The sequence below is a fragment of the Streptomyces hokutonensis genome, from assembly GCF_042751305.1.
GTDB classification, from domain to species: domain Bacteria; phylum Actinomycetota; class Actinomycetes; order Streptomycetales; family Streptomycetaceae; genus Streptomyces; species Streptomyces hokutonensis_A.
This window is the reverse complement of the sequence record NZ_JBHYWD010000010.1, coordinates 73,948-128,974: the sequence shown is the minus strand read 5'-3', so window position 1 is coordinate 128,974 and position 55,027 is coordinate 73,948. Positions and strand designations below refer to the sequence as shown.

Annotated in this window: 59 protein-coding genes and 2 pseudogenes (1 of these 61 cut by a window edge); 33 read left to right on the top strand and 28 right to left on the bottom strand. The window is 69.5% G+C overall.

The window, feature by feature from the left end; all coding sequences use genetic code 11:
• From ACFXC1_RS26225 to ACFXC1_RS26210, 4 genes are all read right to left on the bottom strand, one after another.
• On the bottom strand, positions 1-1,529 hold the 5' portion of the coding sequence (locus ACFXC1_RS26225) for an RNase A-like domain-containing protein (protein WP_381246375.1). 151 nt of this gene lie to the left of the window's left edge; the window shows 1,529 of its 1,680 coding nt (coding positions 1-1,529); it begins with the start codon at positions 1,527-1,529; the stop codon falls past the left edge of the window.
• Positions 1,529-1,846 carry a WXG100 family type VII secretion target gene (locus tag ACFXC1_RS26220; RefSeq protein WP_381246372.1) on the bottom strand — a complete coding sequence of 106 codons (318 nt, stop codon included), beginning with the start codon at positions 1,844-1,846 and terminating at the stop codon, positions 1,529-1,531. The genes ACFXC1_RS26225 and ACFXC1_RS26220 overlap by 1 nt, the downstream gene beginning before the upstream one ends.
• Before the next feature lie 59 nt (positions 1,847-1,905).
• A complete protein-coding gene (locus ACFXC1_RS26215; protein WP_381246369.1) occupies positions 1,906-2,337 on the bottom strand; it encodes a WXG100 family type VII secretion target in 432 nt (143 codons plus the stop codon).
• Positions 2,338-2,427: 90 nt separating this feature from the next.
• On the bottom strand, positions 2,428-2,865 hold the full coding sequence (locus tag ACFXC1_RS26210) for an ATP-binding protein (RefSeq protein ID WP_381246366.1): 438 nt from the start codon (positions 2,863-2,865) through the stop codon (positions 2,428-2,430).
• Positions 2,866-3,112: 247 nt separating this feature from the next.
• Between ACFXC1_RS26210 and ACFXC1_RS26205 the strand changes: the two genes are divergently transcribed.
• The 3 genes from ACFXC1_RS26205 to ACFXC1_RS26195 are packed head-to-tail and all read left to right on the top strand — an operon-like array spanning position 3,113 to position 4,529.
• Positions 3,113-3,994: a helix-turn-helix domain-containing protein gene (locus ACFXC1_RS26205; RefSeq protein WP_381246363.1), complete on the top strand. Its 882-nt coding sequence runs from the start codon at positions 3,113-3,115 to the stop codon at positions 3,992-3,994.
• 5 nt (positions 3,995-3,999) lie between these two features.
• Positions 4,000-4,188 (top strand): DUF397 domain-containing protein, encoded by a 189-nt coding sequence (locus tag ACFXC1_RS26200; RefSeq protein ID WP_381246360.1) that lies wholly within the window; start codon positions 4,000-4,002, stop codon positions 4,186-4,188.
• Positions 4,185-4,529 (top strand): hypothetical protein, encoded by a 345-nt coding sequence (locus ACFXC1_RS26195; protein ID WP_381246358.1) that lies wholly within the window; start codon positions 4,185-4,187, stop codon positions 4,527-4,529. The genes ACFXC1_RS26200 and ACFXC1_RS26195 overlap by 4 nt, the downstream gene beginning before the upstream one ends.
• A gap of 63 nt (positions 4,530-4,592) precedes the next feature.
• Here the strand turns inward: ACFXC1_RS26195 and ACFXC1_RS26190 are convergent.
• Together ACFXC1_RS26190 and ACFXC1_RS26185 are read right to left on the bottom strand one after the other, a co-directional pair.
• A pseudogene (locus ACFXC1_RS26190) lies at positions 4,593-4,706 on the bottom strand (oxidoreductase); the annotation flags it as partial.
• 148 nt (positions 4,707-4,854) lie between these two features.
• Entirely contained in the window at positions 4,855-5,763 is a 909-nt protein-coding gene (locus tag ACFXC1_RS26185; protein WP_381246355.1) for a D-alanyl-D-alanine carboxypeptidase family protein, read from the bottom strand.
• 268 nt (positions 5,764-6,031) lie between these two features.
• Between ACFXC1_RS26185 and ACFXC1_RS26180 the strand changes: the two genes are divergently transcribed.
• A complete protein-coding gene (locus ACFXC1_RS26180; RefSeq protein ID WP_381246352.1) occupies positions 6,032-6,739 on the top strand; it encodes a GntR family transcriptional regulator in 708 nt (235 codons plus the stop codon).
• Positions 6,736-8,046, top strand: coding sequence for an MFS transporter (locus ACFXC1_RS26175; protein WP_381246349.1), 1,311 nt, complete (start codon positions 6,736-6,738; stop codon positions 8,044-8,046). The genes ACFXC1_RS26180 and ACFXC1_RS26175 overlap by 4 nt, the downstream gene beginning before the upstream one ends.
• A 62-nt stretch (positions 8,047-8,108) precedes the next feature.
• On the opposite strand, the gene ACFXC1_RS26170 is transcribed toward ACFXC1_RS26175, so the two are convergent.
• Positions 8,109-8,933 carry a maleylpyruvate isomerase family mycothiol-dependent enzyme gene (locus ACFXC1_RS26170; RefSeq protein ID WP_381246346.1) on the bottom strand — a complete coding sequence of 275 codons (825 nt, stop codon included), beginning with the start codon at positions 8,931-8,933 and terminating at the stop codon, positions 8,109-8,111.
• 179 nt (positions 8,934-9,112) lie between these two features.
• Between ACFXC1_RS26170 and ACFXC1_RS26165 the strand changes: the two genes are divergently transcribed.
• Both ACFXC1_RS26165 and ACFXC1_RS26160 read left to right on the top strand, forming a co-directional pair.
• Positions 9,113-9,913, top strand: a complete 801-nt coding sequence (locus ACFXC1_RS26165) for a carbon-nitrogen family hydrolase (RefSeq protein WP_381246344.1) — start codon at positions 9,113-9,115, stop codon at positions 9,911-9,913.
• 29 nt (positions 9,914-9,942) lie between these two features.
• Entirely contained in the window at positions 9,943-10,182 is a 240-nt protein-coding gene (locus ACFXC1_RS26160; protein ID WP_381246341.1) for a hypothetical protein, read from the top strand.
• Here ACFXC1_RS26160 and ACFXC1_RS26155 read toward each other — a convergent pair.
• Both ACFXC1_RS26155 and ACFXC1_RS26150 read right to left on the bottom strand, forming a co-directional pair.
• Positions 10,179-10,670, bottom strand: a complete 492-nt coding sequence (locus ACFXC1_RS26155) for an LURP-one-related/scramblase family protein (protein ID WP_200712920.1) — start codon at positions 10,668-10,670, stop codon at positions 10,179-10,181. The genes ACFXC1_RS26160 and ACFXC1_RS26155 overlap by 4 nt on opposite strands.
• The gene (locus ACFXC1_RS26150; RefSeq protein WP_381246339.1) at positions 10,667-11,677 is read right to left on the bottom strand and encodes a helix-turn-helix domain-containing protein; all 1,011 of its coding nucleotides are present in this window, start codon (positions 11,675-11,677) and stop codon (positions 10,667-10,669) included. Before ACFXC1_RS26150 ends, ACFXC1_RS26155 begins: the two co-directional genes overlap by 4 nt.
• Before the next feature lie 52 nt (positions 11,678-11,729).
• On the opposite strand from ACFXC1_RS26150, the gene ACFXC1_RS26145 reads away from it, so the two are divergent.
• Both ACFXC1_RS26145 and ACFXC1_RS26140 read left to right on the top strand, forming a co-directional pair.
• On the top strand, positions 11,730-12,140 hold the full coding sequence (locus ACFXC1_RS26145) for a cupin domain-containing protein (protein ID WP_381246336.1): 411 nt from the start codon (positions 11,730-11,732) through the stop codon (positions 12,138-12,140).
• Between the two features lie 88 nt (positions 12,141-12,228).
• On the top strand, positions 12,229-13,017 hold the full coding sequence (locus tag ACFXC1_RS26140) for a class I SAM-dependent methyltransferase (protein ID WP_381246333.1): 789 nt from the start codon (positions 12,229-12,231) through the stop codon (positions 13,015-13,017).
• Here the strand turns inward: ACFXC1_RS26140 and ACFXC1_RS26135 are convergent.
• Entirely contained in the window at positions 13,007-13,198 is a 192-nt protein-coding gene (locus ACFXC1_RS26135) for a DUF397 domain-containing protein (protein ID WP_381246330.1), read from the bottom strand. The two genes, ACFXC1_RS26140 and ACFXC1_RS26135, sit on opposite strands and share 11 nt — an antisense overlap.
• Before the next feature lie 10 nt (positions 13,199-13,208).
• Positions 13,209-14,054 (bottom strand): Scr1 family TA system antitoxin-like transcriptional regulator, encoded by an 846-nt coding sequence (locus ACFXC1_RS26130; RefSeq protein ID WP_381246327.1) that lies wholly within the window; start codon positions 14,052-14,054, stop codon positions 13,209-13,211.
• Positions 14,055-14,287: 233 nt separating this feature from the next.
• On the opposite strand from ACFXC1_RS26130, the gene ACFXC1_RS26125 reads away from it, so the two are divergent.
• From ACFXC1_RS26125 to ACFXC1_RS26105, 5 genes are all read left to right on the top strand, one after another.
• Positions 14,288-14,755, top strand: a complete 468-nt coding sequence (locus tag ACFXC1_RS26125) for an ATP-binding protein (protein WP_381246324.1) — start codon at positions 14,288-14,290, stop codon at positions 14,753-14,755.
• Positions 14,756-14,829: 74 nt separating this feature from the next.
• Positions 14,830-15,999, top strand: a complete 1,170-nt coding sequence (locus ACFXC1_RS26120; protein ID WP_381246322.1) for a DUF262 domain-containing protein — start codon at positions 14,830-14,832, stop codon at positions 15,997-15,999.
• Complete coding sequence (locus tag ACFXC1_RS26115; protein ID WP_381246320.1) at positions 15,996-17,129, top strand: AAA family ATPase; 1,134 nt, start codon at positions 15,996-15,998, stop codon at positions 17,127-17,129. The genes ACFXC1_RS26120 and ACFXC1_RS26115 overlap by 4 nt, the downstream gene beginning before the upstream one ends.
• A complete protein-coding gene (locus ACFXC1_RS26110; RefSeq protein ID WP_381246317.1) occupies positions 17,110-18,105 on the top strand; it encodes a hypothetical protein in 996 nt (331 codons plus the stop codon). Before ACFXC1_RS26115 ends, ACFXC1_RS26110 begins: the two co-directional genes overlap by 20 nt.
• Positions 18,106-18,150: 45 nt before the next feature.
• The gene (locus ACFXC1_RS26105) at positions 18,151-20,007 is read left to right on the top strand and encodes an NHL domain-containing thioredoxin family protein (protein ID WP_381246314.1); all 1,857 of its coding nucleotides are present in this window, start codon (positions 18,151-18,153) and stop codon (positions 20,005-20,007) included.
• A 23-nt stretch (positions 20,008-20,030) separates the two neighbouring features.
• Here ACFXC1_RS26105 and ACFXC1_RS26100 read toward each other — a convergent pair whose 3' ends face one another.
• The 5 genes from ACFXC1_RS26100 to ACFXC1_RS26080 form a co-directional block, all read right to left on the bottom strand.
• Positions 20,031-20,195: a hypothetical protein gene (locus ACFXC1_RS26100; RefSeq protein WP_019055237.1), complete on the bottom strand. Its 165-nt coding sequence runs from the start codon at positions 20,193-20,195 to the stop codon at positions 20,031-20,033.
• Between the two features lie 43 nt (positions 20,196-20,238).
• Positions 20,239-21,297, bottom strand: coding sequence for a glycosyltransferase family 2 protein (locus ACFXC1_RS26095; protein WP_381246311.1), 1,059 nt, complete (start codon positions 21,295-21,297; stop codon positions 20,239-20,241).
• Positions 21,298-21,514: 217 nt separating this feature from the next.
• Positions 21,515-21,742 carry a DUF6458 family protein gene (locus ACFXC1_RS26090; protein WP_381246308.1) on the bottom strand — a complete coding sequence of 76 codons (228 nt, stop codon included), beginning with the start codon at positions 21,740-21,742 and terminating at the stop codon, positions 21,515-21,517.
• Between the two features lie 86 nt (positions 21,743-21,828).
• A complete protein-coding gene (locus tag ACFXC1_RS26085; RefSeq protein ID WP_381246305.1) occupies positions 21,829-23,124 on the bottom strand; it encodes a M18 family aminopeptidase in 1,296 nt (431 codons plus the stop codon).
• 119 nt (positions 23,125-23,243) lie between these two features.
• Positions 23,244-25,070: an acyl-CoA dehydrogenase gene (locus tag ACFXC1_RS26080; RefSeq protein WP_381246302.1), complete on the bottom strand. Its 1,827-nt coding sequence runs from the start codon at positions 25,068-25,070 to the stop codon at positions 23,244-23,246.
• A gap of 136 nt (positions 25,071-25,206) precedes the next feature.
• Between ACFXC1_RS26080 and ACFXC1_RS26075 the strand changes: the two genes are divergently transcribed.
• From ACFXC1_RS26075 to ACFXC1_RS26040, 8 genes are all read left to right on the top strand, one after another.
• Positions 25,207-25,680 (top strand): SseB family protein, encoded by a 474-nt coding sequence (locus ACFXC1_RS26075; RefSeq protein ID WP_019073480.1) that lies wholly within the window; start codon positions 25,207-25,209, stop codon positions 25,678-25,680.
• A gap of 142 nt (positions 25,681-25,822) precedes the next feature.
• Positions 25,823-26,635: an SDR family NAD(P)-dependent oxidoreductase gene (locus tag ACFXC1_RS26070; RefSeq protein WP_381246299.1), complete on the top strand. Its 813-nt coding sequence runs from the start codon at positions 25,823-25,825 to the stop codon at positions 26,633-26,635.
• Entirely contained in the window at positions 26,632-27,951 is a 1,320-nt protein-coding gene (locus ACFXC1_RS26065; RefSeq protein ID WP_381246297.1) for an aminotransferase class I/II-fold pyridoxal phosphate-dependent enzyme, read from the top strand. Before ACFXC1_RS26070 ends, ACFXC1_RS26065 begins: the two co-directional genes overlap by 4 nt.
• On the top strand, positions 27,905-28,867 hold the full coding sequence (locus tag ACFXC1_RS26060) for a diiron oxygenase (protein WP_381246294.1): 963 nt from the start codon (positions 27,905-27,907) through the stop codon (positions 28,865-28,867). The genes ACFXC1_RS26065 and ACFXC1_RS26060 overlap by 47 nt, the downstream gene beginning before the upstream one ends.
• Positions 28,864-29,595: a tryptophan 2,3-dioxygenase family protein gene (locus tag ACFXC1_RS26055; RefSeq protein ID WP_381246292.1), complete on the top strand. Its 732-nt coding sequence runs from the start codon at positions 28,864-28,866 to the stop codon at positions 29,593-29,595. Before ACFXC1_RS26060 ends, ACFXC1_RS26055 begins: the two co-directional genes overlap by 4 nt.
• A gap of 130 nt (positions 29,596-29,725) precedes the next feature.
• A complete protein-coding gene (locus tag ACFXC1_RS26050; protein WP_381246289.1) occupies positions 29,726-30,697 on the top strand; it encodes a pirin family protein in 972 nt (323 codons plus the stop codon).
• A 200-nt stretch (positions 30,698-30,897) separates the two neighbouring features.
• Positions 30,898-31,290: a peptidase inhibitor family I36 protein gene (locus ACFXC1_RS26045; protein WP_381246286.1), complete on the top strand. Its 393-nt coding sequence runs from the start codon at positions 30,898-30,900 to the stop codon at positions 31,288-31,290.
• 63 nt (positions 31,291-31,353) lie between these two features.
• Entirely contained in the window at positions 31,354-32,421 is a 1,068-nt protein-coding gene (locus ACFXC1_RS26040) for an AI-2E family transporter (RefSeq protein WP_381246283.1), read from the top strand.
• On the opposite strand, the gene ACFXC1_RS26035 is transcribed toward ACFXC1_RS26040, so the two are convergent.
• Entirely contained in the window at positions 32,373-34,535 is a 2,163-nt protein-coding gene (locus tag ACFXC1_RS26035) for an ATP-binding SpoIIE family protein phosphatase (RefSeq protein ID WP_381246280.1), read from the bottom strand. The two genes, ACFXC1_RS26040 and ACFXC1_RS26035, sit on opposite strands and share 49 nt — an antisense overlap.
• Before the next feature lie 165 nt (positions 34,536-34,700).
• Between ACFXC1_RS26035 and aspS the strand changes: the two genes are divergently transcribed.
• The 3 genes from aspS (at position 34,701) to ACFXC1_RS26020 (ending at position 38,065) form a co-directional block, all read left to right on the top strand.
• Complete coding sequence (gene aspS / locus ACFXC1_RS26030; RefSeq protein ID WP_381246277.1) at positions 34,701-36,464, top strand: aspartate--tRNA ligase; 1,764 nt, start codon at positions 34,701-34,703, stop codon at positions 36,462-36,464.
• 122 nt (positions 36,465-36,586) lie between these two features.
• Positions 36,587-37,531 carry an intradiol ring-cleavage dioxygenase gene (locus ACFXC1_RS26025; RefSeq protein ID WP_381246274.1) on the top strand — a complete coding sequence of 315 codons (945 nt, stop codon included), beginning with the start codon at positions 36,587-36,589 and terminating at the stop codon, positions 37,529-37,531.
• A gap of 90 nt (positions 37,532-37,621) precedes the next feature.
• Positions 37,622-38,065 carry a hypothetical protein gene (locus ACFXC1_RS26020; protein WP_381246272.1) on the top strand — a complete coding sequence of 148 codons (444 nt, stop codon included), beginning with the start codon at positions 37,622-37,624 and terminating at the stop codon, positions 38,063-38,065.
• Between the two features lie 10 nt (positions 38,066-38,075).
• Here ACFXC1_RS26020 and ACFXC1_RS26015 read toward each other — a convergent pair whose 3' ends face one another.
• The 4 genes from ACFXC1_RS26015 to ACFXC1_RS26000 form a co-directional block, all read right to left on the bottom strand.
• Positions 38,076-38,876, bottom strand: coding sequence for a hypothetical protein (locus tag ACFXC1_RS26015; RefSeq protein WP_381246269.1), 801 nt, complete (start codon positions 38,874-38,876; stop codon positions 38,076-38,078).
• A 32-nt stretch (positions 38,877-38,908) separates the two neighbouring features.
• Complete coding sequence (locus ACFXC1_RS26010; RefSeq protein WP_381246266.1) at positions 38,909-39,187, bottom strand: RpnC/YadD family protein; 279 nt, start codon at positions 39,185-39,187, stop codon at positions 38,909-38,911.
• 9 nt (positions 39,188-39,196) lie between these two features.
• Complete coding sequence (locus ACFXC1_RS26005) at positions 39,197-39,826, bottom strand: hypothetical protein (RefSeq protein WP_381246263.1); 630 nt, start codon at positions 39,824-39,826, stop codon at positions 39,197-39,199.
• 80 nt (positions 39,827-39,906) lie between these two features.
• The gene (locus ACFXC1_RS26000) at positions 39,907-40,329 is read right to left on the bottom strand and encodes an ATP-binding protein (protein ID WP_381246260.1); all 423 of its coding nucleotides are present in this window, start codon (positions 40,327-40,329) and stop codon (positions 39,907-39,909) included.
• 237 nt (positions 40,330-40,566) lie between these two features.
• Here ACFXC1_RS26000 and ACFXC1_RS25995 point away from each other — a divergent pair.
• The 6 genes and pseudogenes from ACFXC1_RS25995 to ACFXC1_RS25970 form a co-directional block, all read left to right on the top strand.
• Positions 40,567-40,770 (top strand): annotated as a pseudogene (locus ACFXC1_RS25995) (helix-turn-helix domain-containing protein); the annotation flags it as partial.
• Between the two features lie 99 nt (positions 40,771-40,869).
• A complete protein-coding gene (locus tag ACFXC1_RS25990; protein WP_381246926.1) occupies positions 40,870-41,418 on the top strand; it encodes a DUF5753 domain-containing protein in 549 nt (182 codons plus the stop codon).
• 3 nt (positions 41,419-41,421) lie between these two features.
• A complete protein-coding gene (locus ACFXC1_RS25985; protein WP_381246257.1) occupies positions 41,422-41,601 on the top strand; it encodes a DUF397 domain-containing protein in 180 nt (59 codons plus the stop codon).
• A gap of 16 nt (positions 41,602-41,617) precedes the next feature.
• Positions 41,618-41,797: a DUF397 domain-containing protein gene (locus tag ACFXC1_RS25980; RefSeq protein ID WP_381246255.1), complete on the top strand. Its 180-nt coding sequence runs from the start codon at positions 41,618-41,620 to the stop codon at positions 41,795-41,797.
• Positions 41,798-41,815: 18 nt separating this feature from the next.
• Complete coding sequence (locus ACFXC1_RS25975) at positions 41,816-42,013, top strand: DUF397 domain-containing protein (RefSeq protein WP_381246252.1); 198 nt, start codon at positions 41,816-41,818, stop codon at positions 42,011-42,013.
• 147 nt (positions 42,014-42,160) lie between these two features.
• On the top strand, positions 42,161-43,516 hold the full coding sequence (locus ACFXC1_RS25970) for a pectate lyase family protein (RefSeq protein WP_381246249.1): 1,356 nt from the start codon (positions 42,161-42,163) through the stop codon (positions 43,514-43,516).
• 51 nt (positions 43,517-43,567) lie between these two features.
• Here ACFXC1_RS25970 and ACFXC1_RS25965 read toward each other — a convergent pair whose 3' ends face one another.
• From ACFXC1_RS25965 to ACFXC1_RS25950, 4 genes are all read right to left on the bottom strand, one after another.
• Entirely contained in the window at positions 43,568-44,044 is a 477-nt protein-coding gene (locus ACFXC1_RS25965; RefSeq protein ID WP_019073464.1) for a hypothetical protein, read from the bottom strand.
• A 131-nt stretch (positions 44,045-44,175) separates the two neighbouring features.
• Positions 44,176-45,771, bottom strand: coding sequence for a methionine--tRNA ligase (metG, locus tag ACFXC1_RS25960; RefSeq protein ID WP_381246246.1), 1,596 nt, complete (start codon positions 45,769-45,771; stop codon positions 44,176-44,178).
• Positions 45,772-45,775: 4 nt separating this feature from the next.
• Positions 45,776-47,500, bottom strand: coding sequence for a methionine--tRNA ligase (metG, locus tag ACFXC1_RS25955; protein ID WP_381246244.1), 1,725 nt, complete (start codon positions 47,498-47,500; stop codon positions 45,776-45,778).
• Positions 47,501-47,631: 131 nt separating this feature from the next.
• A complete protein-coding gene (locus ACFXC1_RS25950; protein WP_381246242.1) occupies positions 47,632-49,320 on the bottom strand; it encodes a VWA domain-containing protein in 1,689 nt (562 codons plus the stop codon).
• 214 nt (positions 49,321-49,534) lie between these two features.
• On the opposite strand from ACFXC1_RS25950, the gene ACFXC1_RS25945 reads away from it, so the two are divergent.
• Positions 49,535-50,068 (top strand): hypothetical protein, encoded by a 534-nt coding sequence (locus ACFXC1_RS25945; protein ID WP_381246241.1) that lies wholly within the window; start codon positions 49,535-49,537, stop codon positions 50,066-50,068.
• Positions 50,069-50,124: 56 nt separating this feature from the next.
• On the opposite strand, the gene ACFXC1_RS25940 is transcribed toward ACFXC1_RS25945, so the two are convergent.
• The 3 genes from ACFXC1_RS25940 to ACFXC1_RS25930 all read right to left on the bottom strand — a co-directional run bounded on the left by ACFXC1_RS25940 (position 50,125) and on the right by ACFXC1_RS25930 (position 54,137).
• The gene (locus ACFXC1_RS25940; RefSeq protein ID WP_381246239.1) at positions 50,125-52,092 is read right to left on the bottom strand and encodes an FUSC family protein; all 1,968 of its coding nucleotides are present in this window, start codon (positions 52,090-52,092) and stop codon (positions 50,125-50,127) included.
• A gap of 26 nt (positions 52,093-52,118) precedes the next feature.
• On the bottom strand, positions 52,119-53,117 hold the full coding sequence (locus ACFXC1_RS25935; RefSeq protein ID WP_381246238.1) for an endonuclease/exonuclease/phosphatase family protein: 999 nt from the start codon (positions 53,115-53,117) through the stop codon (positions 52,119-52,121).
• 90 nt (positions 53,118-53,207) lie between these two features.
• A complete protein-coding gene (locus ACFXC1_RS25930) occupies positions 53,208-54,137 on the bottom strand; it encodes a hypothetical protein (protein WP_381246237.1) in 930 nt (309 codons plus the stop codon).
• A gap of 188 nt (positions 54,138-54,325) precedes the next feature.
• Between ACFXC1_RS25930 and ACFXC1_RS25925 the strand changes: the two genes are divergently transcribed.
• Complete coding sequence (locus tag ACFXC1_RS25925; RefSeq protein WP_381246236.1) at positions 54,326-54,898, top strand: SH3 domain-containing protein; 573 nt, start codon at positions 54,326-54,328, stop codon at positions 54,896-54,898.
• Positions 54,899-55,027: the final 129 nt, after the last annotated feature.

Genomic DNA, 55,027 nt, shown 5'->3' with positions numbered 1-55,027 from the left:
GTGAGTCCCACGGTTCGCTTGGAACGGTCCGGATTGGGGTTGCTCGCAAGCCAGTTCGCGATCTTCTGCTGGTTGCCCGGGTCGTCGAGGACGCCCTGTGTGTAGCGCTGGGCCGATGTCAGGTCGGTGAAAGTCGATGCGGCGATCGGCGCGACCGTGCCGTCCGGACGTATCTTTGCCTGGTCGCGAAGCCTTTGCTCCAGTTGTGCGTCCGTCTTTCCCACATGTTTGTCGATAACGTGCGAACCTGCCAGTCCTTCCTGATTGGCGAGATCGACGGGAAAGCGGTGCTTGGACTCGTCATCTCCCGGAACCGTGTAGAGAGGATCCCCTTTGAAGTCCGTCAATGCCCGCGCGCCGAACGCCTCGGCTCTGGCCGTTTCGGCATTGAAGGTCGGTGCGCTCGTGAATGCCTCGTCCAGGGCCGGCAGTAGCGTATTGATTTCACCGACCTGTCGGTCAATGCGGTTGTTGTAGGCCGACACCGCGTCGTTCAGGGCACCTTCGTCGATGTTCAGTACGATCCCGACCGAGACATCCGCGACCAGGCCCTTGCCTGCTTCCCACAGCCCTTTCACCAGACTTTTGGCGTCCGTGATGTCCAGCTCTCTCGGATCGAGTTGCTTGACACTGTCGACAACGGCTTGGCGGTAGATTCGGTGCAGATCGTCCCGGACGTCCTCGGCGGCCTTCGCGACGTTGTAGATCGCATCGACCATGGCATCGCACGTGTCGAAGAGAACGGCGAAGACGGGATGGCTGCTTCCCCTCTTCTTCGCGTCGTCGTTGGACCAGTCGTAACCCTCACGGTTCTTGCCCCAGGCCGAAGTCCCCCACAGCGTGCTGCAGAACGTCCGCATCGCGTTGTACCAGTCCTGATCGGTCTGGTCGGTGATGCTGCCGACGAGGCCTGTGAGCGTTCCGTCCACCATGCCGAGCGTGGTCTGCGGCATTCGCCATGCCTGGGAGATCGAGTACAGGCGCAGGTGATTGGGCAGCGGGAGGATCGTTGCCGCTTTGCCCCAACGGCACTCGTGCTCCAGCAGGGGACGCATGACAGCCAGGACTACGGCTTCCAGACCTTCGAGGGCCTCCTGCATCAAGTCCTGGCCCGCGTCGATGTCCCCCCACTTGAAATCGGTGACCGGACCGTACGTGGGGGCTTTGTCGATGACATGTGGGGCGGGCCGGTGCGTCACCTGTCCCGCCGGAGAAGGGTTGGTGGCCGCGTCGGCCGCCGCGTAGTTGTTGGCGGTGGACGTGAAGCCGACAGCGGCTCCCCCCACGCTCACCACGGACTTCGCCCAGACCTCGAGGAAGCGCTCGGCGACTTTCAGGTAGGCGGTCGTGAAGTCCTTCATCGCCGTGCCCCTCCCGCCGCCGTCCGGGTACCGGGCCAGTTCGTCGAGGAACGACTTGATGCCACGGTCAAGAGGGTCCTGCTGGCCCGCTATACCCGTTGAGACGCCGTACAGGACGGTCGGAGTGACGTCGATCTTCCCGTTCGCCGGAGACGTCGGGGTGCTCATCAGGCCGCCCCCCAACCCCGCAGCACCGCCCGGTGCGCCGCCGCGTAGTTCGCGTGCCCGGTGGTGACATACGCGTGCAGCCACTTCTGCGCGGCCTGGAGGTCCTGCGCGGAGCGGTCCCACTCGTCGAGCTTCTCGACGAAGACCTCGCGGGCCTCGCCCTTCCAGGACAGTACGACCGGTTCGGCGCGGTCGTAGAGGTCGTCGAGTCTGCCGTTGAGCTGCTTGAGGATGTCCTCCAGCTCGGTGGCGAGGTCGTGGAGCGTGGCGAAGGAGACGGATATGTGGTCGTCGTCGGCGGAAGGCCCGGTCGACATGATCCCCCTGGACATCGGTCGGCAACTACGGCTGGGTGGTGGGCACTTGACGGCCCGGTTCAGAAGGAGTCGAGGCTGCTGCGGGGTGTAGCCGGCGTATCGTCGCCCGTCGCCTCCACGTCGGGCGTGGACAGCTTGTCGACCTCGCTGCCGACGTCGACCTGGATCTTCCGCATGCGTTCCAGCACCTCGATGTCATGTGCGGAGAAGCCGTCCCGGCTCATCCGCACCGCCTCCTCCAGCAGCTTCATCACTTCGCGGATGCGTACGGCGTCCTCGGTCGCCGCGCGGTGGAACTCGCGGTACGCCGTCGCCGCGGGGCCGCACCAGCCGGCCTCGATGCGGTCGACGATCGCGTCCATGCGTCTGACCTGCTTGTCGAGGTGGTCCTGCATGTCGTCGAGGTCGCCGGCGAGTTTGGTGAGGTCGGCGGACGTCACGCGGAGGTCGGGGCCGCCGCCCTGGTTCGTACCGGTTCCGGGCACTGCCATGCCGTATCCCCGCCCCCGTCGCGTCGGCATCACACGTCACTTGCTGTTGCAATAATCCTACGGTTCGCAGTGGCCCCGGAGCCAGGCCGTTCAAGGTCCCACGATGTCCAACTCTGCCCAGACGGTCTTCCCGACGGTGAGCCTCTCCACGGCCCAACGGGCGGCCACCGTACGGACGATGAGCAGGCCGCGGCCGAACTGGTCGTCGGGGGTGGAGGTTTGGGGCCACGGGAGGCGCTCGCCCCTCGGGTCGGTGACCGCCACGCGCAGGGCGTTGCCGGTGAGGGACGTCTCGACGCGGAAGAGGCGGTCGCGGAGGCACCCGTGCAGTAACGCGTTCGTGCACAACTCGCTTGCCAGCAGGGCCGCGTCGGCGGCGGAGTGAGGGTGGCCCCAGGCGGCCGTGAGGTGGGCGACGTGTCTGCGGGCGCGGGGGATGTTGCTCGGGTACGGGGTGTAGGTGACGGCGTCGTAGTGGTCGTAGGGGCCGTTGGGCTTGGGGAGTCCGGGAGGACAGGAGTCGGTCACCGGGGCGCACCTCCTTGTGCGATGGGGGGACAGAGGTCAGGTGGGGTGGCTCTGCCGTGCTGTGCCGGGTGTGGGCAGCGCGGTGCACTTCCCCAACTGGTGCCGCTGGGTGGCTTGTTGTGCACTGACGGTAGCCTCTGTGAAGGTGAGCCAGCAACCCAATCGGACAGAAAGCTTGCTGTCCCCGGGTTGTGGTTGCTCGGTTCCGGGTCTCAGACTGGGGCGACTCAGTGGGAGGGAACGCGATATGGCAGGCAGGGACCCCAACCGGGGGAAGACGATCACGACCGTGTTGGGGCGTCGACTCGGTGGGGAGCTGCTACGGATGCGGGAGGCGTGTGATCTGCGCCAGCCGCACGCCGCCGAGGCGCTGACGGCGTCCGTCACGAAGGTGGCCAAGATCGAGCGCGGGCAGGTGCCGTTGCGTGATCCCGATGTCAGAGCGCTGTGTCATCTGTACGGCGAGACCGACGAGACGGTGATCCGCAAGCTTCTGGCCCTCGCGAAGGCGGACCGGGACCGTCGCAAGGTCCAGGGCTGGTGGAATCAGTACCCCCAGCTGAAGGAGCAGATGGAGTACGTGGCTCTGGAGGACATCGCCACAGGACTCCGGATGTGGCAATTGACCTTCATCCCGGGCCTGTTGCAGACACCGGACTACGTCCGCGCCCTTGCGGTGGGCAACGGAACCTGGGAGAACCCCGACGAGATCGGCCCCTTCGTCGAGGCGAGGATCGCCCGTCAGGCGCGGCTGGCCGGCGAACACCCCCTGCGACTGTGGGCGGTGCTGCACGAGGGGGTGTTGCGACAGTTGGTCGGTGGACGGGACATCATGCGGGCCCAGTTGGACCATCTCCTCGGAGCGGCCCAGTCGCCCAACGTACGAGTACAGGTGGTCCCGTTCACCGCAGGCGCTCATCCCGGTATGACCAGTGCCTTCACCGTGGTCTCCTTCGCGGAGCCGGGCGCCTTGGACCTCGTACAGGCGGATACTTTCTCGACGAAGGTCTGGCTCGAGAGCGAAGCCGACGCCGCGCGTCACAACGAGGTCTTCAGCCGCATCACACGGTTGGCGCTGACGCAGCAGGACTCCCTCAGCCTCATCGACAGTGTCCGTAAGGAGATGTAGGTCCCTTGTCCGAGTTCGAGTTCACGAAGTCCACGTACAGCAGCGGCGACGCGCACGGCGAATGCGTCGAAGTCGCCCGCAACATCCCCACCACCATCGCCGTCCGTGACTCGAAAGACATGGACGGGCCGATAGTTCGGCTCGCCCCCGCCGCCTGGGCCGCGTTCGTCGCGCTCACCAGAGTGACTCGGTGAGATTCCGCGGTGCGTTACTCGTGCTGTTCGTGTTGCCGCTGCTGTGGGGAGCCCTGTCGCTGTTGAGAGCCGGCGCGGCCTCCGGCCCTCCTGACTGCCCGGGGCTCCAGCTGGACGCGGAGGGCGAGAGCTCCCCGGGGCACATGCGCGAGGGCGACCGTTGCGCGCTCTCCTACGACACCGCCACCGGCCGCTCGACCGGCACGAGCACGTACGACCAGCTGAAGTTCGCCCAGGAAGTGAAGCGCCGGAGCCTGGGGCGTGAGGGCGCGCTGTTCGTGCTGTACGGGGTGACGGGGATCGGCGTCGTGTTCGCCGCCACTCGGAAACGCGGGTCCTAGGGGCGTGGGTCAGTGACGAGCAAGTGTCCTCGCCGCCCGTTATCGGTTGATCGGCCGTCGTGCTCACTGACGGCTCGGGAGCATCGCGAGTGCCTGCGAGCGTTGGGTGACCAACTCCGGCTAGGTGCCGTCGCGTTCGGCCCACCGGTGCATGAGCACGCCCCGCACCAGGATCTCGTGACATCCGCAGCCTGGACGGCGGCACCACCACCGTGAACCATCCCGTCATCGGCGAGCTGCGCCCCGTTACTGACCCACGCTCCTGGCTACGACGAAGGGGCCCGCCGCTGGCATGCGGCAGGCCCCCGAAGAACGTGTCGGTATGTCAGATCGTCGCGAAGCCGTAGTTCAGGAGCTTCGTCGCGTCCGTCGCGCGCTGCGGGACGGAGGACGACGCGAGGACCGTGCCGATGACCGTCTTGCCGTTGCGGGTGGCGGCGAAGACGAGGCAGTACTTGGCCTCGGGGCCGGAGCCGGTCTTCACGCCGATGGTACCGCTGTAGCTGCTGAGCAGGGTGTTCGTGTTGGTCCAGGCAGCCATCGTGCGGGTGCTGCCGGTCTTGGTGATCGTCTTCGCCGTGTACGACTTGGTCTTGACGACCGCCTTGAACGTGGCGTTCTTCATCACGTTGCTGGCGAGCTTCGTCAGGTCGCGCGGCGTCGAGTAGTTGTTGCCGTTGCCGATGCCGTCGAACGAGTCGAACTTCGTGTTCGTCAGGCCGAGCGTCCTCGCCGTCGAGTTCATCTTGCCGATGAACGACTTCACGCGCGCGGCCCGGGTGGAGCCCGTGCCGAACTTGTCGGCCAGCGCGTAGGCCGCGTCGCAGCCCGACGGCAGCATCAGGCCGTAGAGGAGCTGGCGGACGGTGACCTTGTCGCCGACGATCAGGTGGGCGGAGGAGGCGGTGTTGGCGACGATGTAGTCGCTGTACGCCTTCTGGATGGTGACCTTGGCGTCGAGGTTGAGGTTCGACTGGGAGAGCACGACCTTCGCGGTCATGATCTTCGTGGTGGAGCCCGTCGACCGCTTGGTGTCCGCGGCCTTCGTGTAGAGCGTCTTGCCGGTGGCGTTGTTCATCACGTAGCCGCCCGCGGCCACGATGCTCGGCTTCGTAACAGCCTGCGCGGGTGCCGCGGTCAGGGCGCCGGTCGCGAGCACGGCGCCTGCGGTCACGGTGACCGCGGCGGCTCTGCGGAAGCGGTTGCCCTTGATGCCGTTAATGGCAGTAATCAACTGAGGTACCCCGAATACGTTGAATGCCCCTGAGGAGCGGCCCAGTTGGAGGGGGGAAAGAGAGGGCCGCACGTGTGTGACACGTAAGTAGCACAGAAGGTTGTGCGGTTGCTGGGGCGGGTTCCCCGAAGGTGTGAAACGCCCCCGGGAACCGGCCGCCGAAACGCACATCCGTAGACGCACCCCCGGCACTCCTTGGTTCCAGCCGGTTCCGTCCGAATCCTGGACGCCCGTCCTCATGCGTACGTGTTGTATCTATGCTGTCCTCATGCCGTACCCGTCCCCCGCTCCGTCCCTCGCCGCCACCGGTTCCGACTCCTCCGCTCCGTCGTCCGCCGTCAAGCAACCCCCCGCCGCCGACCGCGTCTACACCCACGTCAAACAGGGTGTCCTGGACCGGCGTTACGAGGGCGGCACCCTCCTCACCGAGGGCGAGCTCGCCGAGGCCGTCGGGGTGTCACGGACTCCCGTGCGCGAGGCGCTGCTGCGCCTGGAGGTCGAGGGGCTGATCAGGCTCTACCCGAAGAAGGGCGCCCTCGTCCTGCCCGTCTCCTCGCAGGAGATCGCGGACGTGGTGGAGACCCGGATGCTGGTCGAGCAGCACGCGGTCCGCAAGGTCGTACCGGCGTCACCGACCCTTATCGCCCGGCTCGAGGAACTCCTCGACCGGCAGAAGGAACAGGCCGCCGCGGGGGATCTCGCCGGCGCCGCCGTCACCGACCGCTGTTTCCACGCCGAGATCGTCCGCAGCGGCGGCAACGAGATCCTCTCCCGCCTCTACGACCAACTCCGCGACCGCCAGCTGCGGATGGGCGTCGCGATCATGCACTCGCACCCCGACCGCATCGCCAAGACGCTCACCGAGCACGAGGCGATCCTGGACGCGCTGCGCACCGGGGATGCCGAGGCGGCCGTAGAAATCGTCCATCAGCACGTCGACTGGTTCTCCCACCTGGCCCGGGGCGAGGTCCGATGAGCAGCAGTTCCAGTTCCGCGCTGTCCCTTCCGGGTGATCCACCCGGTGGCCGCCGTGCCGTCGCCGTGTGGGGCATCGGCGTCTCCGTCTACTTCGTCGCCGTCATCTTCCGCACGTCCCTGGGGGTGGCCGGCCTCGACGCCGCCGAGCGCTTCCACGTCAACGCCTCCGCCCTCTCCACCTTCTCGATCCTCCAACTGCTGGTCTACGCGGGCATGCAGATACCCGTAGGTCTGCTGGTCGACAGTCTCGGCACCAAGAAGGTACTGACCATCGGGGTGGTGCTCTTCACCGCCGGCCAGCTCGGCTTCGCCTTCTCCCCCTCCTACGGCACCGCCCTCGCCTCCCGCGCGCTGCTCGGCTGTGGCGACGCGATGACGTTCATCAGCGTGCTGCGGCTCGGGACCCGCTGGTTCCCGGCCAGGCGCGGACCGATGGTGGCCCAGCTCGCGGGCCTCGCGGGAATGGCCGGAAACCTCGTCTCCACCCTCGTGATCGCCCGGCTGCTGCACGGCATCGGCTGGACGGCCGCCTTCGCGGGGAGCGCGCTCGCCGGGGTCGTAGTCCTCGTTCTGCTGCTGCTGTTCCTGAAGGACCACCCGGAGGGCCACGAGCCGGAGCCTTTCCCGCACCGGGGCGCGGCCTACGTCCGCCGCCAGATCGCCGCCTCCTGGCGCGAACCGGGCACCCGTCTCGGCCTGTGGGTGCACTTCACCACCCAGTTCCCGGCGATGGTGTTCCTGCTCCTGTGGGGCCTGCCGTTCCTGGTCCAGGCCCAGGGCCTGTCCCGCGCCACCGCCGGCGAACTCCTCACCCTCGTCGTGCTGTCCAACATGGTGGTGGGTCTGGTCTACGGCCAGATCGTCGCCCGGCACCACGCGGCGCGGCTGCCGCTGGCGCTGGGCACGGTGGGGGCGACGGCCCTCGTGTGGGCGGTCACGCTCGTCTACCCGGGCGAGCACGCGCCGATGTGGCTGCTGATCGTGCTGTGCGTCGTGCTCGGTTCCTGCGGGCCCGCCTCGATGCTCGGCTTCGACTTCGCCCGCCCGGCCAACCCGCCGGAGCGTCAGGGCACCGCCTCCGGAATCACCAACATGGGTGGTTTCACGGCCTCGATGACGACCCTGTTCGCGATCGGTGTGCTGCTCGACGCGACCGGCGACAACTACTCGATCGCGTTCTCGGTGGTCTTCGTGCTCCAGGCGCTCGGCGTCAGCCAGATCCTGCGGCTAAGGCGCAGGGCGGCCCGCCGCGAGCGCGAGCGGCTGGTGGCGAGCCGGGTGGAGACGGTGCACGTGCCCGCGTGACGGCGGCCCGCTCACGTATCCACCAACTCGGCCCCTGTGAACGCCCAGTTCACACCGTCTGCTTACTTCGTGACCGTGAAGTTCCGCAGTATCGACGCCGCCAGCTCCGGATCGCCGTCCGCCTTGACGCGGTCCGTCACCGATTCGAGGGGGACCCGCCCGCAGGCCAGCCGGACGTACGTCTCCCAGTCGAGGATCAGGGTCGCGGCGGGCCCGAGCGCGGGGGCCGTCTCCAGGGTGCCGCGGCCCTGGATGTCGACGCGGATCGTACGGAGGAACTCGATCGGGCCGTGCACGTCGAAGACGACCGCCGAACTGCGCGGTGCGCCCGAGTCGTCGGCGACGACGCGGGGGAGCTCGGCGAGCAGCACGTCACGGGCGATGTGCGCGCCGGGCGAGTCGAGGTTCCCGGGGCGGCCGAGGGCGGTGCGCAGGTCCTGCTCGTGCACCCACACGTTGAACGCGTGGTTGCGCATGGACTGTTCGAGCGTGACCTCGGTGCTGACATGGCCGCGCACCTTGGTGCCGGGGTCCCGCGACTCGTTCCGCAGCTGCCGGTTGCGGCGGATGATCGTGTACTCCAGCTCCGACGTCATCTCGGGTGACGTGTGGTGGCGTCGTACGTCGACCTGCATCTCCATGTACCGCTGGTGCTCGTTGGTGACGTGGTAGAGGTCGCGGGGGAGGGTGTGGATGGGGCGAGGGTCGCCGAGCATCTCGTTGTCCAGCCCGATGACGTGCGAGACCACGTCACGCACCGACCAGCCGGGGCACGGCGTTCGCCGGTTCCACTCTCCCTCCACGAGCGGGGTCACCAGCTCGGATATCGCTTCGATGGAGTGGGTCCAGGCGTCGGCGTAGGGCTGGAGAGTGGGATGCAGACTCACGGAACGGGACCCCTCGGCGGTCGGTACAGGTCGGGTGGCGGGCGGCGTTGCCAGCGGGAGGTGGCTGTCGGCGGGTGTCTTGGAACGCTAAGTTACGCTGCTGTGAGGCACCCCGGCAGTGCTTTCGTGTGACGATCGTAGGCCCGTGTGAACGGCTCGAATGCCAGGACGGTGGTAGTGTGCGCGCCTCTCTCATCCAGATCGCCGTAGAAGAGGGCGAATCGGCCGAAAATCGTCGGGTTCGGGTGGGTGCTCTCGTCCGCGAACAAGCGGGTGCCGATCTGGTCGTCCTGCCGGAGCTGTGGACCACGGGCGCGTTCGCCTACGAGCAGTTCGGCACCGAGGCCGAGCCGCTGGAGGGGCCGACCTACGAGGCGATGGCCAAGGCGGCGAGCGACGCGGGCGTCTGGCTGCACGCGGGCTCGATCCCCGAACGGGACCCTGACGGCCCCCTCTACAACACGTCCCTCGTCTTCTCCCCCTCCGGTGAACTGGCCGCCGCCTACCGCAAGATCCACCGCTTCGGCTTCGACAAGGGCGAGGCCGTGCTGATGGGCGCGGGCAGCGAGCTGGTGACGGTCCGTCTGCCCCAGACGGTCATCGGTCTTGCCACCTGCTACGACCTCCGTTTCCCCGAACTCTTCCGCGGCCTCGTCGACGCCGGCGCCGAGACCCTCGTCCTCCCCGCGGGCTGGCCCGAGCGCCGCCGCTCCCACTGGACCCTCCTGGCGCAGGCCCGCGCCGTGGAGAACCAGTCGTTCGTCCTCGCATGCGGAACGGCCGGCACGCACGCCGGAGTTCCCCAGGCCGGTCACTCGATCGTGGTCGATCCCTGGGGCGAGGTCCTCGCGGAGGCGGGCGCGGGCGAGGAGGTCCTCACGGTGGAATTCGACCCGGCACGGGTGGCGGTGACACGGGAACAGTTCCCTGCGCTGAAGGACCGGGTGCTGGGGTTGGAGCGGCCGCGGCGGGCGAGCTGAGCGGCAGAAACGGGCGGACACCGGCCGCATTGAAGCGCGGCTCCTGGGCGACCGCCGGCCGCCGGGCCGTACTCACCGACCTGCTCGTCGCGTGGGGCCTTGCGACGGCGCTCGTCCGGCTCGTGGCCAGGCTGGACGACGACCATCCCGGCTGGACGGACAGCGCGGTTCTCGGCGCGCTGTTCGTCGTGGGCGGCCACTTCAGGGACCGCTTGAAAGAACGCCGCCGGACCCGAGCCCGCGCAGCCGCCGACCGGGACGTGGGCTAGTCCTCCCGCTCCTTCTCCGCGAGGTGGATCACGCACACCGCCACCGCGATCAGGAGCGCCGCGTCCGCGTCCTCCCGGACGATGTCGACGCCGTACGTCTCCCGGATGTGCAGCCAGCGCCGGGAGATCTGGGCGAGCAGCTCACCGTCGTAGTCGACGCCGAACTCGCGGTCGAGGATCTTGCCGCTGACGTCGAGTTCGGTGCCGTCCACCAGGGACACCCGATAGTGGTTGCGCAGCAGCGAGAACCGCTTCCGTCTGATGGTCGCCAGGGGCTCACCGTCCCGTTCGATGACCATCGTGTCGCGCAGGGCGAGCATCTTCTTGTGGATGTCGATGAGCACGCGCCCGTGCGTGTCCTTCAACTCGAAGGTGTCCCTGATGCGCATGGCCTTGCCGTCGACCAGGAACACCTTGTTGCCGTGCTGGTCCTCGATCCAGTAATCCTCACCGAAGCCGAGGATCCGATCGCGTACGAGGAATCTCATGCCGTTACGGCTTCCCCGGACGCGGGTCCGAAACGCCGCCGGTAGGCCGACGGGCTCAATCCGGTCTCCCTGCGCAGCCGCACCCGCAGGTTCGCCCCGGTCCCGAGACCACACCGCGCGGCCACCACGTCGAGCCGCTCCTCCCCGCGCTCGATCAGCAGGCACGCCAGCGCCACCCGCTCCCCGGTCAGCCACGCCAGCGGAGTCGTCCCCAGCTGCGCCCTGAAGCGCCGGTGCAGGGTCGCGGGGGAGACGGCCGCGCGGGCGGCCAGCTCGGCCACCGTCAACGCCTCGCCCAGCCTCTCCCGCGCCCACGCGAGCAACGGCGCGAGCGACTCGTCGGGCACATCGGGCACCGGCCGCTCCACGAACTGCCGCTGCCCGCCGTCCCGATGAGCCGCGAACACGAGCCTCCTGGACACCGCGTTGGCGATCTCGGCGCCGTGGTCCCGCCGTATGACATGCAGCCCGAGGTCGAGCGCGGCGGCACTGCCGGCGGCGGTGAGGATGTCGCCGTCGTCCACGAAGAGCACGTCCGGTTCGAGCCGCACGCGCGGGTGCAGGGTGCGGAAGGTGTCGGCCCACATCCAGTGGGTGGTGGCCCGGCGCCCGTCCAGCAGCCCGGCCTCGGCGAGCGCGAAGCTCCCGGTGCACAGGCTCATGACACGGGCCCCGCGCGCGTGGGCACGCCGGATGGCGTCGAGGACGGCGGCCCCACGCGGTACGACGTTGTCGGGCCGGCCCGGTACGACGAGGGTGTCCGCCGTGTCCACCGCGTCGAGACCGTGCGTTCCGGTGAGGGTGAAGAACCCGTGGTTCATCCGCACCTCACGCGCGGGCGTGCACACCAGGACCTCGTACAGCGGCCCCGGCAGCCCCAGTTCGGGCCGGGGCAGCCCGAACAGCTCGGTGGCGACGCCCACTTCGAAGGGATTGGTGCCCTCGTCGACGATGACGGCGACGCGGTGCGGATGCGTCGAGGGCTGCTGAGAGGATCGTTGCGGCATGTGCGATTCCTAGCACTCGTCCGCCGGATACGACACGGCGCACGCTGACCCCATGGAATCCATCGCACCCATCTCCCTCGCCGCCGCCCTCGCCTCCTTCACCGACCAGTGGAGCCCCCGCATCGTCACCACCGTCAACGACTACGACGTACGCGTCGCCAAGGTCGAGGGCGAACACCTCTGGCACACCCACGACCACACCGACGAGTTCTTCCTGGTCCTGGAGGGCGAGTTGCACATCGCCCTGAGGGGGCCGGCGGGGGAGCGCACGGTCGTCCTCCCCAAGGGCAGCGTCTTCACGGTCCCGCGCGGCACGGAACACAAGCCGTATGCCCCGGTCCCCACGGAGATCCTGCTCCTCGAACCCACCGGCACGCTCACGGTCGGCGACCAGCACGAGGAGATCCCGGCGCATGTGGACGCGACGACGGGGCACACCCTGAACCGACTCTTGGCCCGTTAATTTCGTTGAGCCGGCACTCCGCGATCGTGTTGGCTGGCGGCACCGGGCTGTCCGCGGGGGTCCGCTCGGCTGGAGCAGGGAGTTGAACGTGCAGGACAGTGGTGTCGACCCCGTTGCCCACAATCGGGCAGCCTGGGACAAGTACGTCCAGGAGGGCAACGAGTGGTCGAGGCCGGTGAGTGCCGAGGATGTCGAGCGCGCCCGCACGGGCGACTGGTCGATCGTTCTCATCGGGCATGAGCCGGTCGACCGCTCCTGGCTGCCGGCCGACCTGACCGGCAAGGACGTACTCTGCCTGGCCTCCGGCGGTGGCCAGCAGGGTCCGATCCTCGCCGCCGCGGGGGCGAGGGTCACGGTATTCGACAACTCACCCGGCCAGCTCGGCCAGGACCGGATGGTGGCGGCGCGCGACGGACTCGAACTGCGCACCGTCCTGGGCGACATGCGCGACCTTGGCGCCTTCGGCGACGCGACGTTCGACGTCGTGTTCCATCCGGTCTCCAACGTGTTCGTGCCGGACCTGGCACCGGTGTGGCGTGAGTGCTTCCGCGTCCTGCGACCGGGCGGAACCCTGCTCGCGGGTTTCATCAACCCTGATGCGTACCTGTTCGACCACGAGGCGCTCGACGAGCGCGGCGAGCTGATCGTCGTGCACAAGCTGCCCTACAGCGACGTCACGCAGTACTCCGCCGAGGAACGCGCCACGAAGTTCGGCGCGGATGCCGCCCTTGAATACAGCCACACCCTCACCGACCAGATCGGCGGGCAACTCGCCGCGGGGTTCGCCCTCACCGGCTTCGCGGAAGCGCCGCACCAGTCCGACGCGTCTGCCCAGTACATGTCCCACTATTTCGCGACGCGGGCGGTCAAGCCCTGAACTGACCCTTCAGCGCGGTGAGTAGGGCGTTCAGGGCGGTGGGGGTGGGGGTGAGGAGGGTGGCGGGGTCGTCGCTCTCGCGGAGGTGGAGGGCGGTGGGGGCGGTGGCTATCTCCAGGCAGTTGTTGTCGGCGTCGCCTGTGGAGAACGACGACTTCTGCCAGTGGAGGGCTTCGGGCACGGGTGTTCCTTCAGAGTTCCTGGGCGATGCGCTGGACGAGGTCAAGAGAAGCATCGTGCGGCAGTGCTGCGCTGTCGATGCTCTCGAAGCGGGTTCGGCAGCGATTCAGCCGAGCCGTCGCGTCGATGAACTCGGCGCCATGCGACGTGTCGATCTGCACGGTGTCGAGTTGGGGGACGACCCCGCCAACGTACTGCATGGGAAGACCCGCCCCGGCAAAGCCTTCGGGGCTGAACGGGATGACGCGAAGGGTGACTGTCTCTCTGTCGGCTGCGTGGAGGAGATGTCCGAGCTGATTGCGGGCAACCTTGGATCCCCCGACACACATCCGCAGTGCTGCTTCGTGGACGACGATGTCGTAGGGCGTGCCCGACTCCAGTACCTGCTGTCGGCGCATGCGGAAAGAGACGCGGGTCTCCAGTTCCTCCTTGGGGAGACCCGGATCCACGAACAGTGAGGCAGCGCGTACGTGGTCCTCGGTCTGGAGGACTCCGGGGATGTGCACCATCTCGAACGCGCGGACGTACGTGGCATCGTGTTCCAGCTCGGCCAGATCAAGAGCCTGGCGGGGCATCACACCTCGGTACTCGTCCCACCAGTTGCCGGTTCGGTACTCCGCCATCGCGACAAGCGCGTCCACGAGCGCGGGATCGTCACAATCGTAGAACTCGGCCATTCTGCGCAGTCGTTCCTCGCTGAGACCGAACCGACCGGACTCGATGTGGCTGATCTGGGTTGGGCTGGTGTCGAGTTGCGCGGCAGCCTGCCGGTTCGGGACGCCCGCGGCCTCGCGCAGCTTGCGAAGTTCTGCCCCCAGTCGAGCCTGTCGTGCTGTCGGGACGGATCGTGCGGACATCTGTCCTCCTCGTGAGTCGATGCCGAGTTTGCCTGAAACGTTGAGGCGCCTCAACGTTTCACGCTACTGTCGTCACTGTACTCACGGAGGGTGCCTACATGGTCACCCATCCGCAACTCCCGCACGCCCACCCCCCGTTGGAAGTGCCACCCCGACCGTCGACACCGGGGCGCCGGACAGCAACGAGCCCGGGCTCACGCAAACCCCCCTCACCTCACCGGAGTTGGTGCCCCATGCCCTCGTACACCCTGATCTGCCCACCCCTCGACACCTCTCCCCACATCGCCCGCGACTTCGTCGCCACCGTCCTGCGCACCCTCGACCTGGACCGCGCCCTGGTCGACGACGCGATCCTCTGCACCTCGGAACTCGTCACCAACGCCTGCGTCCACGCGAAGGGCGGTGACGGCACGGTGCTGTGGCTGGCGGTGGAGGAAGGGCGGCTCCGGGTCGTGGTGTACGACGGGGACGAGAACCCGCCGGTGATAAGGGAGTTGACGGCAGAACCGGGTGAACGAGGTGGCGGCCGGGGTCTGTTCCTGGTGGACGCCCTCACCGAAGGCCGCTGGGGCCATGGCCCGGACATCCCGTACGGCGGCCAGCTCCACCCAGAGGGCAAGGGCGTGTGGTTCGACCTGCCCGCAGACCTGCCCGCAGAGCTGCCGACAGGCTCGCCCGTACGACGCCCGGCGGCACCATGACGGACCAGCCGGACCAGGGGGATATCGGAGTAACGCCCATACCCCCTCAACCGCCCGCCCCTAGGATGAAGCGCATGGCAATCGATGGTGCGCAGACGACTCCGGATGTGGTGGAGGACGTGTTCGACGGACACGCCACGGGCATCGAGGTCGAGGACCCGGGTGAGGACAGCGAGCAGATCCAACGGCCGTGGAACCCCGATCAGATCCGGGTGAACACCAGCCAGTTCTCGCTGCGCAACATCCTCGACCAGATCGACGAGGGCTCCATCGAACTCGCTCCGGACTTTCAACGGCTACAGGTCTGGCGGGCCGACCAGAAGTCCCTGCTCGTCGAGTCCCTGCTGCTTCAGATCCCGCTGCCGGCCTTCTACTTCGCGGAGGACGCGGACGGGTCGTTCCGGGTCGTCGACGGCCTGCAACGGCTCTCCACGCTGCACGCGTTCGTCCGGGGCGGCGAGAACGGCTTCGCTCTGGGCAAGCTGGAGCATCTGAGAGGCCTGAAGGACCTGCGTTTCACCGATCTCCCCCTGCCGTTCCAGAGGCGGATCAACAACACCCAGTTGATCGTCAACGTGATCGACCCGACGACCCCGCGCGGAGTGACGTACGAGATCTTCAAGCGGATCAACACCGGCGGGACCCCGTTGAACGCGCAGGAGATCCGGCACTGCATGAGCAGCCCGCGCAGCAGGGACGTCTTGCACCGGATGACCCACACGGACGCCTTCGCCAAGGCCACCGGGGGCCGCCTGACCGACCATATCCGGATGAACGATCGGGAGATGGCGCTGCGCTTCGCCGCGTTCTGGCTGAAGGACATCGAGGCCTACCTGGAACGGCCCATGATGGAACTCTTCCTCATGGACGCCACCGAACTGCTCGACGACCCGAAGCAGGTCCCGGACGAGCGGGTGGCGGCGCTGGAAGCCGCCTTCGAACGTGCGATGACCCATGCGTACCTCGTCTTCGGAGAGCACGCCTTCCGCAAGTGGCCGCAGGGCGAGGACTACCGCCGTCCGATCAACCGCGCCATGTTCGAGAGCTGGTCGCTGGCCCTGGCCGATCCAGCCCTTACCACCGACGATCTGCGTGCGCGCCGCAAGGCGATCGTGCAGGCGGCGCGCGAGCGGATGACCGTCGACGTCAGCTACCTCAACGCCATCACGTCCTCCACCGCCGACCGGTACCGCGTCGACTACCGTTTCAAGGCCGCCGTCGCGGACGCGGGAGCCGGCCGGTGATCACCTCCCTGGAGATCCGGGGCTTCAAACGCTTCGATTCGGAGTCGTTCGAACTGCGCCCGCTGACCGTCCTCACCGGAGTGAACGGCGGCGGTAAGAGCACCGTGATCCAGTCCCTGCTGCTGGCACGGCTGGCAGCCATGTCGGGCGGCGGTACGGCGGGTGGCACGGTCCGGCTGAACGGGCCGCTCGGCCTGGCCCTCGGCGAGGCCCGCGACGTACTCAACTGGACATCCGGCGCGACGGAGATCACGGTACGACTCGGCGGACCGGGCGGTGAGTCATGGGTGTTCGGCTTCGGCCTGCCCGATGCCGAACAGGCCCTGCATCTAGACGTACGGCGGCTCCCGGTGGCGGTCGTACCCGGTATCGGACCGGGCGTCGCCGATCCCGCCTTCACCTATCTGTGTGCGGAGCGTCTCGGCCCGCGCGACACCCTGGCCCTGTCCGCCGACGAACCCGACCGGATCGGGGTGGGTGTGCGCGGAGAGTTCACGGCACAGGTGTTGGCGCTGCGCGAGACCCGTGCGATCGGCCCCCGCAGTCCGCGCGGTGAGGTGCGGGGCCTGTTGCATCACCCGGACGGTGCCGGTCCGCAGCTGAGGGCCCAGGCCGAGGCGTGGGCATCGGAGATCATCCGGCCACTACGCATCACCGCCCGCTTGGCCGCAGGCATCATGGCCGGGACGATCCGCTTCGGTGAGACGAGCCTCATCGGCGAGGAGATCCGCCCCGCCAACACCGGCTTCGGTGTCTCCTACGCCCTGCCTGTCATCGTCGCCGGTCTGCTCACCGAGCCGGGCGATCTGTTGATCGTCGAGAATCCAGAGGCCCATCTGCATCCGGCAGGACAGTCCCGTCTGGGCCGCTTCCTCGCGCGTGTGGCGGGCAGCGGGGTGCAGGTACTCGTCGAGACGCACAGCGACCACGTCCTTAACGGCGCCCGGCTCGCCGTAGCGCAGGACGGCTCACTCCCCGCGAAGGACATGGTCACGCACTACTTCGACCACGACCGCACCCTGCCCATCGGCATCAACGACAAGGGTGAGCTCAGTCATTGGCCGAGCGGCTTCTTCGACCAGATCGAGACCGACCTGGGGAGGCTCGCCCGTGCTCGACGTGACCGGTGATGCCACGGCCGACGACGACTACCGCGTCGTCGTCGGTGAGGAGTGCTTCGACTGGAGGGAACTCACGGACTCGGACCTCCAGGACGCCCTCGACCTGCTCGCCGAGTTATTGGAGCCGCTGGCGGACGGTCGCACGGCAGCCTTCATGGAACCCGCGTACGAAACCGAATGCCGTCCCTCCGTCGCGTTGTTCGACGCGCTCTACTCACCGGACGGCGGACTGCCCCGCGACAAGCGGGTCCGGCTGCAGAAGCTGCTGGGCAAGTGCAAGCGCGTGGAACCCGAAGAGGCGGATCTGCCCCAGCCGGTCCGCGTTGCCGACGGCCCCTGGCACGAACCGTCCTGGGGTACGGCGCACACCCTCGCCAGGGCTGCGGAAGGCCGGGCCATGTCCTGCCTCCTCGCGCCGTACGCCAAGGAACCGGACTGGCCGTCCGGATGGCTCACCGTCATACGGACGACGGAGACGGGCCACGACGAGGTAAAGGCACATGTCCTGCGGAAAACGGAGGACACCCCGGGCTTCTGGCGAGGTCTACTCACCCATGAACCCGTCCCGGCCGACCACTTCCTCACCTTCACCGCCGACGCCTTCCCCCGGCTGCTCTTCGCCGACTCCCTGAACCTGAACCACTTCAAGGGCTCCTACGCCGAGGTCCTGCCCTGGCTGGTCAGGCTCCTCGGCGCGCTCAACGACCACTTCACCCAGACATTGGCCGACTGCGCCGGCGACCTGAGCCAGGTCATGCGCAGGTTTGACGCGATGGATCTGAAGATCTCCGCAGAGAGCGCCAACACAAAGAAAAACGCGAAGGCGTGGGAGCAACGGAACGTCGAGCACGATGGCGTCACCTACCGCTGCGACTGGCACGGCAAACGCCTTTATGACCGCGACCGTGTGCACTTCTCCCTGCCGATCCCCGAGCGGGACGGCCGGATACTCATCGGGATCTTCGTGGAGCATCTCCCGACGTGACTGCCCGGCGACGTGACTGTCAGTCGCGAGTGGCAGTCTTGATCCATGACCGATGCATCCGCGACCCCGACTCCCCGACGCGCCCGTGTCCGCGCCCCCCAGCTCACCGGCAAGGGCGGCTGGCTGAACACGGGCGGCAAGGAGTACACCCTCGCCGACCTGCGGGGACGCATCGTCATCCTGGACTTCTGGACCTTCTGCTGCATCAACTGCCTGCATGTCCTCGATGAGCTGCGGGAGTTGGAGGAGAAGCACCGGGACACGGTCGTGATCATCGGCGTGCACTCGCCGAAGTTCGTGCACGAGGCCGAGCACCAGGCGGTCGTGGACGCGGTCGAGCGGTACGGCGTCGAGCACCCGGTGCTGGACGACCCGGAGTTGGCCACCTGGAAGCAGTACGCGGTGCGGGCGTGGCCGACGCTCGTCGTGATCGACCCGGAGGGGTACGTCGTCGCGCAGCACGCGGGCGAGGGCCACGCGCACGCCATCGAGCGCCTGGTCGCGGAGCTGGAGACCGAGCACGCGGCGAAGGGGACGCTGCGACGCGGGGACGGACCGTACGTGGCACCGGAGCCGGAGCCGACGGTGCTGCGCTTCCCGGGCAAGGCGTTGGCCCTGCCGTCCGGGAGCTTCCTCGTCAGCGACACCACCCGGCACCAACTGGTCGAGCTGGCGCCGGACGGGGAGGGCGTCGTACGGCGGATCGGTTCCGGGGCGCGCGGCCTGCACGACGGTCCGGCCGACTCCGCCACCTTCAACGAACCCCAGGGACTCGCCCTCCTCGACGACGGCTCCGTCGTGGTCGCCGACACCGTGAACCACGCGCTACGACGGCTCGACCTCACCACCGGCACCGTCACGACCCTCGCCGGTACCGGTCGCCAGTGGATGCAGGGCGAGCCCACGTCCGGCCCCGCCCGCGAGGTCAGCCTCTCCTCCCCCTGGGACGTGGCCTGGTGGCAGGGCAAGCTGTGGATCGCCATGGCCGGTGTGCATCAACTCTGGGCCTACGACCCGGCCACCGAAACCGTGGCTGTCACCGCCGGCACCACTAACGAAGGGCTCGTCGACGGCCCCGGCCCCGAGGCCTGGTTCGCGCAGCCCTCCGGGCTCGCCGCGACCGCCGACCGGCTGTGGCTGGCCGACTCCGAGACGTCCGCCCTGCGCTGGGTGGACCCCGATGGGGCCGTGCACACCGCCGTCGGTACAGGTCTCTTCGACTTCGGGCATCGTGACGGGACCGCCGAACAGGCCCTGCTCCAGCACCCGTTGGGCGTCACCGCGCTCCCGGACGGCTCGGTCGCGATCAGCGACACGTACAACCACGCCCTGCGCCGCTACGACCCCGCGACCGGCGAAGTGACCACGCTGGCCACGGATTTGAGAGAGCCGAGTGATGCCGTGCTCGTCGGTGACGAGATCCTGGTCGTCGAGTCGGCACGGCACCGGCTGACCCGGTTGCGCCTCCCGGAGGAGGCGGTGCGGGTCGAGTCCGTCGCCCATCGCACCCGGCGCGCTGCCACCGAAGTCGCCCCGGGTGAAGTGAAGTTGGATGTCATCTTCCAGGCCCCGGCCGGCCAGAAGCTCGACACCCGCTACGGCCCCTCGACCCGGCTCCTCGTCTCCGCCACCCCGCCCGAACTGCTCGTGGACGGCGAAGGCCCGGGCACGGACCTGAACCGCACCCTGACCCTCAACAAGGCTGTCGCGGAAGGCGTGTTGCACGTCTCCGCGATGGCCGCCTCGTGCGACGACGACCCGGCCAACGAATACCCCGCCTGCCACGTCCACCAGCAGGACTGGGGCGTCCCGGTCCGCCTCACCGAGGGCGGGGCGGACCGTCTCCCCCTCGTTCTGGCAGGCATGGACGACCTGAACGACCAGCGCAGCCAGAACGCCTGAAACGGGGGACCACCGGCAACGCCTTAACGGCGACGCGCCCGCGGCGCCAGCTTGTACAGCGCCATCCCGGCCGCGACCAGCGTGGTCGCCGCGACCATCATCGCCATGCTGTTCAGCCACAGGCCGGTCGCGGCCAGCGTGGCGCCACCGGCGCCGGTCGTGCCGGCGCCGACAACTCGTCCGTACATGAATATTTCTCCTTGCGGGATGTGCGGTTGCGTAGGGGGTGGGCTAGGTGGCCACCCACTTCTCCTCGCTGCGGCGGAGCAGTCCCCACAGCGAGGTGAAGTAGACGGCGTGCTGGAAGAGGTCGTAGAGCATCTCCGGGATCATCAGCGCGGCGACCAGGACCGCGAGAGGCCCGGCGCGGCGGACGGAGACGGTCTTCTCGACCACGAAGATCAGGCCGATCGCGGTCCAGAGCGGGGAGAGGCCGGGGAAGCCGTACATCGTCGTGTACGTGGCCATGAAGGTCAGGTAGATCAGGAAGGACAGCGCGCCGAAGCCCATCAGGAACTGCTGGAGGAAGTAGCGGGCGGTGACCTTGGTCCAGCCGTAGTCGCGGAGGTTCTCCAGGGCGCCGCGCTGCCAGCGCAGGCGCTGGTGCCAGAGTTTGGGGAGGCTGGTCATGACCTCGGTGGTGACCGCGCAGCCCGCCGGGGACATGGCGCGGTAGCCGAGGGTCTTGACCGCCTTGGTCATCTCGTCGTCCTCGGTGAGGGAGGCGAGGCTGTAGTAGCCGTCGCCGCCGCCGATCCGCCCCGAGTGGCGGGCTTCGCGGACCTCGCGCAGGACGCGGGCGCGGAACATGGTGCCGGTGCCGGTGAGGACCTGGGCCTTGCCGCCGGTACGGTCCAACTCCCAGGCGTAGCGCTGGAACTCCATGCGCTGGAGCAGTCCGAGGAGGCCGCCGCCCTGCTCGCCGTAGAAGACTCCGCCGACGGCGCCGACCTTGCGGTTGAAGGTGGCCATGGCGGTCTCGCTGAACCAGGGGTTGAGGACGGTGTCCGCGTCCTGGACGAGGAGGAGGTCGCGTTCGTCGAGGTGGGGCAGGACCCAGTCGATGGCCTGGTTGAGGGCGCCGGCCTTCTTGTGGGTGTTGCCCTGGGTGGCGAAGATGTCCGCGCCGTGCGAGGCGGCGACCTCGGCCGTGTCGTCGGTGCAGTTGTCGGTGACGACGACGATCAGGTCGGGTTTACGGGTTTGCCGCCACAAGCCCTCGATCGCGGCACCGATGCGCTCGGCTTCGTTGTGGGCCGGTATCAGCACCACCAGCCGTGGTTCGGGCACGGCAGCGGCTCCCTGTGACGATCGTGCGGCGGACCCGGGGCTGCCTCTCCCCGGGTCCTCAACTGCACAGAGTCTTCACGAGGTTCACACAACCCCACAATACGACTGGCGTCACGAATTGCTCACGGTTGTCTTTGGATGTCCTGTGCGGGTGATTCGGTCCGTGTGTGGGTTACGCCCCCGTATCAGCCGCCGAAGCCCTGCCTCGGGCCCGGGATCAGCCGCGGTAGCCGCGCGACTCGTCGTCCTCGACGATGGTCGTCCGGCCCGGAATCACCACGCGCCGGCGCCGGGCCAGGCTGCTGAACGTCACGACGCCGATCACCCCGACGACCATGAGGATCACGCCGACCACGTCGAGATTGACCCCTTGCATGTGCCAGTCGGTCGCGAAGGTCAGAATCGCGCCGACGGCGATGAGGATGATGCAGCCGCCCAGGCCCATGAGTGTCGCCTCCCTGTCCGGTCCGGTCGGCCCGGTCCGCCACCGGGTACCCGGGGCGGCAACACCCATGCGCCACAAGGCGGTTGTCAGCCCTCCAGAAACGCCACCAGGGCGTTGGCCAGCAGGAACGGGTCGCGGTCGCCGCAGAGTTCGCGGGCGCTGTGCATGGAGAGGATCGCCACGCCGATGTCGACGGTCTTGATGCCGTGCCGGGCCGCGGTGATCGGGCCGATCGTCGTGCCGCAGGGCATGGAGTTGTTGGAGACGAAGGTCTGGAAGGGAACACCGGCCTTGTCGCAGGCGGCGGCGAACACCGCGCGGCCCGAACCGTCCGTGGCGTAGCGGTTGTTGACGTTGACCTTGAGGATCGGCCCGCCGTTGACGCGCGGGTGGTGCGTCGGGTCGTGCCGCTCCGCGTAGTTGGGGTGCACGGCGTGACCCGTGTCGGAGGACAGGCAGACGGTCCCGGCGAAGGCGCGTGCCCGGTCCTCGTACGACCCGCCGCGCGCGAACACCGAACGCTCCAGCACCCCGCCGAGCAGCGGCCCGTCCGCGCCCGTGTCGGACTGCGAGCCGTTCTCCTCGTGGTCGAAGCCGGCGAGGACGGGAATGTACGGCAGGTTCTCGCGGGCGGCGGCGGAGGCGAGCGCCCCGGCTCCGGCGTGCAGGGACAGCAGGTTGTCCATGCGCGGGCCCGCGACGAACTCCTGGTCGCGGCCCAGGTAGGAGGGCGCCTCGACGGAGTGCGTCATCAGGTCCCAGCCGGTGACCTCGCCCGGCGCGAGCCCCGACTCCTCCTCCAGGAAGGCGATGAGGTCGCCGTCGCGGACGTCGTCGGCGAGGCCCCAGATCGGCTGGAGGTGGCGCTGCTTGTCCAGCTTGAGCCCCTCCGACGACACGGACCGGTCCAGGTGGATGGCGAGTTGGGGCACTCTGAGCAGCGGCCGGTCCACGTTCACCAGGCGGGTCGAGCCGTCCCGCAGGCTCAGCCGGCCGGCGAGGCCGAGGTCGCGGTCGAGCCAGGAGTTGAGCAGCGGTCCGCCGTAGATCTCGACGGCGACCTGGCGGAAGCCGTGCGCACCGGTGTCGGGGCGCGGCTTGACCCGCAGGTTCGGGGAGTCGGTGTGCGCGCCGATGATGCGGAAGGGGGTGTGGGGTGCCGCACCTTCGGGGACGAACCAGGCCACGATCGCGCCGCCGCGGAGCACGTACTTGCCGCCGGTCGTCCCCTCCCAGGCGTCCGTCTCGGCGACCTGCCTGAATCCGGCCTTCTCCAGCCGCTCGGCGGTGTTCGCCACGGCGTGGTACGGCGTGGGGGACGCCGCGAGGAAGGACATGAGGTCGTCGGTGTGGCCGCGGTCGAAGCGGGGGGGTTCGCTCATGGGGTTCACCTTAACGACGTGCGAGGGCCCACTCCGGGTGATGGGAGCGGGCCCTCGCAAGGGCGATGTGGGGTTTCGCGAAGCTGTTCCGGTCTGTCCCGGAACGGGTTTCCCGCTGGCTAGAAGGCGGCTTCGTCCAGTTCCATCAGGTCCAGTTCGACACCCTCGGCGACCTTGCGGGCCAGGGTGAGACCGGGCAGCACATTGGCCGCGAAGAACTTCGCAGCCGCGATCTTGCCGGTGTAGAAGGCACGGTCCTTGGCCGAGGCCGTCTCCAGTTTCTCCACGGCGACGGCGGCACCCTTGAGGAGCAGGTAGCCGACGACGACGTCACCGGAGGCGAGCAGCAGGCGGGTGGTGTTGAGGCCCACCTTGTAGATGTTCTTGACGTCCTGCTCGGTCGCCGCGAGGTCGGTCAGCATCAGGCCGACGATGGCCTCCAGCTCGACGGCCGCCTTGGCGAGGTGCTCGCGGGCGCCGGACAGTTCCTCGCCGCCCGTGCCCAGCGCGAGGAACTTCTTGATGTCCTCGGCGAGGGAGTTGAGGGCCGCGCCCTGGTTGCGGACGATCTTCCGGAAGAAGAAGTCCTGGCCCTGGATCGCGGTGGTGCCCTCGTAGAGGGTGTCGATCTTGGCGTCCCGGATGTACTGCTCGATCGGGTACTCCTGGAGGAACCCGGAGCCGCCGAAGGTCTGCAGCGACTGGGCGAGCTGCTCGTAGCCCTTCTCGGAGCCGTAGCCCTTGACGATCGGCAGGAGCAGGTCGTTGAGCGCGTGCTCGGCCTTCGCGTCCTCGCCGTTGGCCTCCTTGACGGCGATCGCGTCCTGGATCGAGGCGGTGTAGAGGACCAGGGCGCGCATGCCCTCGGCGTACGCCTTCTGCGTGATCAGCGAGCGGCGCACGTCCGGGTGGTGCGTGATGGTGACCTTGGGCGCGGTCTTGTCGCCGAAGGCCGCGAGGTCGGGACCCTGGACGCGCTCCAAGGCGTACTCGAGAGCGTTGAGGTAGCCGGTCGACAGCGTCGAGATGGCCTTCGTGCCGACCATCATGCGGGCGAACTCGATGATCCGGAACATCTGGCGGATGCCGTCGTGCTTGTCGCCGATCAGCCAGCCCTTGGCGGGGTGCCGGTCGCCGAAGGTCATCTCGCAGGTGTTGGAGGCCTTGAGGCCCATCTTGTGCTCGACGTTGGTGGCGTAGACGCCGTTGCGCTCGCCCAGCTCGCCGGTCTCGACGTCGAAGAGGAACTTCGGCACGAGGAAGAGGGAGAGCCCCTTGGTGCCCGGGCCGTGGCCCTCCGGCCGCGCGAGCACGTAGTGGAGGATGTTCTCCTCCATGTCGTGCTCACCGGACGTGATGAACCGCTTGACGCCCTCGATGTGCCAGGAGCCGTCCTCCTGCTGGATCGCCTTCGTACGGCCCGCGCCGACATCGGAACCCGCGTCGGGCTCGGTCAGCACCATGGTCGAACCCCAGGTCCGCTCCACCGCGAGCTGCGCGATCTTCTTCTGTACGTCGTTGCCCTCGTCGTAGAGGATCCCGGCGAAGGCCGGACCGGAGGAGTACATCCACACGGCCGGGTTCGCGCCCAGGATCAACTCGGCGTACGACCAGATCAGGGACGGGGGAGCCGTCGTACCGCCGATGGCCTCGGGCAGGCCCAGCCGCCAGTACTCGGACTCCATGAAGGCCTTGTAGCTCTTCTTGAAGGACGCCGGCACGGGCGCGGTGTTCGTCTCGGGGTCGAAGACCGGCGGGTTGCGGTCGGCGTCGGCGAAGGACTCCGCGAGCTCGTTCTCCGCGAGCCGGGTCAGCTCCTCCAGGACGCTCTTGGCGGTGTCCGTGTCCATCTCCGCGAACGGACCGGTGCCGTACAGCTTGTCGCGCCCGAGGACCTCGAAGAGGTTGAACTCGATGTCGCGGAGATTCGACTTGTAGTGCCCCATGGCGACGACTCCGTAGAAAGATATGTACAACGAGACTCGTGCTGACTCGTACTAAGCAGTAGCTACGATGATGCTACCCGTCGGTAATAAGACGCAACCCCAAGCCGTCCATCTGTGACTCAGTACTCTTGCGGGCATGTACGGCTACGACCAGAACGTGGGCGCTCAGCAGGGGTACGTCCCGCCCCAGCAGCAGATGGCCGGTGGCGTGGGCGGCTACGGCCAGCAGCCACCGCTCTACCCCGAGCCGTCCCCGCCCTCGCTCGCGGACGCGGTACGCGCCTTCACCACCGGGCAGATGGCCGCCGAGGACTTCCAGCAGGTCTTCGCGACCTCCAAGGTCTACTGTCCGCGCGGCGACAACCCGGGCTTCCTCGCCCTCCACAACACCCAGCAGCCGGTGATCCCGATGTTCACCTCGCTCAAGGAACTCCGCCGCTACGCCGGCAAGGAGTCCAAGTACTTCGTGATCACCGGCGCCGAGGTGATCGACCTGCTCCCGACGGGCTACGGCTTCGTCGTCGACATGGAGGGCGAGCACCGCATGGTGTTCGACGCGAAGGCGGTCGAGCAGATGGTGGAGTTCGCGATGCGCAGGATGTACGGCTGAGCGGCCGGCCTAGTCGCTGAAGTCCGGGGCCCGATCCGACGAGATGTCGGCGGGGTTCCCGGTGTTGCGGGGGCGCGCCCCGGATGGCTGGAAGTGTGCGGGTCCGTCAGACAGCGGACGCGGCACACCGACGGGGGCCCGCATGGCGGCGGCACGGAACGTACTCATCACAGGCGGCTCGGCGGGGATCGGGCGGGCCTGCGCGCGGCGGTTCGCGCGGGGCGGGGACCACGTCTGGTTCACGTACCACTCGGGGCGGGAGCGCGCGGCCCGGCTGGTCGCCGAACTGGCCGGCACCTGCCCGCACCCGGCGCGGGCCTTCGAGTTCCGCCAGGGCGAGTGGGCCGACCACGAGCGCCTGGTCGCGGAACTGCCCGGACCGGTCGACGTACTCGTCAACAACGCGGCGGTCGGCTCGAAGACCGTCGAGCAGTACGTCCCCGGGCCCGGCCACACCCAAGACGCGGCGTTCCTGCAGATCAACGCGGTCGGGCCGCTCTGGCTCACCGAGCAGCTGCTGCCGGGGATGCGGGCGCGCGGGCGCGGCACGATCGTCAACGTGGCCAGTGTCGGCGGGGGCGTCGCGCAGTTCCCCGGCTTCCGGATCGCGGACGGCATGAGCAAGGCCGCCCTCGCCTACCTCACCCGCCACCTGGCCGCCGAGCTGGTCCACGACCCCGTCGACGTCGTCGCCGTCTGCCCCGGCGCGGTGGACACCCCCATGTTCGAGGCCAGCACCCTGTCCGGCCTCACCCCACAGGAACGCGCCACCCTGGAATCCACCCTGCCCCGAGGCCGCCTGATCGCCCCCACGGAAATCGCCGACCTGATCTGGCACCTGACCGGCCCCCTCGCCGCCCTCCTCCACGGAGCGGTGCTCGACGCGTCGATGGGGCTGGGGGTACGGCCGGGTCTGCTGGGCGGGGTGGCGGAGGGGGCGGGGGTGGAGAGGTGAAGTCGACTTCCCCGGTCTCCCGACAGGCCGCGACTTCCCAGGTCTCCCGGCAGGCCGCCCGTCTGGTCGCCGGTTCGCCCGCCATCGCGGAGGCGCACTTCCGGGCGGAGGCGTTGCCGTACCACCCCCGGCTGCGGCCCGACGGCTGGCTCAATCTCGGTACCGCGGAGAACCGGCTCGTCCAGGATCTGCACACCGGGCCGCCGCGCCCGCTGACGGCCCGCGACACCCGTTACGCGCCCCTGCACGGCACCCCGGAGCTGCGCGCGCACCTCGCGCGGCACCTCACCGCCCCGGGGGAGCGCCCCGTCGACCCCGAGGACCTGGTCGTGGTGGCCGGGGCGACCGCGGCCCTCGACGTCGTCGCCACCGCGCTGTGCGACCCGGGCGACGCGATCGTCGTGCCCACGCCCTGCTACGGCGCCTTCGACACGGACCTCGGGGGCCGCTCGGGCGCCCGGCTGCTCCTCGCCCCGCCGGACGACGAGGACGGCCACGGGCTCTCCGTACGCGCCGTCGACCGGACGCTCGCCGAGGCGCGGCGCGACGGCGTGGACGTACGGGCCGTGGCGCTGGCGTCCCCGGCCAACCCGACCGGAGAGGTCCACCCGCCCGCGCAGCTGCGGGAGTTGGCGGAGGTCGCGGCCCACCACGGCGTGGACGTCGTAGCGGACGAGATCTACGCGGGCTCGGTGTTCGGCCCGCGCCCCTTCACCGGCTTGCGCACGGTCGCCGCCGATCCCGCCCGCGTGCACACCGTGTGGGGGTTCGCGAAGGACTTCGGGCTGCCCGGCTTCAAGGCGGGCGTCCTGCACACCACCGACCCGGAGATCCGCGCCGCCGCCCGCGCCCTCGCCTACTTCGCCCCCGTCTCCACCCACACCCAGGCCCACCTCACCACCCTCCTCGCCGATCCCGCCCGGGTGCACGCGTTCCTCGCCGAGAACAGCCGTCGCCTCGGCGCCTCGTACGCCCGGGCCGCGGCCCTGCTCGACGCCTTCGGCATCCCGTACGCCCCAGCGCAGGCGGGCTGCTCGATCTGGGCCGACCTGGGCGCCCACCTGCCCCGCCCCGGCTTCGCCGGCGAACGCGCGCTGTGGCGGGAGATCCTCGACCGCACCCACGTCAGCATCCTGCCCGGCGAGGCCTTCCACGCCCCCCGCCCCGGCTGGTTCCGCGTCTGCCACTCGCTCGACGCGGCCCTCGTGGAGGAGGCCCTGACCCGCCTCGGCCGCCTGCTCACCGGGAAGGCCGAGAAAGGAGCACGCCGTGACGACCCACGACACACCACCGGGCCCGCTCGACCGCTGGTATGAGCAGGCCGGCGTCCGCACCGGCGTGCGCCGCATGTTCCACGAGGAGACCGAGCGCGGCCGGGTCTTCTTCCCGGCCGCCCTGGTGCCGTACGCCCGCCACGAGGCCGTACGGGAACTGCCGCCCGAGCGGCTGCGCGAGCTGACCGTGCGGCACCTCTACCAGTTCCTGCTGTCGACGACCCACCTGGAGACCCGGGTCGTCAACACGGCCGCCGAGGCCGTGGCCAACGGCCGTACCGGACTCGACCTGCCCGCCGCGCTGCGCCCGGACGCCTTCAAGGTCTACTGCGACGAGGGCTACCACGCCCTCTACAGCCTCGACCTGGCCGACCAGATCGCCGCCGTCACCGGCATCGCGATACCGGACCAGGACTACGGCGGTTTCGTCGAGCGGCTGCGGGCGTCCGCGCACCGCGCGCTGCCCGGCGCGCCCGCGCTCGCCGGGCTCCTCCAGGCGGTGGTGTTCGAGACGCTGATCACGGCCGTGCTGAACGAGGTGCCGGGCGACCCGTCCGTGGTCGGCGTGGTCCGTGACCTGCTGCGCGACCACGCCCGGGACGAGGGCCGCCACCACCGTTTCTTCTCCGCCCTCTTCCGGGAGCTGTGGACCCACCTGTCCACCGCCGACCGAACGGCCGCCGCCCGCGCCCTGCCCGAACTGATCCGGGCCGCCCTGACCTGGGACCTCGCCCCCGTCCGCGCCTCCCTGCGGCTGGCCGGCCTCGACCCCGACACCGCCCGCCGCGTCGCCGACGACTGCTGCGCGCCCGGCCCGGACCCCCGCCGCCTGAACGACACCGCCCGCTCGACGCTACGACTCTGCGCGGCCGTCGGCGTCTTCGAACTCCCGGGCGCCCGCGAGCACTTCGCGGCCCACGGCCTCGGCGACGGCCACGGCATCGAGGAGACCCCGTGAACCCGACCACGACCAGCCTCACCTACGGCACCTACCTGCGGCTCCCCCAACTCCTCGGCCAGCAGCTCCCCCAGGCCGCCGCCGCCCACGACGAGCATCTGTTCATCACCGTCCACCAGGTGCACGAACTCTGGTTCAAGCAGCTCCTCGTCGAGCTCACGGACGCCCGCGACCGGATGCTGGCGGGCGAGAACGCCGTAGCGGTACGACGGCTGCGCCGCTGCCGGGAGATCGAGCGGGCGCTGCTCGACGCGCTGGCCCTGCTGGACACCATGGCGCCGGGCGACTTCGAGGCGTTCCGCGGTGCGCTCGGCACGGCCAGCGGCGGGCAGTCCGCGCAGTTCCACGAGATCGAGGCGCTCTCGGCGCGCCGGGACCACCGCACCCGCTCGATGCGCTGGCTGACGGCGGCCGAGCGGGCCCGGCTGGACCGGCGGCTCCTGGAGCCGACGCTGTGGGACGGGTTCCTCGCGGCGCTCGCGGGCCTCCCGCGCGCGGACCGGGCCGCGGCCTTCCGGGGCGAGGGCCCGCTCGGGGAACTCGCGGACGCGCTGCTCGGCCACGACGAGGGCTGGGCGCTGTGGCGGGCCCGGCACGTCCTGGTCGTGGAGCGGCAGATCGGCAAGGGTCGTGGTACGGCGGGCAGTTCGGGGGCCGCGTATCTGCGGGAGCGCACCGGGGAACGGTTCTTCCCGGAGCTGTGGGAGGCTCGGGGCGCCGTGCTGTGAGCCCCTGATGTGACCGCTTTGCGGGCGGGTCGGGCGGAAGTCCGGAGGGAATGTCCTCCGGGCTTCTTCTGTTGTGGGGTAGCAGAAAGTTCAACGCTCAACTAAACTCGACGCACAAGGAGGTCCCGACATGCCTGCAGTGACCGTAGAGAACCCGCTGACCCTGCCCCGCGTGGCCGCGCCGGCCGACGCCGTGGCACGTCCCGTGCTCACCGTCACGACCGCACCCAGCGGTTTCGAGGGTGAGGGCTTCCCGGTGCGCCGCGCGTTCGCCGGGATCAACTACCGTCACCTCGACCCGTTCATCATGATGGACCAGATGGGCGAGGTGGAGTACGCGCCGGGCGAGCCCAAGGGCACCCCCTGGCACCCGCACCGCGGCTTCGAGACCGTCACCTACATCATCGACGGCGTCTTCGACCACCAGGACTCCAACGGCGGCGGCGGCACCATCACCAACGGCGACACCCAGTGGATGACGGCGGGCGCGGGCCTGCTGCACATCGAGGCGCCGCCGGAGTCCCTCGTCGTGTCCGGCGGGCTCTTCCACGGGCTCCAGCTGTGGGTGAACCTCCCGGCCAAGGACAAGATGATGGCCCCGCGCTACCAGGACATCCGCGGCGGACAGGTGCAGCTCCTCACCACCCCCGACGGCGGCGCGCTGCTGCGCGTCATCGCCGGTGAGCTGGACGGCCACCAGGGTCCCGGCATCACGCACACCCCGATCACGATGGTGCACGCCACCGTGGCCCCGGGCGCGGAGCTGACCCTGCCCTGGCGCGAGGACTTCAACGGCCTCGTCTACGTCATGGCGGGCAAGGGCTCGGTCGGCGCCGACCGCCGCCCGATCCACCTGGGCCAGACCGCCGTCTTCGGCACCGGCTCCTCGCTGACCGTCCGCGCGGACGAGCAGCAGGACTCCCACACCCCGGACATGGAGGTCGTCATCCTCGGCGGGCAGCCGATCCGGGAGCCGATGGCGCACTACGGACCGTTCGTCATGAACACCCGCGAGGAACTCCAGCAGGCCTTCGAGGACTTCCAGAAGGGCCGGCTGGGCACCATCCCCGCCGTGCACGGCATGAGCGAGGGCGGCCTGTAAGCCTTCGTAGAGCCTTCATAGAGCCTTCGTAGAGCGGAACTTACCGAAGCCCCGTCCCTGTCCGGACGGGGCTTCGGCATGCGGGTCGGCGGCCGGTCCGGGTCCTCCGTCCGGGTGAGCCGGACCCGGCCGGGGCATGAAGGTCCAGCTCATGGAAAGGGACGGCCTGAAAGTGGACGTCGAACGCAAGGAACTCACCCGTGCGTATCCGCATGAGTCTGGCCGTCACCATGGCAGCCACCTGTCTCGCCCTGACCGGCGCTGCGAACCCCACCCAGGCCCGTACCCCCTCCACCCAACAGGCCGCGAGCGCCGCGCCGCACCGCGCGGACGAGAACTGCGGGGCGGGGGAGATCTGCTTCTGGCACGACAAGAACTACTCGGGCACCCCCTGGCGCTGGAGCCCCGCCTCCGGGTACCGCGACATGCCGTCCAACCTGCACGACCACGTCTACTCCTTCAAGGCCGACGCCAACGCGTGCTTCATCGACTGGAGCCCGCAGGAGAAGCGGCCGGTCCTCTCCGGCGACTACGCCCAGGCCTACGACACCAACTTCGGCACGCGGATCGACGCGGTCGGCCCCACCTGCTGAGTCCGTCACCCGGGCGGGCCGTTCCCACGGGACGGCCCGCCTTCCGCGTGTTCGGCTGGGACCGTGCAGCAGCTGCTCCCGGACCCCGTACGACGGCTCGCCGCCTGGTGCGCCGTGGTCCTGCTCGTCTCCGGGGTCGTCTACGTCGGGATCCGGCTCTGTGTGGAGTTCAAGACGGCCGTCACGCCCGTGCTGCTCGCGCTGCTCGGCACCGCGCTCCTCGGGCCGCTGTACCGGCGGCTGGTGAAGGCCGGGGTCAACCGGTCCGTGGCCGCGGCCATCACCTGTGTCGCGGTCGTCGCCGCGGTCGGCGGAGCCGTCTACATCGTCGTGGCCGCGCTGATCGACACCGGGGACCAGATCGTGTCCTCGCTCAAGGACGCGGCGAACTCCGTCGCCGACCACTTCGGGGCCGCCGGGACCTCGCTCGACGACGTCGCCTCCAACGCCAAGGAGCTGCTCACCAAGTTCGGCGGGACGGCGGCCTCCAACGTGATCAGCGGGGTCAGCGTCGTGGGTGAGGCGATCGCCATGGCCGTACTGGCGCTGCTGCTCGTCTTCTTCTTCCTGCGCGACTCGCACCTCGCCACCGGACTGCTGCGCTCGTTCGCCCCGCACGGCAGCGCCGACCTCGTCGAGGCCATGGCCCGCCGGGCCTTCGAGGGCGTCGAGGGCTTCATGCGCGGGACCACCGTGATCGCCCTCATCGACGCCACCTGCATCGGCATCGGCCTGCTCGTGCTGGACGTGCCCGGGGCGGTCGGCCTGGCCGCACTGGTCTTCCTCGGCGCGTACGTCCCCTACCTCGGCGCGTTCCTGTCCGGCGCGGTCGCCGTGCTGGTCGCGCTCGCCGACCGGGGCGCCGTCATCGCGCTGTGGGTCCTCGGGATCGTCGTCGCGGTGCAGGTCCTGGAGGGACACGTCCTGCAGCCGGTGATCCAGAGCCGGACCGTGCAGATGCACCCGGCGGTCGTGATGATCGCGATCACCGCCGGAGCCTCCGTGGCCGGCGTCCTCGGCATGCTGCTCGCGGTCCCGCTGACCGCCGCCGTCTTCGGCGTCGTCCACGAACTGCGGGCGCGCTACGGCACGGCGGACCCCGTCGCGGAGCCGTCGCCGTCGGACTCGTAGAGCTCGAACCAGATGCTCTTGCCCTCGCCCCTCGGGTCCACGCCCCAGGTCTCGGCGAGCAGCTCGATCAGCAGCAACCCGCGCCCGGAGGACGCCAGTTCACCGGGGTGCCGTTTGTGCGGGAGGTCGTCGCCGGCGTCCGTGACCTCGACCCGCATCCGCCGCTCACCGGGCTCGCCGGCCACCTCGGCGGTCAGCAGGGCGTCGGCGTCGGTGTGCACGAGGACGTTGGTGAGCATCTCGGAGACGAGCAGCACCGCGGAGTCGACCTGGTCGTCGTCGGTCCAGTCGTGGAGGAGTTCGCGCAGCTGCTGACGGGCCACCGCGATCCGCTCGGGCTCGGCCTGCGCGACCGTGAGGACCGTACGGCGGATCCTCGGCGCCTCGGTCACCGTGTCGCCGCAGCCGCAGTTCTCGCCCTCCCGGGACAGCAGGAGCACGGCGATGTCGTCCTCGCGGCGGTCGGCGAGGGGGCCGGTGGTGTGGTGCGAGGAGGGGCCGTGCACGGCCTGGACGAGCGCGTCGGCCAGTTCCTCCAGGTCGCCCTTGTGCTCCTCCAGGATGGTCCGGATGCGCTTCCAGCCCGTCTCCAGGTCGTGGCCGCCGGTCTCGATCAGCCCGTCGGTGCAGATCAGCATGGTCTCGCCGGGTTCCAGGGCGAGCGTGGTCGTCGGATAGTCGGCGTCCGGGTCGATGCCGAGCGGCAGTCCGCCGGCCGTGGGCCGCATCAGCACCGTCCCGTCCGCCATGCGTATCGCGGGGTCGGGATGGCCGGCCCGGGCGATCTCCAGGACGCCGGTCTCCGGGTCGGCCTCGACGTACAGGCAGGTCGCGAAGCGCGGGTCGGCCGTCTTGGGGTCGCCGTTGGTGATGCCGTGCAGGAAGCGGGAGGCGCGCGAGAGCACGGCGTCCGGGCGGTGCCCCTCGGAGGCGTAGGCGCGCAGGGCGATGCGGAGCTGGCCCATCAGCCCGGCGGCGCGCACGTCGTGCCCCTGTACGTCGCCGATGACGAGCGCGATCCGCCCTCCCCCAGAGGGGGGACCCCCAGGCAGCGGGATCATGTCGTACCAGTCGCCGCCGACCTGGAGGCCGCCGCCGGTCGGTATGTAACGGGCGGCGACGCTCATGCCCGGGATCTCCGGGCCCAGCGTGGGAAGCATCGAGCGCTGGAGTCCGTCGGTCAGCTCCCGCTCGGACTCGGCGACACCGGCCCGGGACAGGGCCTGGGCGAGCATCCGGGCGACCGTGGTGAGCACGGACCGCTCGTCCGGTGTGAAGGCGACGGGGTAGGTGAAGCCGGCCATCCAGGCGCCCATGGTGCGCCCGGCGACGGTCAGCGGCAGGAACGCCCAGGACTGCCGGTGGAAGCGCTGGGCGAGCGGCCAGGTGACCGGGTAGCGCTCCTTGTACTGCTCGGGCGTGGACAGATAGACGGCACGGCCGGTCCGGACGACCTCGGCGGCCGGGTAGTCGGTCACGAGGGACATGTGCGAGAACGGGTCCTCGTCGCCGGGCTGATGGCCGTGGTGCCCGATGATCGTGAGCCGGTCGCCCGACACCCCGAACACGGCGAGGCCGTCCGGTGAGAATCCCGGCATCGACAGGCCCGCCGCGACCCGCAGCACCTCCGCCGTGGACCGCGCCTCCGCGAGCGCCCGGCCCGCGTCCAGCAGGAACGCCTCGCGGGACCGCCGCCAGTCACCGGTGACCGCCGTCCGCCCGGCGGGTGTGCCCGGCGTGGGCTCGGTGACCTCCTGGAGGGTGCCGATCAGCTCGAAGGACCGGCTCTCGGGGTCGTAGGACGGCTTGGAACGGCTGCGGACGGTACGGATCACCCGGCCCCGGACGTCCATGATCCGGATCCGGACCTCGGCGAGGGTGCCCTCGGCGACGGCCAGGCCGACGACCCCGGCGATCTCGTTCCAGTCGACGGGGTGAAGTCGCGCCCGGGTCTGGGCCTCCGTGAGGGTGGTCGGCTCGGCGGGCAGCCCGAGCAGCCGTGCGGCCTCGGCGTCCACCGTGACCAGGCCCGAGGCGGTGTCCCAATGCCACAGACCGGTCGCGAGGGCGGCGAGTACCTCCCCCACGGCGGGCAGGGGCTCACCAGTGCGCATTGCCCCACTCTAAGAAGAGGAGATCGGTAAGTGCCACCGATGGGGTCCGGGGTTAATGGTGGGGAGGCGATCTATGGGTGGCCGGTACCCTTGGGACGTCCGGGCTCCGGCCCTGGACGTTTCACGTGAAACACTCCCCGATCCGCGAAGGCTGGATGAACGACGATGCATCGGTACAGGTCCCACACCTGCGGCGAGCTCCGCTCCTCTGACGTCGGTACCGACGTCCGGCTGAGTGGCTGGCTGCACAATCGGCGCGACCTGGGCGGCATCCTCTTCATCGATCTGCGCGATCACTACGGCATCACGCAGCTCGTCGCCCGCCCCGGCACGCCCGCGTACGAGGCCCTCGACAAGGTCACCAAGGAGTCGACGGTCCGCGTCGACGGCAAGGTGGTCTCCCGGGGCACGGACAACGTGAACCCGGACCTGCCCACCGGTGAGATCGAGGTCGAGGTCGGCGAGGTCGAGCTGCTCGGCGCCGCCGCCCCGCTCCCCTTCACGATCAACACCGAGGACGGGGTCAACGAGGAGCGGCGCCTGGAGTACCGCTTCCTGGACCTGCGCCGCGAGCGCATGCACCGCAACATCATGCTGCGGTCCTCGGTGATCGCCTCGATCCGCTCGAAGATGGTCGCCCTCGGCTTCAACGAGATGGCCACCCCGATCCTCTCCGCGACCTCCCCCGAGGGCGCGCGCGACTTCGTGGTCCCGTCCCGCCTGAACCCGGGCAAGTTCTACGCCCTCCCGCAGGCGCCCCAGCAGTTCAAGCAGCTGCTGATGATCTCCGGCTTCGACCGCTACTTCCAGATCGCGCCCTGCTTCCGCGACGAGGACGCCCGCGCGGACCGCTCGCCGGGCGAGTTCTACCAGCTCGACGTCGAGATGAGCTTCGTCGAGCAGGAAGACGTCTTCCAGCCGATCGAGAAGCTCATGACCGAGCTGTTCACGGAGTTCGGCGGCGGCCAGGAGGTCACCTCGCCCTTCCCGCGCATCCCGTTCCGCGAGTCGATGCTGAAGTACGGCTCCGACAAGCCGGACCTGCGCGCCAAGCTCGAACTCACCGACATCACCGACATCTTCGAGGGCTCCGAGTTCAAGGCCTTCGCCGGCAAGCACGTGCGCGCGCTCGCGGTGCCGGACGTCTCGGCCCAACCCCGCAAGTTCTTCGACCAGCTCGGCGACTTCGCGGTCACCCTCGGCGCGAAGGGCCTGGCCTGGGTCCGCGTGACCGAGGACGGCTCGCTGACCGGCCCGATCGCGAAGTTCCTGACGGAGGAGAACGTCGCGGAGCTCACGAAGCGCCTGTCGCTGGCCGCCGGCCACGCGGTCTTCTTCGGCGCGGGCGAGTTCGAAGAGGTCTCGAAGATCATGGGCGCGGTCCGCGTCGAGGCGGCCAAGCGTGCCGGCCACTTCGAGGAAGGCGTCTTCCGCTTCTGCTGGATCGTCGACTTCCCGATGTACGAGAAGGACGAGGAGACCGGGAAGATCGACTTCTCGCACAACCCGTTCTCGATGCCCCAGGGCGGTCTGGAGGCCCTGGAGACCCAGGACCCGCTGGACATCCTGGGCTGGCAGTACGACATCGTCTGCAACGGCGTCGAGCTCTCCTCCGGCGCGATCCGGAACCACGAGCCCGACATCATGCTCAAGGCCTTCGAGATCGCGGGCTACGACCGTGAGACCGTCGAGGAGCAGTTCGCCGGCATGCTGCGCGCGTTCCGCTTCGGCGCCCCGCCGCACGGCGGGATCGCCCCCGGCGTCGACCGCATCGTGATGCTGCTCGCGGAGGAGCCGAACATCCGCGAGACGATCTCCTTCCCGCTCAACGGCAACGCCCAGGACCTGATGATGGGCGCGCCGACGGAGCTGGACGAGACGCGACTGCGGGAGCTGCACCTTTCGGTGCGGAAGCCGCAGCCGAAGTAGTAGGCATTTGGCGGGAGTTGGGGCTCGGAACCGGGATCGGTTTCGAGCCCTTTCGCCTGCCTACGGGATTCACAGCGCATTCTCATGTTCATGTCATGTTTCTTACCTCTACCTTCCGGGCCATGACGGATTCCCAAGTACCGGAAGACAGAGGACAGTTGGCGCGCCGTACGGTCCTGGTGGCCGGGGGCGTGGCGGTGACGGCGGTGGGCGCTGCCGGAGCCCTCACGGCGAACGCCTCGGCGGCGCCGGAGGAGGCTCCCCAGGACGCCTGCTACACGCTCACCTCGGAGCTGGTCGAGGGCCCGTACTACATCGACGCCGACAAGATCCGCCGTGATGTGACGGAGGACCAGGAGGGCATCCCGCTCACCCTGGCCCTGAAGGTGATCGACGCCGACACGTGCAGACCGCTGCGGAACGCGGCCGTGGACATCTGGCACTGCAACGCGACCGGCGTCTACTCCGGCTACGAGGCGGGCGGGGGCGGCGGCCCGGCCCCCACGGGGGCGCCGCCGTCGGGCACCCCGACCGACACTCCGACCGGCACCCCGACGGGCGGCCCGCCGCCCGGTGGCGGCGGAGGCCACCAGGAACCGACCGACGACGACCGCTTCCTGCGCGGCACCTGGCACACGGACCGGCACGGCCAGGTCACCTTCAAGACGGTGTTCCCCGGCTGGTACCAGGGCCGCTGTGTCCACATCCACGTCAAGGTCCATGTCGACGGCGAGTGGACGGACGCGGGCTACGAGGGCGGCCACACCTGCCACACGGGCCAGCTCTTCTTCGACGAGAAGTCGGTCCTCGCGACGGCGGTCCTGGAACCCTACGTCTCCAACACGGCGACCCGCACGACCCTCACCGAGGACGGCATCTACCCGCAGAACGGCCACGAGGGCGGCCTGCTCTACCTCAAGTACGACCGACGCCACATCGGCCGGGGCGTACACGCGCGTCTGACGCTGGCGGTGGACCCGGACGAGACGAACGACGGGGAGGGCGGCGGAGGCGGACCGGCCCCATCGACTTCGGCGTCGCCGTCGCCGTCGGCCACGACGGGCTGACGACTGGGCTACGACGACAACACCGGCCTCGTACGCCCCACACGCCACCCCACCATGGAAACCTCGCAGCGGACACACAGGAATATCGATGTGCCTGCACAGAGGCAGGGCGTGTCATGGACGTACGAGGCCGGAACCGCCCGGCCCGTGGACCGTGAAGGCCGGGAGGAAGCGATGGGATACGTCGTACTCGCAATGCTGTTGACAGCCGGGGCGGCGTTCGCCGTCGTCGCGCAGCGCCGCTCCCACCGGCCGCGGGCCCTGTCCGACCTGGACGCCGAGGTCGAGGCCAGCGGCTGGGTACTGCGGCTCGGCGCGAGCCTGTCCGTCCCCGAGGCGAGGCTCTGGGCGGGCGCGGGCGAAACGGCGACGCGCGCGCTGACGGCCGCCGCGGAATGCCACCGGGCGGCCGGCGCCCAACTGTCCGCGGCCCACAAGGCGGATGAATACGCGCGGGCGACACAGGTGGCCAAGGAAGGGCTTGCCCATATCGCTACGGCCCGTGCGGCACTGGGAGCGGTCGTAGCGGTGTGAGAGGAACCGGTCAGTTACGGCGCTGCCACCAGCGGCGTCTGCGGGGCGGGGTTTCGGAGGTGGCCGCCAGGGTCTCGGAATCGAGGGCGTCCAGGGCCCGCCGTACGGCATCGAACGTGGCCACGGGGTGGTGGCCGAAGTCGCGACCGTCGGGCGGCAGCGCGACTCCCACGCAGACCAGTTTGAAGCTGTCGCCGCTGAGGAGGACGGACATGAACACCGGGGCACCCAGGCACCCTTGGGGAAGTCTGCCGCCCCAGCGGATGGTTCCGTCGCCCGCGCGGGCGACCTTGCCGACCACCACGGCCTGATTACGGGCGCCGTCGTCCGGACCGACGTCATGACCGAGAACGTACGCCACGACGGGTTCGGCGCCGATCCGTGCGATGTCCTCGTCGCGGGCGGCGATGCCGTCGGTTATCTCGTCGGTGTTCCAGCGCCAGCCCTTGCGGTCGGCGTAGGTGTGCAGCCCGGCAGAGGGCATCATCGCGACGCCCAGGTCGCCCAGGTGGGTCCAGCCCTCGGCGAAGTCGGTGAGGATGAGTTTCTCGGCGCTCGGGGCAGGGTCGCACAGGGTCGGCCGTATGGTCACCTCGGCGAACTCGACCCCCCGGGTGGGTTCCCCGGCCGTCACGAGGTACTGCCGGACCACGTCACCGTCCGGAGTGCTCTCCACGAGTTCGTTGAACCAGAAGAGCGTCGCGTGACTCCCCTCCCGACAGGCGGCCTCCTGGAAGGGCAACGTCGCACCACCGACACGTCCGACGATGGCGTCGACGGTGGCTTCGTGAAGGCTGGGGAGTTCGGGCATGGGGTGGAGCCTATGCGCCCGACCGGGATTGATCAGACCTGGTCCGCGCTGTCCTCGACGAACAGCTCTTCCGCGGTGGAGGCGGTCAGGGAACGGTCGAACCAGAGGGTGAGGGTGTCGAGGTCGGTGCAGGAGGTGATGCGGTCACGGATGTCTTCGGGGACGGGGATTCCGCGCTTCTCCAGCACGCGCAGGATGAACGAGGCGCCCTCCTCGGCCCTGCCCTCCGTTTTGCCTTCGGCCTTGCCCTCCAGGTACCTCTCCTCGTAGATCGTCCCGTGGCCCGGGAAGTGGGTGATGACGTTCGACATCAGCTCTCTCTATTTCTCCTTGGCCGGAGTGTTCTCCAGGCCGACTTCCAGAACCTCGAACCAGTACGCCGTGGTGTCCGGATCGAACGACAGGAGGCCACGAACCATCGCTTCCAGTATGGCGGGCGCCCTGCGGTCATCGCTATGAACCATCGCCGAGAGCACTGCCAGCGCCGGTTGCCGGGTTACCGTCGACTCGTCGGTGATCACCGGGACAGTGCCCGGTCCCAGCACGAACGGGCGTGTGACCTGGGTCGACCACCGACCGACGGCGCACTCGAAGGGACCGGCTGCCCACTTCGCCGTCAACCGGTCCCGGCATACGGCCACCAGCAGCACCGGCATGTCGTACTTCGCGCTGAGGTGGGCCGCGTAGTAGGCCCAGCTCTTCGCCTTGTCCGGGTCCTTCTTGGTCTGGGACTCGATGGCGAGCAGGAAGCTCTCGCCCATGGCGGGCTCGAACTTGAGCACCGTGTCCACGCGGCGCTCCAGGGGCCGGATTTCGGTCGCGTCGGGTGTGATCGAGCCGAAGTCCGACTTCGCGGGCGGCGGGATGCCCAGGGATTCGAAGACGAGGGTGAGGGCCTCCGGATGCTCCTGGAAGAGCCGGTGGGTCGCCTCGTGGGTTGATGTGACCATGTGCGCAACCTGGGTGGATCAAGGACGGGGATGTCCGGTCGAATGGGTGACGTTCACTCTTTCGATGGGCGAAGGAACGTTCAGGCCGCCGTGGCCAGTTCGCACCAGACGTACTTGCCCTTGCTGCCGTTCGTGGACAGCGGCTGCCGGCCCCAGAGGTCGGCGCATGTCTTGACCAGGGCCAGGCCTCGGCCGTCTTCCAGGTCCAGGTGATGGGCCAACTCCCTTGGTGGTTCCGGGGGTTCGGGGTCCGTGTCCCAGGCGCCGAGGCGGAGGGTGCCGGGTTTCCAGGTGATCCGGAGGATCGCGGGGCCTTTCGTGTGGCGTACGGCGTTGGAGATCGGCTCGGTTGCCAGGAGTTCGGCGGTGTCGACGAGGCCGATCAGGCCGTGCATCGTCAGGATCAGGCGGAGGGTGCGGCGGCTGACGGTGACGGCGCGGAGGTCGTGGGGGATGGTGAGGGTGTATTCCCAGGGTGCGGCTGGTTCTTCGGGTTCGGGCATGCGTGAACCCCTGGTCAGGGAGGGGGAGTTGCGGGTCTGCGGGCGGTGGCTTGTCGCGGCCGGCATGGCATGGCGGGGCGGTGCGCTTCCGGGGTCCCGGTGTTCCGCAGGGTGTGCGGCGCGTCACTGACGGTAGGGCTAAATATTTGGCGCCCGCAAGTCGTTCGAGTAATCTGACACCCGATTGGGGACCTTCAACCCCGTTCGAAGCTTGGACAGTTGGGGACTTGGAGCCGTATGCCAGCCAGGATTCAGCCGACTGCTCGCCAACTGCGACTCGGCGCTGAGCTGAGGAAACTGCGTGAGACGGCCGGCCTGTCGTCCCGAGAGGCGGCGGGGTTGCTGAGTGTGGCCCCGGCTCAGATGAGTCAGTTCGAGGCGGGCAACGCGGGTATCACCGGCGAGCGAGTGCGCAGGCTCGCTGCTCACTATGCCTGCACCGACACGGAGTTGATCGAGGCTCTGGCGGGGATGGCCATGGACCGGACGCGAGGATGGTGGGAGCGGTACCGGGGTGTGTTGCCCCCACCTTTCCTGGACTTGGCGGAACTGGAGCATCACGCCACGTTCATCCAGGAGATCGCCACCGCGCATGTTCCCGGTGTGCTTCAGACCGAGGACTACGCCCGAGCCGTATTCGCCTACTGGCGTCCGGATCTTCCGGAGAGCGAGCTGGAGCCGAGGGTAGAACATCGCGGGTGTCGGCGGGTGGCGCTCACGCGAGAAGGGGCGGTCCCGTACACGGCGGTTCTGCATGAGTCTGTGCTGCGCACACGTGTTGCCGACCGCCGGGTGGCTCGGGCTCAGCTCGACGAAGTCCTGCGCTTGACGGAGCGTTCCAATGTCACGGTCCGCGTGATTCCTTTCGACGTGGATGGGTTCGGCGGGGCGAGCACCGCACTGATCTACGCGGGCGGCCCCGTCCCGGCGCTGGACACCGTCCACAGGGACATGCCGTACGGCTCAGCCTTCGTTGATGCCGCTGCCCAACTCGCTTCGATGCGAACGCTCTTCCGTAGGGTGGAGGGGGCTTCGCTGGACCCGAATCGGTCCACGGAGTTCATCCACCGCCTGCTGAAGGAGCTGTGAGTCGTGACCGAGTGGCAGAAGTCGTCGTTCTCTGGTGGCGCTGACGGCAACTCGTGCGTGGAACTCGCCTGTGGTGACGTCTCGTTGCTGCTCCGCGAGAGCGATGACCCCACCCGAATACTTGCCCTCACGTCGGCCGGTCTGGCTGGGCTCCTGCGCCATCTCGGAGCCGACCCGCGATAGCGAAGGAGTTGTAGGCGTGATCCAGTGGCAGAAGTCCACGTACTCCGGTGGCGCGGCGGGCAATGAGTGTGTGGAACTTGCCTGTAGCGAACGTGAGTTGCTGCTCCGCGAGAGCGACTACCCCACCCGAATACTCCCCCTCACATCGACCGGGCTCGCCGGACTCCTGCGCCACCTCGGAGCCGACCCGCGATAGCGCAAGGGGCTGGAAGACGTGATCCAGTGGCAGAAGTCGACCCTCTCCAGCGGCTCGGATGGTTCCTCGTGCGTGGAACTTGCCTATAGCGAAGGCGAGTTGCTCCCCCGCGAAAGCGACGACCCCACCCGAACACTCCCGGTCACCGCACGCGGGCTCGCCGCCCTCCTCCGTCGTCTGCACGGGCGGCAGCACACCGCCCTTTATAAAGCGTGACACTCTCCCGTAAAGCGACACACTTTCTCAGGTGCCCCCTGGGATGGGCACTCCCCGCCCCGAAATTCTTCACAACCGCGGCAACCTTTTTTGATCCCCACGGCAACTGAGGAGTCGTAACCCCTCGCCGCACCAAAGGACTCCCCCGTGGCCACGCCTTCTGCCTCGCACCGCCGCTCCCTCCGCAAGCGCCGCACCGTCGTCGTCACCGCTGCCGTAGCCGCCGCAGGCATCGGTGCCGGGTTCCTCGTGCTGAACGCGAACGCCGCCGGCACCAGCGTCGACCTGTACCACCAGACCCTCGCCGCCAAGGACGGCTGGGCCTCGTCCGGGACCGGTACCAAGGGCGGCGCGAAGGCCGATGCCGCGCACACCTTCACCGTCAGCACCCGCGCGCAGCTCGTGAAGGCGCTGGGGTCGGTCAGTGACACCACGCCCCGGATCGTGAAGATCAAGGGCACGATCGACGCCAACACCGACGGCTCCGGCAAGAAGCTGACCTGCGCGGACTACTCCTCCGGCACGGGCTACTCGCTGTCCGCCTACCTCAAGGCCTTCAACCCCTCCACCTACGGCCGCTCAAAGCTGCCCTCCGGCACGCAGGAGAAGGCGCGGGCCGCCGCCCAGGCCAAGCAGGCGAAGAACGTCATCTTCCGGGTGCCCGCGAACACGACCGTCGTGGGCGTGCCCGGTACCCACGCCGGGATCACCGGCGGCATGCTGCAGATCCAGAAGGTGGACAACGTCATCGTCCGCAACCTGACCTTCGCCGCCACCCAGGACTGCTTCCCGCAGTGGGACCCGACGGACGGAGACAGCGGGAACTGGAACTCGCAGTACGACGCCGTGACGCTGCGCGGTGCCACGCATGTCTGGGCCGACCACAACACGTTCACCGACGCGCCGGGGCTCGACACCTCCGACCCGACGTACTACGGGCGCCAGTACCAGATCCACGACGGCGACCTCGACATCACCAAGGGCTCGGACCTGGTGACCGTCGAGCGCAACCAGTTCACCAACCACGACAAGACGATGCTGATCGGCAGCAGCGACTCCGACAGCGTCGGCAAGCTGCGCGTCTCCATCCACCACAACGTGTGGAAGGGCATCGTGCAGCGGGCGCCGCTGGCCCGGATCGGGCAGATCCACATCTACAACAACTACTACGACACCACGAACCTCAACGGGTACGACCTCCTGTACAGCGTCAACTCGCGGGCCAAGGCCCAGGTCGTCGCCGAGGACAACTACTGGAAGACGTCCGCGAGTCAGAAGCTCAGCAAGCTGTTCAGCGGTGACGGGACGGGCTCGATCGCGGGCAGCGGCAACCTCGTCAACGGCACGGCGACCAACCTCGTCGCCGCCTACAACGCCGCCAACTCCAAGAAGCTGAAGACCACCGTGAACTGGACCCCGACCCTCAAGGCCGGGCTGGAGACCTCCGCGAAGAACCTGCCGACGGAGCTCGCCACCACGACCGGGGCCGGGGTGCTCAAGTAGCGGTCGCGCTCCTGAGCCGCAACTACCCTGCTGGCGTGAGGAAGTTGCGGCTCAGCTGTCGTACGTGCCGTCCCACGGTGGTCCGAAGGCGTGCCGGTCCGGGTACAGCTCGGCCCAGCTGCCGTCCTCGTCCTCCTCGATCAGGAGGCCGAACAGGACGCCGTCCACGGTGCGTTGGAAGGGGCGGACGGCGATGTCGGTGTAGCTGCGGCGGGGGAGGGCGCGGAGCAGTTTCGCCAGGTGGATGCGGGCCTGGGAGAGGACCGAGTCGTCACCGTGCGGGGCGCGCTGCTGCTCGGCCCAGGTGCCGGCGCACCAGATCTCCGAGTCGCGGTAACGGCCCGCGGCGTCGAAGGTGTGGAGCACCGTGTAGAGACGTTTCTGCTCTTCCCAGCCGTCGCCGGGACGGAAACCCTGGGGAAACGCGTAGGTGACCGACGCCAGGAACTGACCGTCCGCGTAGCGGCCGACGGCCCCGCTGCGCTGATTCGGGTCGTAGGCGATCGGGATGACCTCGGGGACTGCCATGGCGGCACCTTACGGGTTGGCGCGAACACGTCTGCGTCGGGGTCCGTCACCGAGCCCGTGTGACCTCGCTGAGCCGACCCGGGGTCAATGGTGGCACCGAGATGGCATGCGCCGCACCAGCCCGCAGTCCCTCAAGGCTGTACAGAGTCCTCCGTACGGTCCTCGAGGCGCGGGAAGAGAACCGCGCCCTTCGTCACCGGGGAGCCGGGCGGAAGCGCGCCCCAGGCCGAGGCGTCCCGGATCCGCTGGTCGGCCAGGGGCCCGAGGGTCGTCGCCGCGCCCAGGGAGTCCCACAGCCGTTCCGACGACTCCGGCATGACCGGTTCGAGGAGGATCGCGATCGCGCGGAGGGAGTCGGCCGCCGTGTAGAGGATCGTCGCCAGGCGGTCGCGGGCCTCGGGGGAGTCGGACTTGGCGACCTTCCAGGGTTCCTGGTCGGTCAGATAGCCGTTGACCTGCTTGACGAAGTCGAGGACGGCCAGGATGCCGCCCTGGAAGTCGAGTTGGTCGCCGATACGGCGGTCCGCCTCCGAAGTCGCCGTCAGCAGCGCCGACTTGAGTGAGCGCTCGGCCTCGGCCTCCTCCCCCGGCGCGGGCAGCGCGCCGTCGAAGTACCTGGTCGTCATCGCGGTCACCCGGGACGCCAAGTTGCCGTAGCCGTTGGCGAGTTCGCTGGTGTAGCGGGCGGTGAAGTCCTCCCAGGAGAAGGAGCCGTCCTGGCCGAAGGCGATCGCGCGCAGGAAGTACCAGCGGTAGGCGTCCACGCCGAAGTGCGCGGTCAGGGACTGCGGGCTGATGCCGGTCAGGTTCGACTTGGACATCTTCTCGCCGCCGACCATCAGCCAGCCGTGCCCGAAAACCCGCCCGGGAAGAGGCAGGTCATTGGCCATGAGCATCGCCGGCCAGATCACGGCGTGGAAGCGGAGGATGTCCTTGCCGACCAGATGGACGTCGGCCGGGAAGGTGGCCCCGAACTCCGCCGGGTTCTCGTTGTAGCCCACGGCCGTCGCGTAGTTGAGGAGCGCGTCGACCCAGACGTAGATCACGTGCGAGGGGTCCCAGGGGACCTTGACGCCCCAGTCGAAGGTCGAGCGGGAGATCGACAGGTCCTGGAGGCCCTGGCGGACGAAGTTCACCACCTCGTTGCGGGCCGAGGCGGGCTGGATGAAGTCCGGGTGGGCTTCGTAGTGGGCGAGGAGACGGTCGCCGTACTCGCTCAGCTTGAAGAAGTAGTTCTCCTCCTTGAGGAGTTCCACCGGTCGCCGGTGGATGGCGCACAACAGGGTCCCACTGCCGCCCTCCGCCTCGACCAGCTCACCCGGGAGCTTGTACTCCTCGCAGTAGACGCAGTACGGGCCCTCGTAACCGCCCTTGTAGATCTCGCCCTTGTCGTGCAGGTCCTGCACGAACTCTTGGACGCGGTCGGTGTGCCGGCGCTCCGTGGTGCGGATGAAGTCGTCGTTGGAGATGGCGAGATGGTCCCAGAGCGGTTTCCAGGACTCCTCGACCAGACGGTCCGCCCACTCCTGCGGGGAGACGCCGTTCGCCTCCGCCGTGCGCAGGATCTTCTGGCCGTGCTCGTCCGTGCCGGTGAGGAACCAGACGTCCTCACCCCGCCGGCGGTGCCAGCGGGCGAGGACGTCGGCGGCGACGGTGGTGTAGGCGTGGCCGAGGTGCGGGGCGTCGTTGACGTAGTAGATGGGGGTGGTGACGTAGTAGTACGTCATCGGGTCACCCCTGGTCCCCGCCGAACCGCTCCTTGTACATCTCCAGGTCCTCCTCCGTGAGCTTCGCGAAGAGCACCGGGGGGACGGTGAAGGGGGTGCCGGCCGGGACGGTGGTGAGCGACTTCGCTTCGTCCGACGACACCCAGGTCGCCGTGTCGTCCTTGAGCTGGAACGCCTGGCGCATCGCCGCCGAGGAGGACGGGATGAAGGGTTCCGAGACCACCGCGTAGAGGTGGATCAGGTTCATCGCCGTGCGCAGCGTGAGGGCCGCGGCCTCCGGGTCGGTCTTGATCTCCAGCCAGGGGGCCTTCTCCTCCAGGTAGGAGTTGCCCGCCGACCACAGGGCGCGCAGCGCCGCCGCGGCCTTGCGGAACTGGAGGGCCTCCATCTGGGTCTCGTACTCGGCCAGCAGGCCCGCGATCTCCTCGCCGAGCTTCGCCTCCGCCGGGCCCGCCTCGGTGCCCGCCGGGACCTCTTCGCCGAAGCGCTTCTTCGAGAAGGACAGGACGCGGTTGACGAAGTTGCCGAGGGTGTCCGCCAGGTCCTTGTTCACCGTGGCGGTGAAGTGCTCCCAGGTGAAGGAGGAGTCGTCGGACTCGGGGGCGTTGGCGATCAGGAAGTAGCGCCAGTAGTCGGCCGGGAGAATGCTGAGCGCCTGGTCGGTGAAGACGCCCCGCTTCTGGGACGTGGAGAACTTCCCGCCGTAGTACGTCAGCCAGTTGAAGGCCTTGACGTAGTCGACCTTCTTCCACGGCTCGCGGATGCCGAGCTCGGTGGCCGGGAACATCACCGTGTGGAACGGGACGTTGTCCTTGGCCATGAACTCCGTGTAGCGGACCGGGTTCTCGCCCTGGTCGGACTCGTACCACCAGGACTTCCAGTCCCTGTTCTCCGGGTCCTGGTCCGACCACTCCTTCGTCGCGCCGATGTACTCGATCGGGGCGTCGAACCAGACGTAGAAGACCTTGCCCTCCGCCGCCAGCTCCGGCCAGGTGTCGGCCGGGACCGGGACGCCCCAGTCCAGGTCGCGGGTGATCGCGCGGTCGTGCAGGCCCTCGGTGAGCCACTTGCGGGCGATGGAGGAGGCGAGCTGCGGCCACTCCTCCTCGTGCGCCGCGACCCACTCCTCGACCTCGTGCTGGAGCTTCGACTGGAGGAGGAAGAGGTGCTTGGTCTCGCGCACCTCCAGGTCCGTCGAGCCGGAGATCGCCGAGCGGGGGTTGATCAGGTCGGTCGGGTCCAGGACGCGGGTGCAGTTCTCGCACTGGTCGCCGCGGGCCTTGTCGTAGCCGCAGTGGGGGCAGGTGCCCTCGACATAGCGGTCCGGGAGGAAACGGCCGTCCGTTGGCGAGTAGACCTGGCGGATCGCGCGCTCTTCGATGAAGCCGTTCTCGTTCAGGCGGCGGGCGAAGTGCTGCGTGATCTCGCGGTTCTGCGGGGAGGAGCTGCGGCCGAAGTAGTCGAAGGCCAGCGCGAAGCCGTCGTAGACCGCCTTCTGCGCGTCGTGCGCCTGCGCGCAGAACTCGGCCACGGGGAGGCCCTGCTCCTTCGCGGCCAGCTCGGCCGGGGTGCCGTGCTCGTCCGTCGCGCAGATGTAGAGGACGTCGTGGCCGCGCTGGCGGAGGTAACGGGAGTAGACGTCCGCCGGGAGCATGGACCCCACCATGTTGCCCAGGTGCTTGATCCCGTTGATGTACGGAAGGGCGCTGGTGATGAGGTGTCGAGCCATCGGGGGGCTGCTCCCAGGTCGGTGTGTTGCTGTTGTTGCGAACCTTGAAATCGTAGCCGACATGGGTGTGCCGCCCGCCTCCCGTTTTACGGGGTGGGAAGCGGGCGGCACGTTGTCCTACGGCTGTGCGGTTACGGGCGCCAGTCGATCAGTACGCCGTCGTAGAGCTCCGCGTCCGTGAGCTCGAGGGGGGTCGGGCCCGCGTGGAAGAAGGCCGTGTTGTCGGTCTTCAGCTTGCGGAGGTAGTCGAAGGCCTTGTTCTCGTGGTCGCCGAACGCGACGAACGAGAAGAAGACGGAGGCATGCGACTTGGCCGCGTCCGTGAGGGACTGGGTGGCCGGGGTCTTCGCGTCCGGGGCGCCGTCCGTCTGGAACACGACCAGGGCGGGGGTGCCGGGGGTGGCGTTCGCGTCGTAGTGCGCGAGTACGGCTTCTACGGCGGCGTGGTAGCTGGTACGGCCCATGCGGCCGAGGCCAGCGTGGGCCTCGTCGATCGCGTTCTCGGGGGAGGTGGGGGTCAGGTCCGTGGTGCCGTCCACTTCGGTGGAGAAGAAGACGACGTGGACGGAGGGGGTGGGGTCCGGGTCCAGGTGGGTCGCGAGGGCGAGGGTCTGGTCGGCGAGGGCCTGGGCGGAACCGTCCTTGTAGTACGGGCGCATGCTCGCGGAGCGGTCGAGGACGAGGTAGGTCTTCGCCCGGGTACCGGTGAGGGTGGCCTTGGCGAGGGCTGCGGCGGCGGAGTCGCTGCCCACGGCCTCGGCTACGCCTTCGGCCTCGACAGTGTTCCCACCCGCACCGCCCGTGACGGATTCGTTGTCGGGTGCGGGTGGCCCCTGTGGGGCGGACTCGCCGTCGGCGGCTGCGGCCGCGACGAGCGCGGGGGTGGGCTCGGTGGCCGGTTCGGGGGTGCTTTCGGCTGCGGGCTCGGGGGTGGGGGTGGGGGTGGGGGTGGGGGTGGGTTCGGCGACGGTTTCGGCGGTGGCCTCCGGCTGAGGCTCCGCCTCTGCCTCCGGCGCGGCTTCCGCCTCCGGCTCGGTTACCGCTTCCGCGACCGGCTCGACGACCGGCTCGGGCTCGGGCTCCGGGTCGGCCTCGGAGACCGGCTCGGTCTCGGGGGCGGCGGCTTCCGCGGTGGGCTCCGCCTTGGGCTCGGGGTCCACGGCGGGCTCGGCCTCCGGCTCTGGCGCGGTTTCCGCGACGGACTCGGCCTCAGGCTCGGTGACCGGTTCCGCCTCGGGCTCCGGCGTCACCTCGGCCGTAGCCTCGGCTTCTTCCGCCTTCGGCTCGACGGCCGGCTCGGTCTCCGTGACCGGCTCCGCCGCAGGCTCCGGGCTCGCTTCGGCCGTAGGCTCAGCTTCCTCTGCCTTCGGCTCGACGAGGGGCTCGGCTTCCGACTCCGCGACCGGCTCGACGACCGGCTCTGGCGCGGTTTCCGCGACGGGCTCGGCCTCAGGCTCGGTGACCGGCTCCACCTCGGGCTCCGCCGTCACCTCGGCCCCAGCCTCGGCCGTCGCCGACACTCCCGTCCCCTCCGTCGACACCGTCGGCTTCGGGACCGTCACGTTGTCGAAGGCCAGGGCCACGAGTTCGTGTTCGTCGTCCTCCAGGGTGGAGGACGGGCGGGGTTCCGGGACCTGGGCGACTGCCGTGGGGGCCGGGGTGGTGAGGTCGGGTTCTGTGGACGGGGACGGGACCTTGGCGTCCGGTTCCCGGGGGGTCTGCTGTTCCTGCGAAGGAGTGCGTTCCGCGCTCTCTGCTTCCGCGGCACGCTCCTTGCGTGACCTGCCGAACGCATTCCGCAGGAGAGTGAGAATGCCCATGTGCGCAACCCTTCGCGTGAGTTGAAGCCGTCAATCCCTGGCCAGGACGGACACGTAAGGTTAGCGGCCCCGGATGGCGATCTTAGGCAGGGTCGACGCGCGTGGGACGCGTTCTGTCAACACCCCCTGTTTCGGCCACCACTTCGCTCACCCGTTCACCTGCCCGTTCGCCGGACGGCGGGCGGTGTCAGTGGGTCCCCCTACCGTGCCTTCCATGACACACGTGACGCACCGCACGTACCGCACCCACTGGATACACGGCCCGCTCGCCGGTCCTGAGGATGTCAACGTCGTCTTCTTCCGGGGGATGTCGTTGGACGCGCTCACACGCGGGCTTCTCGCCATGCGGCACATCCCGCTCGCCTACGCCAAGGGCGCCGAAGGCGAATGGGGGCTGGTCATGCATGACATGTTCGGCTGGGACGAGGACGACTACGACCGCCCCGACTACCGGCCGTTGTGCCGGGACGGCGGTGAACTCGCCGTCTTCACCACGGAACCCTGCGTCGCCAAGGCGCACGGCCCCGACTTCGACTACTATCGCGCCGGGCGCTACGTCTGCGGGATCAGTTTCGAGAACCCGTCCGGCGGCGTCGGGGAACAGCCCGATCTGCTGGCACCGGCCCTCACCGCCGCACGGCTGATCGGGCCGCACGCGGAACTCGACCCGTACGACAACGAGGAACGGACCGTCCGGGCGATCTCGGCCTTCTTCTCCCTGCCCGACCCCGACTTCTCCCTGACCTGACCGACAGCTAACTGACCTGGCCGACAGCCAACTGACCTGGCCGCAGCGGGGTGCCCTCAGTGCGGCGACGCGATCGCCCGCGCCGCCGCCACCTCCTGCCGCAGCGGCTCCAGCACACTGCCCGCCGGCCCCGTCAGAGCCGTACGGACCTCCACCAGTACCTCCGACTCGCGCACCCCCTCCGACAACTCACGGAGCTGGAGCGCCACTTGGGTCACCTCGGCGGAGGACGGAGGCGGTGCCCCGTGTTTCACCCGCACCCGCGCCGCCGTCGTCGCGTCGACGATGCGCTCCACGGCGACGACGAGAGGCAGCCAGCCGGCGGCGAGGCGGCCGGTGGGCGGGGGTTCGGTGAGGGCGCGTTGGAACTCCGTGCGGATGACGGACAGGTCGCGGTAGAGACGGCGCCGCATCCGGGCCCGGGAGGCCGCATCGACCTCGGTGCCGGCCCCGGAAGAGCCAGGAGTTCCGAACGCCGACTCCACATAGCGCGCGGTGTCCGCCACCGCCTCAGCCAACCGGTCCCCCACCCGCGTGTGCCAGCTCTCCGGCCAGAGCAGATAGCCCGCGATCAGCGCGATACCGCAGCCGATCAACGAGTCCACCAGTCGGGGCAGGAGCAGTGCCGTGCCCTGGTGGTTCAGGATGTCCGAGAGGAGCAGGATCACCGGGGTGATCGCCATCGTCTGGTAGCCGTAGCCCCGGGGGGTGAGGGCGGGGATGAGCGGGGCCAGGAGGAGCAGGACCAGTACGTCCCACCAGCCCCTCGGTACCGCCGACAGCACCGCCGCCGCGATCACCAGTCCCGCCACCGTGCCGAGCGCGCGCAGCAGCGCCCGGGAGAAGACCGAGCCGAAGTCGGGCTTGAGGACGAAGGTGATCGTCAGGGCGATCCAGTACGAGCGCGGGACCGGGACCGTCGAGACCAAGACCTGTGCGAGGCCGATGCAGAGGGCCAGGCGCAGGCCGTAGCGCCAGGATCCGGAGGAGAGAAGGACGTTGCGGGCCGCCCTCGCCGCCCGGATGCGGAGGGCCGCCGGGCGGCCCAGGCGGTCGTCGATGCCCCGGGGGTCGATGTCGGGGGCGGTGACGACCTCGGCCGCGTGGCGCAGGGCGTGGTCGATCGCGCGGGTCGTCTCGCTGGTGGGGGCGGAGAGGTCGAGCCCTATCGGGCCGGTGTAGCCCGTCTCGACGGCGTGGGCGAGATTGCGGACCGCGTCGCGGATCCCCGGAGGGAGGGGGCGGCCCGACTGGTGGACCGCGGGGGCCGCCTCGACGACCGGTGTGATCGCGTTCAACTGGGCGAGCAGGCGGGTGAGTTCGGGGTTGCGGCCGTGGTGGCGGGCGCGCCGGGCGAGGACCAGGTCGTAGGACTGGTTGAGGGACTGGGTGACGGCCCGGCGGGCCGCGTCGTAGCCCGCTGTCGGGTCGTCGCCGCAGGTGGCGAGGAGGTCGGCGACGGTGCGGTAGGTGTTCGCGACCGCCGTCCGTTCCGGGACGCCGGAGCGCAACGGCCAGGCGAGGAGGGCCAGGAGGAGGACGAGGAGGCCGCCGCCGGACATCAGGAGGGGGGCCAGCCACCACGCGCCGGGGAGCGGGAGGCCCGCGCCGATCACCGAGTTGAGGAGCAGCAGCAGGCCCGATACGGAGGCCACCGCGCCGATCGTCGAGATCATCCCGGAGGCGAGCGCGATGAGGGTCAGGGCGGTGACCGCCAGCCAGCCGTGGCCGTAGACCGCCGCGCCGAGCGTGACGCCGATGGCGCCGAAGAGCTGGGGGATCGCGATGTTGAGGATGCGCATGCGGTAGGCGTCGGCGGTGTCGCCGATCACGCCGGAGAGGGCGCCCATGGAGGCAAGGGCGCCGTAGGCGGTGTGTCCGGTGGCGAGGCCGAGGGCGAGGGGGAGGGACATCGCGACGGCGGCGCGGGCGATCGCCGGGCGGTTGAGGGGGGCCTGCTGGGGTTGGAGGTTCCTCACCAGCCAGTCGGGGGGTGTGAGGCTGATGGGGAACTCGCGGGACATGCGCCCATTATGGGCAGCCCTCCACGTCATTCGTGCTGGTGGAGCGCGATGTCCACCAGCAGCGCGCGGTGGTCGGTGTCGGCGAGGTCGACGAAGCGGGCGCTGTTCGCGGAGAAGTCCGGGGAGAGGAGGACGTGGTCGATCTGGGTGCCGAGGGTGGGGAGCAGGCGCTCGGGCCAGCTGGGGGTGCGGGGGTGTCCGGCGAGGCGGGCCGCGTCACGGAGGCCGGTGTCGAGGATGCGGCGGAACGCTGCATGGTCCTGGGAGGAGTTGAAGTCTCCGGCCAGGACGGTGGGGGTGGTCGGGTCGGCTGCGGCGAAGGCGCGCAGCCTGCCCAACTCGCGGCGCCACAGGCCTACCTGGTTCGGCAACGGGGGCATGGGGTGGGCGAGTTGGAGGCGGACGGCGTGGCCGTCGACGTCCGCGACCGCGCCGGGCATGCCCATCGTGCCGGTGACGCCCTTCGTGCCCTTGAGGGGGAAGCGGCTGAGGATGATTGAGCCGTGCGAGCCGGCCGCCACCACGGCCTGCCGGTAGGGGAGTTGAGTGCCGAAGTCCCGGCGCAGGGTGGCCTGGCAGGTGTACTCGCACTCCTCCACGAACACCACGTCCGGCCGCTCCCGCCGGATCACCGGCACCAGAGATCCGGTCCCCCGTCCGAACTCGACGTTCGAGGTCAGGACGCGAAACTCGGCGATCGCGGGTCCGCCCGGTTCACCGCTCTTACCGTACGGCTCGATGAACCACGCCAGCAGCCCGAGCAGCGCCACTCCCCACACCAGCCCGAGCCGCCACCGGGAGAGCAGGGCGAGGAGCAGTCCAAGGCCGGTCGGGGCCAGCAACCACGGGAGGAACGCGAGGAGTTGGGGGATGGGCGTGATCGCGTCGGTGTCGGCGGTACGGCAGCCGACGACCACGCTCACGGCCGCGAACAGCAGGCCCGCGCACCAGACCGTGAAGTGCCGGCCCCGGTGGCGTTCCGGTACGAAGTCGGCGGCGGTCCACTCGGAGGTCACGGTGCCCACGTGATGACCTTCCGCCGGTGGACGCAGATGCCGGATGCCCGAATCATCCCACGCGTGCCGGGAACTCCCCCGGGAATCAGGAATCGGCGGTCATGCCTGGACCCGGGTCGGCTGCTGCGCCCGGTCCGCCGCGGGTGCGCGCCGGCGTCGTACGAACTCCCGTACCGGACGCACGTATCGGGTGAGCCAGGCCGTCGCGGCGACCGTGAGGCCGAGGCCGAGGAGCAGCCAGGCGACCGTGCGCAGGGTCGAGGTGAGGGCGTCGTAGATCGCGCCGCCCGCCGCCTGGGAGACCTCGGCGGGAAGGTCGGCGACCGTGAGCTGGCGGCCGATCGCGAGGGCGAGGCCGAGCAGGGCGCCGCCGAGGGCCGTGCCGAGCGCGGTCGCGGTGATCGCGCGGCGGCGGCGCACGGCGACGGCGATGCCGGTGACCGCGAAGGCGGCGGCGGTGACGGGGAGCCAGAAGCCGGCGACCTCGAGCACGTGGAACTCCTCCCGGAGCGGGCCCAGTTCACCGGCCGGGAGGACCGCGACCTCGGTGTGCTGGACGGGGATGCGGTCCGCCAACGGCACGTGCTCGTGGGCGAGTCGGTGTTTGACCTGGGCGGTGACCGGGGCGAGGTCGACGGTGACGGCGCTGCTGCGCTGCTCGTCGCGCAGGGCGTGCAGGACGGCGTCGTGGGTGGCGCGGTTGCCCTCGTCCCAGGCCAGCCGGAAGGCCTCGGTCTTGGTGAACGAGCGCACCGCGTCGTGCACGAAGGGGGCCATCGTGCCGCGCATCCCGCCCACCGTGCCGCGCATCCCCTCCACATGGATCCCGCGCATGATGCCCGCGCCGACGGTGTCCGCGACGACGTCCCGTACGGCGGGGTCGGTTGCGAGGGGCGCCATCGCCGTGACGTAGCTGCCGGAGTCCGTCAGCTCGTACGCCGCCCAGGCCGCCAGCGCGCCGAAGGGCGTCAGGAAGCAGGAGAGGGCGACGAGTACGGCCGACAGGGCGCTCCGGAGACGTGGGGGCACCTCCCCAGGACACGCGTGGGGCGTGCGGTACGCGAGCCGGGTGACCGTAATTTCCTGCATCCGGGTGCGATGTCAAGCCGAACGGGTGCCCTGACCTCGGAACCCTTGGCGGAACTGGCCGTTCCGCTCTCAGGTGGAGGGTTGACCCGAACGGGTGTTTCCTGGAACCGGGGAGAAGGAGGCCGAACATGCGCACCACTCCGGCCCTGCGGACTCTGGCCGCGGCCCTGCTCACCGGTGGCACACTCGCCGTCGCGGCGGCGGGCACCACGGCGGCGGCAGCACCGACCACGTACGCCGAAGGACATGGCGGTGGCGGCGGTGGCGGCAGTCCGATCTGGGGCACCATCGTCTCCCGCACGGATCTGAACGTGCGGCAGTCGCCCACCACACACTCACCCGCCGTCGACTCGCTCTCACCGGGCAGCCAGGACCGCGTCCAATGCGTGGTCAGGGGACAGAGCGTCAACGGGAACTCCGACTGGTACTGGCTCGTCGGCGCACAGGGCTGGGCCAGCGCCGCGTTCGTCGACACCGGCGGCCAGTGGGTGCCGTCCTGCTCGGACCCGTGTCCGGGCTGGAAGGACGGCGGCGGCAACGGCAACAGCTCGAACTGGACCTGGAACAACGACCCCAACTGGACCGACAACTCCAACTCGTGGAGCACCTCGGCCTCCGGGTCGTGGAGCGTCTCGGGCTCGTGGAGCTGGAGCGCGTCCGGGTCGTCGAGCGGCGGCGGCATCTGGAACTGGGCGCCGTAGCAGTCGCAGGAAGCGGGCAAGCCGTGGGGGGGGGGGGGCCCCCCCCCCCCCCGCGGCCCCCCCCCCCCGCGGGGGGGGGCGAGGGGGGGGGGGCCCCCCCCCCCCCGGCGAAGCGGGAGAAGGTCTCAC

What these genes read in the sequence shown, in the direction of transcription:
- ACFXC1_RS26145 (WP_381246336.1), top strand. Translation starts at nt 11,730, where the DNA reads ATGGAATCCATCGCACCCATCTCCCTCGCCGCCGCCCTCGCCTCCTTC.
- ACFXC1_RS26010 (WP_381246266.1), bottom strand. Translation starts at nt 39,187, where the DNA reads ATGTCGAACGTCATCACCCACTTCCCGGGCCACGGGACGATCTACGAG.
- ACFXC1_RS26015 (WP_381246269.1), bottom strand. Translation starts at nt 38,876, where the DNA reads ATGCCCGAACTCCCCAGCCTTCACGAAGCCACCGTCGACGCCATCGTC.
- ACFXC1_RS26155 (WP_200712920.1), bottom strand. Translation starts at nt 10,670, where the DNA reads ATGAGATTCCTCGTACGCGATCGGATCCTCGGCTTCGGTGAGGATTAC.
- ACFXC1_RS26085 (WP_381246305.1), bottom strand. Translation starts at nt 23,124, where the DNA reads ATGAGCGAACCCCCCCGCTTCGACCGCGGCCACACCGACGACCTCATG.
- ACFXC1_RS26100 (WP_019055237.1), bottom strand. Translation starts at nt 20,195, where the DNA reads ATGTACGGACGAGTTGTCGGCGCCGGCACGACCGGCGCCGGTGGCGCC.
- ACFXC1_RS26105 (WP_381246314.1), top strand. Translation starts at nt 18,151, where the DNA reads ATGACCGATGCATCCGCGACCCCGACTCCCCGACGCGCCCGTGTCCGC.
- ACFXC1_RS25925 (WP_381246236.1), top strand. Translation starts at nt 54,326, where the DNA reads ATGCGCACCACTCCGGCCCTGCGGACTCTGGCCGCGGCCCTGCTCACC.
- ACFXC1_RS25940 (WP_381246239.1), bottom strand. Translation starts at nt 52,092, where the DNA reads ATGTCCCGCGAGTTCCCCATCAGCCTCACACCCCCCGACTGGCTGGTG.
- ACFXC1_RS25965 (WP_019073464.1), bottom strand. Translation starts at nt 44,044, where the DNA reads ATGGCAGTCCCCGAGGTCATCCCGATCGCCTACGACCCGAATCAGCGC.
- ACFXC1_RS26080 (WP_381246302.1), bottom strand. Translation starts at nt 25,070, where the DNA reads ATGGGGCACTACAAGTCGAATCTCCGCGACATCGAGTTCAACCTCTTC.
- ACFXC1_RS26205 (WP_381246363.1), top strand. Translation starts at nt 3,113, where the DNA reads ATGGCAGGCAGGGACCCCAACCGGGGGAAGACGATCACGACCGTGTTG.
- ACFXC1_RS26175 (WP_381246349.1), top strand. Translation starts at nt 6,736, where the DNA reads ATGAGCAGCAGTTCCAGTTCCGCGCTGTCCCTTCCGGGTGATCCACCC.
- metG (WP_381246244.1), bottom strand. Translation starts at nt 47,500, where the DNA reads ATGGCTCGACACCTCATCACCAGCGCCCTTCCGTACATCAACGGGATC.
- ACFXC1_RS26090 (WP_381246308.1), bottom strand. Translation starts at nt 21,742, where the DNA reads ATGGGCCTGGGCGGCTGCATCATCCTCATCGCCGTCGGCGCGATTCTG.
- ACFXC1_RS25950 (WP_381246242.1), bottom strand. Translation starts at nt 49,320, where the DNA reads ATGGGCATTCTCACTCTCCTGCGGAATGCGTTCGGCAGGTCACGCAAG.
- ACFXC1_RS26070 (WP_381246299.1), top strand. Translation starts at nt 25,823, where the DNA reads ATGGCGGCGGCACGGAACGTACTCATCACAGGCGGCTCGGCGGGGATC.
- aspS (WP_381246277.1), top strand. Translation starts at nt 34,701, where the DNA reads ATGCATCGGTACAGGTCCCACACCTGCGGCGAGCTCCGCTCCTCTGAC.
- ACFXC1_RS26180 (WP_381246352.1), top strand. Translation starts at nt 6,032, where the DNA reads ATGCCGTACCCGTCCCCCGCTCCGTCCCTCGCCGCCACCGGTTCCGAC.
- ACFXC1_RS26120 (WP_381246322.1), top strand. Translation starts at nt 14,830, where the DNA reads ATGGCAATCGATGGTGCGCAGACGACTCCGGATGTGGTGGAGGACGTG.
- ACFXC1_RS26005 (WP_381246263.1), bottom strand. Translation starts at nt 39,826, where the DNA reads ATGGTCACATCAACCCACGAGGCGACCCACCGGCTCTTCCAGGAGCAT.
- ACFXC1_RS25945 (WP_381246241.1), top strand. Translation starts at nt 49,535, where the DNA reads ATGACACACGTGACGCACCGCACGTACCGCACCCACTGGATACACGGC.
- ACFXC1_RS26075 (WP_019073480.1), top strand. Translation starts at nt 25,207, where the DNA reads ATGTACGGCTACGACCAGAACGTGGGCGCTCAGCAGGGGTACGTCCCG.
- metG (WP_381246246.1), bottom strand. Translation starts at nt 45,771, where the DNA reads ATGACGTACTACTACGTCACCACCCCCATCTACTACGTCAACGACGCC.
- ACFXC1_RS26035 (WP_381246280.1), bottom strand. Translation starts at nt 34,535, where the DNA reads ATGCGCACTGGTGAGCCCCTGCCCGCCGTGGGGGAGGTACTCGCCGCC.
- ACFXC1_RS26000 (WP_381246260.1), bottom strand. Translation starts at nt 40,329, where the DNA reads ATGCCCGAACCCGAAGAACCAGCCGCACCCTGGGAATACACCCTCACC.
- ACFXC1_RS26050 (WP_381246289.1), top strand. Translation starts at nt 29,726, where the DNA reads ATGCCTGCAGTGACCGTAGAGAACCCGCTGACCCTGCCCCGCGTGGCC.
- ACFXC1_RS26220 (WP_381246372.1), bottom strand. Translation starts at nt 1,846, where the DNA reads ATGTCGACCGGGCCTTCCGCCGACGACGACCACATATCCGTCTCCTTC.
- ACFXC1_RS26125 (WP_381246324.1), top strand. Translation starts at nt 14,288, where the DNA reads ATGCCCTCGTACACCCTGATCTGCCCACCCCTCGACACCTCTCCCCAC.
- ACFXC1_RS26025 (WP_381246274.1), top strand. Translation starts at nt 36,587, where the DNA reads ATGACGGATTCCCAAGTACCGGAAGACAGAGGACAGTTGGCGCGCCGT.
- ACFXC1_RS26215 (WP_381246369.1), bottom strand. Translation starts at nt 2,337, where the DNA reads ATGGCAGTGCCCGGAACCGGTACGAACCAGGGCGGCGGCCCCGACCTC.
- ACFXC1_RS26150 (WP_381246339.1), bottom strand. Translation starts at nt 11,677, where the DNA reads ATGCCGCAACGATCCTCTCAGCAGCCCTCGACGCATCCGCACCGCGTC.
- ACFXC1_RS26130 (WP_381246327.1), bottom strand. Translation starts at nt 14,054, where the DNA reads ATGTCCGCACGATCCGTCCCGACAGCACGACAGGCTCGACTGGGGGCA.